This window comes from Nonomuraea sp. NPDC050478 (assembly GCF_044458265.1).
GTDB lineage: Bacteria > Actinomycetota > Actinomycetes > Streptosporangiales > Streptosporangiaceae > Nonomuraea > Nonomuraea ferruginea.
Genome location: NZ_JBITHT010000003.1, coordinates 678,034 through 735,442, shown reverse-complemented (window position 1 = coordinate 735,442; position 57,409 = coordinate 678,034). Strand labels below are relative to the sequence as shown.

At 73.0% G+C, this 57,409-nt stretch carries 46 protein-coding genes (2 of these 46 running past the window's edge); 27 read left to right on the top strand and 19 right to left on the bottom strand.

All coding sequences use genetic code 11. From position 1 onward, the window contains the following. From ACIBF7_RS17800 to ACIBF7_RS17755, 10 genes are all read left to right on the top strand, one after another. Positions 1-2,704 carry the 3' end of an amino acid adenylation domain-containing protein gene (locus ACIBF7_RS17800; protein ID WP_397197589.1) on the top strand. Its footprint begins 3,722 nt before the window's first position, so the window shows 2,704 of its 6,426 coding nt (coding positions 3,723-6,426); its start codon lies beyond the left edge, outside the window; it ends in the stop codon at positions 2,702-2,704. A 14-nt stretch (positions 2,705-2,718) separates the two neighbouring features. Next, positions 2,719-12,642, top strand: coding sequence for an amino acid adenylation domain-containing protein (locus tag ACIBF7_RS17795; RefSeq protein WP_397197588.1), 9,924 nt, complete (start codon positions 2,719-2,721; stop codon positions 12,640-12,642). Positions 12,643-12,646: 4 nt separating this feature from the next. Continuing rightward, entirely contained in the window at positions 12,647-12,820 is a 174-nt protein-coding gene (locus ACIBF7_RS17790) for an MbtH family protein (protein WP_148030373.1), read from the top strand. Next, on the top strand, positions 12,820-14,355 hold the full coding sequence (locus ACIBF7_RS17785) for a tryptophan halogenase family protein (RefSeq protein WP_148030374.1): 1,536 nt from the start codon (positions 12,820-12,822) through the stop codon (positions 14,353-14,355). The genes ACIBF7_RS17790 and ACIBF7_RS17785 overlap by 1 nt, the downstream gene beginning before the upstream one ends. After that, positions 14,352-14,858 (top strand): flavin reductase family protein, encoded by a 507-nt coding sequence (locus ACIBF7_RS17780; RefSeq protein ID WP_148030375.1) that lies wholly within the window; start codon positions 14,352-14,354, stop codon positions 14,856-14,858. The genes ACIBF7_RS17785 and ACIBF7_RS17780 overlap by 4 nt, the downstream gene beginning before the upstream one ends. Beyond that, positions 14,851-16,740, top strand: coding sequence for a RiPP maturation radical SAM C-methyltransferase (locus ACIBF7_RS17775; protein ID WP_271276765.1), 1,890 nt, complete (start codon positions 14,851-14,853; stop codon positions 16,738-16,740). Before ACIBF7_RS17780 ends, ACIBF7_RS17775 begins: the two co-directional genes overlap by 8 nt. Before the next feature lie 87 nt (positions 16,741-16,827). Continuing rightward, positions 16,828-17,559, top strand: coding sequence for a class I SAM-dependent methyltransferase (locus ACIBF7_RS17770; RefSeq protein ID WP_148030377.1), 732 nt, complete (start codon positions 16,828-16,830; stop codon positions 17,557-17,559). After that, positions 17,556-18,668, top strand: a complete 1,113-nt coding sequence (locus ACIBF7_RS17765) for a hypothetical protein (protein WP_271276766.1) — start codon at positions 17,556-17,558, stop codon at positions 18,666-18,668. Before ACIBF7_RS17770 ends, ACIBF7_RS17765 begins: the two co-directional genes overlap by 4 nt. Continuing rightward, entirely contained in the window at positions 18,665-19,861 is a 1,197-nt protein-coding gene (locus ACIBF7_RS17760; protein ID WP_271276767.1) for a pitrilysin family protein, read from the top strand. The genes ACIBF7_RS17765 and ACIBF7_RS17760 overlap by 4 nt, the downstream gene beginning before the upstream one ends. Positions 19,862-20,160: 299 nt before the next feature. Beyond that, complete coding sequence (locus ACIBF7_RS17755; RefSeq protein WP_271276768.1) at positions 20,161-21,012, top strand: nucleoside-diphosphate kinase; 852 nt, start codon at positions 20,161-20,163, stop codon at positions 21,010-21,012. A gap of 5 nt (positions 21,013-21,017) precedes the next feature. Here the strand turns inward: ACIBF7_RS17755 and ACIBF7_RS17750 are convergent, their stop codons facing one another. After that, positions 21,018-22,049 (bottom strand): GNAT family N-acetyltransferase, encoded by a 1,032-nt coding sequence (locus tag ACIBF7_RS17750; RefSeq protein ID WP_271276769.1) that lies wholly within the window; start codon positions 22,047-22,049, stop codon positions 21,018-21,020. Then, a complete protein-coding gene (locus tag ACIBF7_RS17745) occupies positions 22,049-22,897 on the bottom strand; it encodes a GNAT family N-acetyltransferase (RefSeq protein WP_271276770.1) in 849 nt (282 codons plus the stop codon). Before ACIBF7_RS17745 ends, ACIBF7_RS17750 begins: the two co-directional genes overlap by 1 nt. A 207-nt stretch (positions 22,898-23,104) precedes the next feature. Here ACIBF7_RS17745 and ACIBF7_RS17740 point away from each other — a divergent pair, with 207 nt between their 5' ends. The 6 genes from ACIBF7_RS17740 to ACIBF7_RS17715 all read left to right on the top strand — a co-directional run bounded on the left by ACIBF7_RS17740 (position 23,105) and on the right by ACIBF7_RS17715 (position 30,387). Next, entirely contained in the window at positions 23,105-24,310 is a 1,206-nt protein-coding gene (locus tag ACIBF7_RS17740; RefSeq protein WP_397197587.1) for a hypothetical protein, read from the top strand. Then, positions 24,307-26,016, top strand: coding sequence for an aminotransferase class I/II-fold pyridoxal phosphate-dependent enzyme (locus ACIBF7_RS17735; protein WP_397197586.1), 1,710 nt, complete (start codon positions 24,307-24,309; stop codon positions 26,014-26,016). Before ACIBF7_RS17740 ends, ACIBF7_RS17735 begins: the two co-directional genes overlap by 4 nt. 5 nt (positions 26,017-26,021) lie before the next feature. Then, on the top strand, positions 26,022-27,863 hold the full coding sequence (locus tag ACIBF7_RS17730; RefSeq protein ID WP_397197585.1) for a DUF4910 domain-containing protein: 1,842 nt from the start codon (positions 26,022-26,024) through the stop codon (positions 27,861-27,863). Continuing rightward, positions 27,863-29,074 (top strand): MFS transporter, encoded by a 1,212-nt coding sequence (locus ACIBF7_RS17725; protein WP_397197584.1) that lies wholly within the window; start codon positions 27,863-27,865, stop codon positions 29,072-29,074. Before ACIBF7_RS17730 ends, ACIBF7_RS17725 begins: the two co-directional genes overlap by 1 nt. Positions 29,075-29,150: 76 nt before the next feature. Beyond that, a complete protein-coding gene (locus tag ACIBF7_RS17720; RefSeq protein WP_219543193.1) occupies positions 29,151-29,294 on the top strand; it encodes a hypothetical protein in 144 nt (47 codons plus the stop codon). Between the two features lies 1 nt (position 29,295). Beyond that, on the top strand, positions 29,296-30,387 hold the full coding sequence (locus ACIBF7_RS17715; protein WP_397197583.1) for an alkaline phosphatase family protein: 1,092 nt from the start codon (positions 29,296-29,298) through the stop codon (positions 30,385-30,387). Here ACIBF7_RS17715 and ACIBF7_RS17710 read toward each other — a convergent pair. After that, positions 30,368-31,012, bottom strand: coding sequence for a hypothetical protein (locus tag ACIBF7_RS17710; protein WP_148030388.1), 645 nt, complete (start codon positions 31,010-31,012; stop codon positions 30,368-30,370). The two genes, ACIBF7_RS17715 and ACIBF7_RS17710, sit on opposite strands and share 20 nt — an antisense overlap. Positions 31,013-31,247: 235 nt before the next feature. On the opposite strand from ACIBF7_RS17710, the gene ACIBF7_RS17705 reads away from it, so the two are divergent. Further along, complete coding sequence (locus ACIBF7_RS17705) at positions 31,248-34,271, top strand: AfsR/SARP family transcriptional regulator (protein ID WP_397197582.1); 3,024 nt, start codon at positions 31,248-31,250, stop codon at positions 34,269-34,271. 6 nt (positions 34,272-34,277) lie between these two features. Here the strand turns inward: ACIBF7_RS17705 and ACIBF7_RS17700 are convergent, their stop codons facing one another. From ACIBF7_RS17700 to ACIBF7_RS17675, 6 genes are read right to left on the bottom strand one after another with little or no spacing between them, the layout of a single operon-like run. After that, a complete protein-coding gene (locus ACIBF7_RS17700) occupies positions 34,278-34,451 on the bottom strand; it encodes a hypothetical protein (RefSeq protein WP_397197581.1) in 174 nt (57 codons plus the stop codon). Between the two features lie 45 nt (positions 34,452-34,496). Next, positions 34,497-35,303 carry an SDR family NAD(P)-dependent oxidoreductase gene (locus ACIBF7_RS17695; protein ID WP_219543197.1) on the bottom strand — a complete coding sequence of 269 codons (807 nt, stop codon included), beginning with the start codon at positions 35,301-35,303 and terminating at the stop codon, positions 34,497-34,499. A gap of 11 nt (positions 35,304-35,314) precedes the next feature. Next, entirely contained in the window at positions 35,315-36,331 is a 1,017-nt protein-coding gene (gene gntD, locus ACIBF7_RS17690) for a guanitoxin biosynthesis L-enduracididine beta-hydroxylase GntD (protein WP_397197580.1), read from the bottom strand. Next, on the bottom strand, positions 36,328-36,534 hold the full coding sequence (locus tag ACIBF7_RS17685; protein WP_397197579.1) for an MbtH family protein: 207 nt from the start codon (positions 36,532-36,534) through the stop codon (positions 36,328-36,330). The genes gntD and ACIBF7_RS17685 overlap by 4 nt, the downstream gene beginning before the upstream one ends. Position 36,535: 1 nt before the next feature. Continuing rightward, positions 36,536-37,528, bottom strand: coding sequence for a methyltransferase domain-containing protein (locus ACIBF7_RS17680; protein WP_397197578.1), 993 nt, complete (start codon positions 37,526-37,528; stop codon positions 36,536-36,538). Between the two features lie 29 nt (positions 37,529-37,557). After that, on the bottom strand, positions 37,558-38,298 hold the full coding sequence (locus tag ACIBF7_RS17675; protein ID WP_364229924.1) for a hypothetical protein: 741 nt from the start codon (positions 38,296-38,298) through the stop codon (positions 37,558-37,560). 157 nt (positions 38,299-38,455) lie between these two features. Between ACIBF7_RS17675 and ACIBF7_RS17670 the strand changes: the two genes are divergently transcribed. Both ACIBF7_RS17670 and ACIBF7_RS17665 read left to right on the top strand, forming a co-directional pair. Next, positions 38,456-39,739, top strand: a complete 1,284-nt coding sequence (locus ACIBF7_RS17670) for a cation:proton antiporter (protein WP_397197577.1) — start codon at positions 38,456-38,458, stop codon at positions 39,737-39,739. Beyond that, complete coding sequence (locus ACIBF7_RS17665) at positions 39,681-40,478, top strand: alpha/beta fold hydrolase (RefSeq protein ID WP_397197576.1); 798 nt, start codon at positions 39,681-39,683, stop codon at positions 40,476-40,478. Before ACIBF7_RS17670 ends, ACIBF7_RS17665 begins: the two co-directional genes overlap by 59 nt. Positions 40,479-40,666: 188 nt before the next feature. Here the strand turns inward: ACIBF7_RS17665 and msrB are convergent, their stop codons facing one another. Beyond that, entirely contained in the window at positions 40,667-41,068 is a 402-nt protein-coding gene (gene msrB, locus ACIBF7_RS17660) for a peptide-methionine (R)-S-oxide reductase MsrB (RefSeq protein WP_148030397.1), read from the bottom strand. Between the two features lie 342 nt (positions 41,069-41,410). On the opposite strand from msrB, the gene ligD reads away from it, so the two are divergent. Next, on the top strand, positions 41,411-42,409 hold the full coding sequence (gene ligD, locus ACIBF7_RS17655) for a non-homologous end-joining DNA ligase (RefSeq protein ID WP_397197575.1): 999 nt from the start codon (positions 41,411-41,413) through the stop codon (positions 42,407-42,409). Between the two features lie 28 nt (positions 42,410-42,437). Here ligD and ACIBF7_RS17650 read toward each other — a convergent pair whose 3' ends face one another. Further along, positions 42,438-44,978 (bottom strand): acyl-CoA dehydrogenase family protein, encoded by a 2,541-nt coding sequence (locus tag ACIBF7_RS17650; RefSeq protein WP_397197574.1) that lies wholly within the window; start codon positions 44,976-44,978, stop codon positions 42,438-42,440. 294 nt (positions 44,979-45,272) lie between these two features. On the opposite strand from ACIBF7_RS17650, the gene ACIBF7_RS17645 reads away from it, so the two are divergent. From ACIBF7_RS17645 to ACIBF7_RS17635, 3 genes are all read left to right on the top strand, one after another. Next, positions 45,273-45,635, top strand: a complete 363-nt coding sequence (locus tag ACIBF7_RS17645) for an RNHCP domain-containing protein (RefSeq protein WP_261808410.1) — start codon at positions 45,273-45,275, stop codon at positions 45,633-45,635. A gap of 14 nt (positions 45,636-45,649) precedes the next feature. Further along, positions 45,650-46,051: an RNHCP domain-containing protein gene (locus ACIBF7_RS17640; protein ID WP_219543205.1), complete on the top strand. Its 402-nt coding sequence runs from the start codon at positions 45,650-45,652 to the stop codon at positions 46,049-46,051. A 101-nt stretch (positions 46,052-46,152) separates the two neighbouring features. Beyond that, on the top strand, positions 46,153-46,692 hold the full coding sequence (locus ACIBF7_RS17635; RefSeq protein WP_271276783.1) for a putative immunity protein: 540 nt from the start codon (positions 46,153-46,155) through the stop codon (positions 46,690-46,692). Positions 46,693-46,716: 24 nt separating this feature from the next. Here ACIBF7_RS17635 and ACIBF7_RS17630 read toward each other — a convergent pair whose 3' ends face one another. After that, a complete protein-coding gene (locus ACIBF7_RS17630; RefSeq protein WP_397197573.1) occupies positions 46,717-47,574 on the bottom strand; it encodes a tetratricopeptide repeat protein in 858 nt (285 codons plus the stop codon). An 88-nt stretch (positions 47,575-47,662) separates the two neighbouring features. Here ACIBF7_RS17630 and pgeF point away from each other — a divergent pair, with 88 nt between their 5' ends. Then, a complete protein-coding gene (gene pgeF, locus ACIBF7_RS17625) occupies positions 47,663-48,367 on the top strand; it encodes a peptidoglycan editing factor PgeF (RefSeq protein ID WP_271276785.1) in 705 nt (234 codons plus the stop codon). A gap of 118 nt (positions 48,368-48,485) precedes the next feature. On the opposite strand, the gene ACIBF7_RS17620 is transcribed toward pgeF, so the two are convergent. The 6 genes from ACIBF7_RS17620 to ACIBF7_RS17595 all read right to left on the bottom strand — a co-directional run bounded on the left by ACIBF7_RS17620 (position 48,486) and on the right by ACIBF7_RS17595 (position 53,790). Next, positions 48,486-48,776, bottom strand: coding sequence for a hypothetical protein (locus ACIBF7_RS17620; RefSeq protein ID WP_271276786.1), 291 nt, complete (start codon positions 48,774-48,776; stop codon positions 48,486-48,488). 171 nt (positions 48,777-48,947) lie between these two features. Then, on the bottom strand, positions 48,948-49,274 hold the full coding sequence (locus ACIBF7_RS17615; protein WP_148030405.1) for a hypothetical protein: 327 nt from the start codon (positions 49,272-49,274) through the stop codon (positions 48,948-48,950). A gap of 27 nt (positions 49,275-49,301) precedes the next feature. Continuing rightward, entirely contained in the window at positions 49,302-50,465 is a 1,164-nt protein-coding gene (locus ACIBF7_RS17610; protein ID WP_271276787.1) for an ATP-dependent DNA ligase, read from the bottom strand. Between the two features lie 2 nt (positions 50,466-50,467). Further along, positions 50,468-51,184 (bottom strand): pyrimidine reductase family protein, encoded by a 717-nt coding sequence (locus tag ACIBF7_RS17605; RefSeq protein WP_219543208.1) that lies wholly within the window; start codon positions 51,182-51,184, stop codon positions 50,468-50,470. Between the two features lie 30 nt (positions 51,185-51,214). Then, positions 51,215-53,332: a glycogen debranching protein GlgX gene (gene glgX / locus ACIBF7_RS17600; protein WP_397197572.1), complete on the bottom strand. Its 2,118-nt coding sequence runs from the start codon at positions 53,330-53,332 to the stop codon at positions 51,215-51,217. 32 nt (positions 53,333-53,364) lie between these two features. Then, entirely contained in the window at positions 53,365-53,790 is a 426-nt protein-coding gene (locus ACIBF7_RS17595; RefSeq protein WP_148030409.1) for an OsmC family peroxiredoxin, read from the bottom strand. Positions 53,791-53,939: 149 nt separating this feature from the next. On the opposite strand from ACIBF7_RS17595, the gene ACIBF7_RS17590 reads away from it, so the two are divergent. Further along, positions 53,940-54,500: a sigma-70 family RNA polymerase sigma factor gene (locus ACIBF7_RS17590; protein ID WP_219543210.1), complete on the top strand. Its 561-nt coding sequence runs from the start codon at positions 53,940-53,942 to the stop codon at positions 54,498-54,500. Further along, complete coding sequence (locus ACIBF7_RS17585) at positions 54,500-55,393, top strand: maleylpyruvate isomerase family mycothiol-dependent enzyme (RefSeq protein WP_148030411.1); 894 nt, start codon at positions 54,500-54,502, stop codon at positions 55,391-55,393. The genes ACIBF7_RS17590 and ACIBF7_RS17585 overlap by 1 nt, the downstream gene beginning before the upstream one ends. A 16-nt stretch (positions 55,394-55,409) precedes the next feature. Here the strand turns inward: ACIBF7_RS17585 and ACIBF7_RS17580 are convergent, their stop codons facing one another. Continuing rightward, the gene (locus tag ACIBF7_RS17580; RefSeq protein WP_271280045.1) at positions 55,410-56,756 is read right to left on the bottom strand and encodes an ankyrin repeat domain-containing protein; all 1,347 of its coding nucleotides are present in this window, start codon (positions 56,754-56,756) and stop codon (positions 55,410-55,412) included. Positions 56,757-56,906: 150 nt separating this feature from the next. On the opposite strand from ACIBF7_RS17580, the gene ACIBF7_RS17575 reads away from it, so the two are divergent. Further along, on the top strand, positions 56,907-57,409 hold the 5' portion of the coding sequence (locus ACIBF7_RS17575) for a DUF1707 domain-containing protein (RefSeq protein ID WP_271280046.1). Its footprint extends 157 nt past the window's final position; 503 of the gene's 660 nt are visible here — the first part of the coding sequence; the start codon lies at positions 56,907-56,909; its stop codon lies off the right edge, out of view.

Below are 57,409 nucleotides of genomic sequence, written 5' to 3'. Positions count from 1 at the left end.
GCCGCCTCCGGCCTCCACCTACCGCGACTACGTCGAGGCGGAACGGCAGGCGGTGGAGTCGGGCGAGGAGCGCGCCTGGTGGAGTGAGCGGCTGGCCGGCCTGGAGCGGCTGACGCTGCCCCGCTGGCCGGTGGAGTGCCCCGCCGACGAGATCGCCCCGGCGTACACGGTGGAGGACTGGACCCTTCCCGAGGGCAGCAGCGAGTTCTACGCCTGGCGCGAGACCAAGATCCCGGCCGATCTGTGCCAGGGGCTGGAGCGGACCGCCGAACAGCTCGGGGTGCCGTTGAAGAGCGTGCTGCTGGCCGTGCACCTGCGCGTGCTCGCCTACCTGGCGGGGACCGAGGACGTCGTCACCGGCATGGCGTTCAACGGGCGGCTGGAGGAGGCCGACGGCACCGAGTCGCGCGGCCTGTTCCTCAACTCGCTGCCGATCAGGGCGCGGGTCGGCGGCACCTGGACCGAGCTCATCAGGGCCGTCTTCGAGGAGGAGAACGCCCTGCTGCCGCACCGCCGCTTCCCCATGTCGCGGATCCAGCAGCTCGCGGGCGGCGGCCCGCTGTACGAGACGCACTTCGTCTACAACCACTTCCACGTGCTGAAGGACGTGCTCGACGGCGGCGAGGTCTCCTTCGTCGACCCCAAGCTGGACGCCTTCACCACGGTCCGGGTCGAGCCGACCAACTACCCGTTCGTCTGCGGCTTCCTGCGCAACCCGCGCTCGGGCACGGGGCTGCTGATGGGGCTCGACTTCCACTCCGGCGAGTTCGCGCCCGAGCAGGTCCGCCGCATCCGCGACTACTACCTCACCGCCCTGCACCAGGTCGTCGCCGACCCGCGGTCGCCGGTCGCCGCCGCGCCGCTGGCCGCCCCGGCCGAGCGGGCCCAGGTGGAGCGCTGGAACGCCACGCGGAGCCCGGCGCCGCTGGAGCGGTCGCTGGAAGAGCTGGTGGCCGAGCACGTACGGCTCAGGCCGGGAAGCGTGGCCGTGGCAGACGGAGAGGTCCGGCTGAGCTACGCGCGGCTGTGGGAGCGGGCGGGAGCGGTCGCCGGGCGGCTGCGCGGGGCGGGCGTGCGGCCTGGCGACCTGGTGGGGCTGTGCGCCGAGCGCTCGGCCGACCTGGTCGCGGCGATCGTCGGCATCCTGCGGGCGGGCGGGTCGTACGTTCCGCTCGACCCTTCGTACCCCGCGGAGCGGCTGTCGTTCATGCTGGCCGACACCGGCGCGGGCGTGGTGCTCGGGCACCGCCGCCTGCTGGCCGGCCTGCCGCTCTCCGAAGGACAGGGCATGCCCCTGGAGGAGATCGCCGAGCAGACCGGCACGGTGGAGGGGACGGGTTACGGCGGCGGTGACCGGGTGGCGAGCGTCGTCTACACCTCCGGCTCCACCGGCCGGCCCAAGGGCGTCGCGGTGGCGCACCGCGGCATCGTGCGCCTGGTGTGCGGCACCGACTACGTGCGGCTCGGCCCCGACAGCGTGGTGGCCCAGCTGTCGAACGCCTCCTTCGACCCGCTGCTGTTCGAGCTGTGGGGAGCGCTGCTCAACGGCGGCCGCCTGGTGATCGTCCCCAACGAGACGGTGCTGTCGCCGCCCCGCCTGGCCGAGCTGGTCAAGGCGGAAGGCGTCACCACGCTCGCCCTGGTCACCGCGCTGTTCAACTCGGCGGTCGGCGCGGAGCCCGCCGTGTTCTCCACTGTCGGCCAGGTCTACATCGGCGGCGAGCGCGTCAACCTGGCCAGCCTGCGCCAGGCGGATCACCCCGGCCTGCACAACATCTACGGCCCGACCGAGGTGACCAGCATCTCCACCTGCCTGCCGCTGGCGGACATCCCCGCCACCAACGGCCAGATCGGCCCGCCGATCGCCAACACCCAGGCCTGGGTCGTGAGCACGACCCTCTCCCCGGCCCCTGTCGGCGTGCCGGGCGAGCTGTGGCTGGGCGGCCCCGGCGTGGCCGTCGGTTACTGGCGGCGGCCCGGCCTGACCGCCGACCGCTTCGTCGCCGACCCGTTCTCCGGCACGCCGGGGGCCCGGCTCTACCGCACCGGCGACCTGGCCCGCTGGCGGCCCGACGGCACGCTGGAGTTCCTCGGCCGCCGCGACCACCAGGTCAAGGTCAGGGGCTTCCGGGTGGAGCTGGGCGAGGTGGAGGCGTCCCTGGCCGCGCACCCGGCGGTGGCCACCTGCGTGGTGACCGCGCCCGCGGGCAGGCTTCTCGCCTACGTCCAGCCGAACGCGGCCGTCAGCGCCGAGGAACTGCTCGGCCACCTCGCCGGACGGCTGCCGGAGCACATGGTCCCCACCACCGTCATGATCATGGACCGGCTCCCGCTGAACCCCAACGGCAAGATCGACCGCGCCGCGCTCCCGGTCCCCGACGCCGACCGGCCCGCCGCCCGCACCCCGTACGTGGCGCCCCGCGACCCCGTCGAGGAGGCGATCGCGGACATCTGGCGCGACGTGCTGCAGATCGAGCGGCCCGGCGTGGAGGACGACTTCTTCGAGCTCGGCGGCAACTCGCTCGACGCCGTCCAGATCGCCTTCCGCATCCGCACCGCGTTCGGCGTGGATCTCGGCATCAAGCAGATCCTGGCCGAACCCCGCATCTCGGCGCTGGCCGTACGTCTCGCCGCGGAGCTCGACCGGCTCGTCCTGGCCCTGCCGGACGACGAGCTCGCGCGGCTCCTGCCGTCCGAGTCATGAGAGGACCCGCACGCATGTCGGAGACCTTCGCCGCGCGGATCGCGCAGCTGCCGCCGGAGCGGCGCAAGCTCCTGCTGGAGCGGCTGGCAGGCGAGCGGCGGCCGCGCGCGCCGCGCACCGGCGAGCCGCCGGCCCTCTCCTTCGCGCAGGAACGGCTGTGGTTCCTGTGGTCCATGGCTCCGGACAGCTCCGCCTACAACGCCCCCGCCGCGGTACGGCTGCGCGGCCCGCTCGACGCCGAGGCGCTGGGCCGGGCGGTCGACGGGGTGGTGGCCAGGCACGAGATCCTGCGCACCCGCTACGTCGCGGAGGGCGGCGTGCCCGCCCAGGTCGTCGACCCCGCCGCCCCTGTCGGGCTTCCGGTCGTCCCGGTGACGGAGGGCGAGCTGCGCCGGCTGGCCGACCGCGAGTGCGCGGCCCCGTTCGACCTGGAGCACGGTCCGGTGCTGCGCGCCACGCTGTTCCGGCTGGCGCCGGACGACCACGTGCTGCTCCTGGTCCTCCACCACATCGCCGCCGACGGCTGGTCGCTGCCCATCCTGTGGCGGGAGCTGGACGCGCTCTACCGCGGCCAGGACCTGCCCGCGCTGGACATCCAGTACGCCGACCACGCCCACCGCCAGCGTGCCGAGTCCGGCGGCGACGGGCTGGACCACTGGTGCGGCCAACTGGCCGGGGTGGAGGAACTGGCCCTGCCGCTGGACCGGCCGCGCCCCCCGGAACCCGCCCACCGGGGGCAGCTCGTGCCGGTCCGGGTGCCTGACGACAGCGCCGCGCGGCTGCGCGAGCTGGCCAGGCGGAACGGCTCGACCCCGTTCATGGTGCTGCTCGCCGCGGTCCAGGCACTGCTGTCGCGGGTGACCGGTCAGCACGACATCGCCGTGGGCACCCCCACGGCGGGACGGGATCGGCAGGACGTCGCGCCGCTGATCGGCTTCTTCGTCAACACGCTGGTCGTCAGGACCGGCACGGCCGGCGACCCCACCTTCCGCGAGCTGCTGGCCAGGACCAAGGAAAGCGTCCTGAACGCCTTCGCCCACCAGCACATCCCGTTCGAGCGCGTCGTCGAGCGGCTCAACCCGGTGCGCGAGGCCGGGCGCAACCCGCTGTTCGACGTCATGGTCACCGGCGACAGCGACGCGGCGGGCGCGCGGCCCGAGCTCGGCGGGCTGGCGGTGGAGCCGTACCCGTGCGACGGCGGCGGCGCCCTGTTCGACCTGACCTTCAGCCTGGACGACTACTTCGCGGGCACGCTGGAGTACGACGCGGAGCTGTTCGACCCGGGCACCGCCGAGCGCCTGGCCGGCCGGCTGGCCGAGCTGCTGCGGCAGGCCGCGGCCGACCCCGACCGCCCCGTCTCCGCGTACGACCTGATCAGCGAGGCCGAACGGCGGCGGCTGGCCGGATGGAACTCCACCGGGCTCGCCTTCGATCCGGAGACCGGGCTGGAGGCGCGCTTCGAGGCCTGCGCCGACGCCGCGCCCGGCGACCTGGCCCTGCTGTGCGGCGCGGAGCGGCTGACCTACGGCCAGGTGGAGGAGCGGGCCAACCGGCTCGCCCACCTGATCGCCGAGCTCGGCGCCGGGATCGACGATGTGGTGGCGGTCTGTGTGGGCCGCGGCCCCGACTCGGTGATCGCCCCGCTGGCCGTGCTCAAGGCGGGCGCCGCCTTCTTCCCCGTCGACCCCGACCAGCCCGCGGACCGGCTGGCCGCCATGTTCGCCGGGGTCGCCCCCGCGGTCGTGCTGACCGGGCCCGGCTTCGGCGCGGATGTCCCGCCGGGGCCCTGGCGCGTCGCCGACGTCGCCGGGGCGGCCGGGCGGCCCGCGCACCGGCCCGGACGGCGGGTGCACCCCGACGCGCTGGCCTACGTCATCCACACCTCGGGTTCGACCGGCACGCCCAAGGGCGTCATGGGCACCAGGAGGGGCCTGGCCAACCTCCGGGCCGACTGGGCCGCCCGCGAGCTCGCGGTCCGCCGCTGGCTGACGGTCGCCAGCCCGTCCTTCGACGTCTTCCTCGGTGACGTGGTCAGGAGCCTGACCTTCGGAGGGAGCCTGGTGATCGCGCCGCGCGCCCTGGCGCTCGACCCGGCCGCGCTGGCCGGCGCGCTGGCCGCCGAGCGGATCGAGGCGTTCGACAGCATCCCCGCCGTCCTGCACGGCCTGGCGGGACACGTGGCGGCCGGTGGACCGGAGCTGCCCGAGCTGCGCCTGCTGGTCTCCGGCGGCGACGCCCTGCCGGTGGCCGACTGCGACGCCCTCATGGCGACGTTCGGCCCCCGGGTGCGGGTGCTGAACGCGTGGGGCGCCACCGAGACCACCATCGACAGCACCATCCACGAGGCGCGCCGGGGCGCCCGCACCGTCTCGGGGATCGTGCCCGTCGGCCTCGCCGCCGCCAACACCGCCGTCCACGTGCTCGACGAACACGGCCGCCAGGTGCCGATCGGCGTCGTGGGCGAGCTGCACGTCGGCGGCCCCGGCGTCGCGCGCGGCTACGCGAACCAGCCCGCCGCGACCGCCGCGAGCTTCGTGCCCGACCCGTTCGCCGCGGCGCCCGGCTCACGCCTGTACCGGACGGGGGACAGAGGGCGGCGGCTGCCCGACGGCAGCATCGAGTTCCTCGGCCGTGACGACGACCAGGTGAAGATCCGCGGGCACCGGGTGGAGCCCGGCGAGGTGCGCGCCGTCCTGCGCGCGCATCCCGCGGTGGCCGACTGCCACGTGCTGGCCTGGCCGGACGGGCGTGACCACCGCCTGGTCGGCTACGCCGTGCCGGACGGCGCAGCGGACGCCGCCGCGCTGCGCGACTTCTGCAACGAGCGGCTGCCGCGGCCGATGTGGCTGTCGTCCGTGGTCCTGGTGGACGAGCTGCCGCGCACGCTGAGCGGCAAGGTCGACCGCTCGCGCCTGCCGGACCCGGGCCCGGGGACGCAGGGCAGGCGGGCCGCCTACGAGGCGCCGCGCACCGAGCTGGAGGTGGCCGTGGCCGCGATCTGGCGGCGCGTGCTCGACCTCGACGGCACTCCCGGCGCCGAGATCGGCGCGCACGACGACTTCTTCGACCTCGGCGGCCACTCCATGCTCGCCACGCGGCTCCGGTTCGCGCTGCGGCAGGAGCTCGGCGCCGACCTCCCGGTCACCACCGTCTTCGAGGCGCCGACCGTGGCCGCCATGGCCGCCCGCGTCGCCGCCGCCCGCCCGGCGCCCGCCCCGATCGAGCCGGCACCGCGCGTGAGCGCGCTGCCGCTGTCGTTCGCGCAGGAACGGCTCTGGTTCCTGTGGAAGCTCGCGCCCGGCAGCACCGCCTACAACATGCCGGTCTCGGTACGGCTGCGCGGCCCGCTCGACCGGGCCGCCCTCGCCCGCGCGCTCAGCGGCGTCGTCGCCAGGCACGAGATCCTCCGCACCCGCTACGTCGAGACCGACGGCCGGCCCCGCCAGGTCATCGACCCGCCCGCCCCTGTCGAGCTGGGCGACGGGCTCGACGACGCCCTGGAGCGGCCCTTCGACCTGGAGCACGGACCCGTGCTGCGGGCCAGGCTGCACCGTGAGCCGGACGGCGCGCACGTGCTGCTGCTGGTCTTCCACCACATCGCCTGCGACGGCTGGTCGCTGCCCGTCCTGTGGGACGAGCTGGCCGCCCTCTACCAGGGCCGCGAGCTGCCGAGACTCGACGTCCAGTACGCCGACCACGCCGTCCACCAGCGGTCCGCGGCCGAGCCGGGAAGCCTGGAGCACTGGACGGCCCGGCTGGCCGGCCTGGAACCACTCGACCTGCCCGCCGACCGGCCGCGCTCGCACACGGTCGCGGGGCACGGCGACCACGTCCCGCTCGACCTGCCCGCCGACGGCATGCACCGGCTCGCCCGCGAGCACGGCGTCACCGTCTACATGGTGCTGCTCGCCGCCGTGCACGCGCTGCTGTCGCGGCTGACCGGCCGGCACGACGTCGCCGTGGGCACCCCGGTCACCGGCCGCGACCACCCCGCCACCGAGCCGCTGATCGGCTTCTTCGTCAACACCCTCGTGCTGCGCGGCGACACCACGGGCGACCCGGACTTCGCCGAGCTGCTGCGGCGCACCAGGCGGACCGTCCTGGAGGCGTTCGCCCACCAGGACACCCCGTTCGAGCGCATCGTCGAGCGGCTCAACCCGGTGCGCGTGCCCGGCCGCAACCCGCTGTTCGACGTGCTGGTCACCTACTCCAAGGAGGAGCGCCGCGACGTCTGGACGCTGCCCGGCCTGGACGTGGAGCGGCTGGACACCCGGGTGCCCACAGCCCAGTTCGACCTGACCTTCGCCGTGCACGAGACCGGCGGCAGGCTGCACGGCGCGCTGCACTACGCGTGCGAGCAGTTCGACCGGCCGACGGCCGAGGCGATGGCGGCCCGGCTGACGCGGCTGCTCGGCGCGGCCGTCGCCGGCCCGGCCGAGCCGGTCTCGCGGCTGCCGCTGCTCAGCGCCGAGGAGAGCGGCTGGGCGGAGGGCCCCCGCCGCGACGCGGACCCCGAACCGCTGCCGCACGTCTTCTCCGGCCATGTCGCGCGTACGCCGGACGCCCCGGCGCTCGTCGCCGGAACGGCCACGTGGACCTACGCCGAGCTCGACCGCGAGGCCAACCGGATCGCCCACCACCTGATCGCGGCGGGCGCCGGACCGGAGAGCGTCGTCGCGCTCGCCCTGCCGCGCTCGGCCGAGCTGATCGCCGCCATCCTGGGCGTGCTCAAGGCCGGCGCCGCCTACCTGCCGCTCGACGTGAGCCACCCCGCCGAGCGCGTCGCGTCGACGCTGCGCGACGCCCGGCCCGGGCTCCTGCTCACCTGCCGCGCGGCGGACGTGCCGTACGAGCGCAGACTGCTGGTGGAGGAACTGGGCGGCGGGCCCGACCACGATCCGGGCACGCCGCTGACGCCGGAGACGGCGGCCTACGTCGTCTACACCTCGGGTTCCACCGGCACCCCCAAGGGCGTCGTGCTGGAGCATCGCGGTCTGGCGAACCTGACGGCCAACCTGGGGGAGCGGCTGGACGCCGCGGGCGGGCCCGCGCACCGGGTGCTGCAGCTCGTCTCTCCCGGTTTCGACGTGATGGTCTCCGAACTGGCGACGGCGTTCACGCGCGGCGGCTGCCTGGTGGTCGCGCCGGCCACGTACACCGGCGAGGAGCTCGGCGCCTTCCTGCGGGAGCAGCGGGTCAGCCTGGCCCACGTGCCGCCCGCGATCCTGGCCACCGTGCCGCGCGAGCCGTTCCCCGACCTGCGCGTGCTCGTCGTCGGCGGCGAGGGCTGCCCGGCCGGGCTGATGGAGTGGTGGTCCACCGGCCGCACGATGATCAACGCGTACGGTCCCAGCGAGGTGACCGTCGACGCGACCGCCTGGCGCTGCGAGCCGGGCACCATGCTCATCGGCCACCCGCTGCCCCGCGTCCAGGCGCACCTGCTGGACGCCGCCCTCCAGCCGGTGCCCCCCGGAAGCCGCGGCGAGCTGTACGTCGGCGGCCCCGGCGTCGGCCGCGGCTACCTCGGCAGGCCGGGGCTGACCGCGGCGCGCTTCGTCGCCTGGCACGGCGGCGCCCGCCTCTACCGGACCGGCGACCTGGCCCGGCGGCTGCCCGGCGGCGCGCTGGAGTTCCTCGGCCGCGCCGACGACCAGATCAAGCTGCGCGGTCACCGCATCGAACCGGCCGAGATCGAGCACGCGCTGGGCCGGGCGCCCGGCGTCACCTCGGCGGCGGTGATCTCCCGGGGCGACCAGCTGATCGCCTACGTCGTGCCCGCCCGCGCCAACCCGGCCGCCGTCATGGCGCACGCCCGCACCCAGCTGCCCACCCACCTGCTGCCCGCGGCGATCCTGCCGCTGGACGCGCTGCCGCTCACCCCCAACGGCAAGCTCGACAAGGCCGCCCTGCCCGAGCCGCCGGCCACCCGGCACCGGCCGCCCCGCACGCCGCGCGAGGAGACGCTGCTGCGGCTGTTCAACGACACGCTCAACGCCACCCACCTGGGCATCGACGACGACTTCTTCGCCAACGGCGGCCACTCCATCCTGGCCACCCGGCTGATCAGCCGCATCCGCGGCGCGCTGAGCGCGACGCTGACCATCCGCGACCTGTTCGACCACCCGACCGTGGCGGGGCTGGCGGAGGTGCTGCGCGAGGACGCCAGGCCCGCGCTGCGCCCGATGGCCAGGCCTGACCGGCTGCCGCTGTCCTTCACCCAGCGCCGCCTGTGGTTCCTGAACCGGCTGGAGGACGCGGGCGACCACGCCCAGAACACGCTCACCTGCCTGCGGCTGCGCGGGCCGCTGGCCACCACCGCGCTGGCCGCCGCGCTCACCGACGTGGTGGCCAGGCACGAGCCGTTGCGCACCGTCTTCCCCGAGGACGCCAGCGGGCCGTACCAGCGGATTCTCGCCCCCGCCGTCCTCGGCCTGGCCCCCGAGCCGGTCACCGAGGACGACCTGCCCGGCCTGCTGACCGACGTCGCCTCGCAGGGCTTCGACCTGACCCGCGAGACGCCGCTGCGCGCCAGGCTCTTCCAGCCGGCGGCGGACGAGTACGTGCTGCTCCTGGTCGTGCACCACATCGCCTGCGACGGCTGGTCGATGGCGCCGCTCGCGCGCGACCTGGCCGAGGCCTACCGCGCCAGGCTGGAGAACCGGGCTCCCGGCTGGCGGCCGCTGCCGGTACGCTACGCCGACTTCGCGCTCTGGCAGGACCCGGGCGACGACCACCTGGACTTCTGGCGCACCACCCTCGACGGCCTGCCCGACCAGCTGGAGCTGCCCACGGACCGGCCGCGCCCGGCGATCGCCAGCTACCGCGGCGACACCGTGCCCTTCACCATCCCCGCCGGGGTGCACGGGCGCATGGCCGAGGTGGCGCGCGAGCACGGCGTCAGCCTCTTCATGGTCACGCAGGCGGCGCTCGCCGCGCTGCTCACCCGGCTGGGCGCGGGGAGCGACATCCCGATCGGCACCGCGGTGGCCGGCCGTACGGACGAGAGTCTCGACGACCTGGTCGGCTGCTTCATCAACACGCTGGTGCTGCGCACCGACACCTCGGGCGACCCGAGCTTCGGCGAGCTGCTCGCCCGGGTGCGGCACGCGAACCTGGCCGCCTACGAGCACCAGGAGACCCCGTTCGAGCGGGTCGTCGAGGCGGTCAACCCGACCAGGACGCTCGCCCGCTTCCCGCTCTTCCAGGTGCTGCTGGTCTTCCAGAACAACGCCGCCGCCGACATGTCCTTCCCCGGCGTGCGCTCGGCCCACGAGCCGGTACGGCACGGCACCGCGGACTACGACCTCACCCTCGACGTCATCGAGCGCTACGACGAGTGCGGCCGCCCCGAGGGGATGGACGCCTACCTGGAGTACGCCGTCGACCTGTTCGACCGCTCGACGGCCGAGTCCATGGCCGAGCGCCTGCTGCGCCTGCTGGAGGCCGCCGTCGAGGACCCGGGCACCCGCGTCGGGGCGCTGCCCGTGCTCACGTTCGACGAGGTGGAGCTGGAGTTCGCCCGCTCGCGCGGTCCCCGGATCGAGCCGCCGGAGCTGACCGTGCCGGAGAGCTTCGCACGGCAGGCCGCCAGGACCCCGGACGCCGTCGCGGTCGTGGCGGGTGACCACCGGTGGAGCTTCGCCGAGCTCAACCGCCGGGCCAACGCCATCGCCCACCACCTCCGCGCCCGGGGCGCGGGACCGGAGCAGCTGATCGCGCTGGCCCTGCCCCGCGGCGCCGAGATGATCGCGGCGGTGCTGGGCGTGCTGAAGGCGGGCGCCGCCTACCTGCCGCTGGACCTGGAGCACCCGGCGGAGCGCATCGCCTACACGCTGGACGACGCGCGACCGCTGCTGGTGCTGGCCACACGGGAGAGCGCGGTGCCGTACGAGCGGACCGTGCTGCTGGAGGAGGTGCCCGACGGCCCCGGCCACGACCCGGGCACGCCGCCGCGCCCCGGGCACGCCGCCTACGTCATCTACACCTCCGGTTCCACCGGGCGGCCCAAGGGCGTGGTGCTGGAACACGGCGGCCTGGCGCACCTGCTCGGCGCGCACCGGCACGGGCTGTTCACCGCGGCCCGCGGCGAGCGGCTGCGCATCGGCTTCGTGGTGCCGCTGACCTTCGACACCTCGTGGGACTCGATGCTGTGGCTGATGGACGGCCACGAGCTGCACGTCATCGACGACGTCACCCGCCGGACGCCGGAGGACCTGGTCGACTACATCGACGTGCACCGCGTCGGCTTCGTCGACCTCACCCCCGTCTTCATGGAGCAACTGGTCGCCGCCGGGCTGTTCGCGCCGGGCAGGCACCACCCGAAGGCGCTGATGGTCGGCGGCGAGGCGGTCTCGGCGGGGCTGTGGCGGTCGATGCGGGAAGCGCCCGTCACCGACAGCTACAACTACTACGGCCAGACCGAGTGCACCAACGACAGCACCGGATACCGGGTGCGCGACGGCGACATCCCGCTGATCGGCCACCCGCTGGCCAACACCGAGGTGCTGCTGCTCGACGACAACCTGCTGCCGGTGCCGCCCGGCGTGCGCGGCGAGCTGTACATCGGCGGCCCCGGCGTCGGCCGCGGCTACCTCGGCCGGCCGGGCCTGACCGCCCAGCGCTTCGTGGCCGCCCCCGGCGGGCGGCGCTGGTACCGCACGGGCGACCAGGCCAGGCGGCGGGCCGACGGCGCGCTGGAGTTCGTCGGCCGGGCCGACAACCAGGTCAAACTGCGCGGCCACCGCATCGAGCTGGCCGAGATCGAGAACACGCTCGGGCAGGCGCCCGGCGTCGCCCAGGCGGCGGTCATCGTCCGCGACGACCAGCTCGTGGCCTACGTGACCCCCGAGCACGCGGACCCGGCGCGGCTGCACAGCCACGCCCTGGCCCACCTGCCGACCCACATGCTGCCCGCCGCCTACCTGCCGCTGCCCGAGCTGCCGCTCAACGCCAACGGCAAGCTCGACCGCCGGGCGCTGCCGGAACCGCCGCGCACCGGGCACCGGCCGCCGCGCACCCCGCGCGAGCACACCCTGCTCGGCCTGTTCACCGAGGTCCTGGAGCGGCCGGAACTGGGGGTCGACGACAACTTCTTCGCCGCCGGCGGCCACTCCATCCTGGCCGCCCGGCTGATCAGCAGGGTGCGTTCGACGCTCGGCGCCTCGCTGAGCATCCGCGACCTGTTCGCCGCGCCCACGGTGGCCGAACTGACCGAGCGCCTGTCCGGCGGCGGCGCCGGCGACGACCCGTTCGACGTGCTGCTGCCGCTGCGGCCCTCGGGCACGCTGCCGCCGCTGTTCTGCGTGCATCCCGTCGGCGGCGTCAGCTGGTGCTACAGCAGCCTGCTGCCGCACATCGAACCGGACCGGCCGGTCTACGGCCTGCAGGCCACCGGACCCGACCAGCCCGGCTCGGTGGCCGAGATGGCCGAGCGCTACCTGGAGGTCATCCGCCGCGTGCGGCCGGAAGGGCCCTACCACCTGCTCGGCTGGTCGTTCGGCGGCCTGGTGGCGCACGCCATGGCCGAGCGGCTGCCGGGTGAGGTCGGGCTGCTGGCCCTGCTCGACGGCTATCCCGCCTTCTCGGGCGCGGAGCGGCCGGGCATCGAGGACGCCGCCGAGGCCCGCGCCCTGCTCATGGACTCCGTCGGCTACGCGGCCGACCTCGACGAGGAGCTCGTCGCGTCGATGACGGAGACCGTGCTGCGCAACTCCAAGCTGCTCGACACCCACCGGCCCGGCCGCTACGACGGCGACGCTCACCTGTTCATCGCCACCCGGACCTGGCCGGCCGGGCTGTCGGCGGCCGGGATCTGGGCGCCGCACGTGGCGGGACGGCTGGCCGTACACGAGATCGACTGCGACCACGACGCCATGGCCAGGGCCGAGGCGATGGCCCTGATCGGGTCGATCGTGGCCGGACACTGCCGGGAGGCATGAAGCGATGTTCAAAGTCGTCGTCAACCACGAGGAGCAGTACTCCGTCTGGCCCGAGGGCCGCGACAATCCCGCCGGCTGGACCGACGAGGGGGTCCGCGGCAGCCGTGAGGAGTGTCTGGAGCACATCTCGGCCATCTGGACCGACATGCGGCCGCTCAGCCTGAGAGGACAGCACTGATGATCAACGACGTGGTGATCGTGGGCGGCGGGACCGCGGGCTGGATGACCGCCACCTACCTCAAGAGGGCCTTCGGCGACCGGGTCTCCGTCACCCTGGTCGAATCGCCCCGAATCCCCACCATCGGGGTGGGCGAGGCGACCTTCAGCACCGTCCGCCACTTCTTCGACTATCTCGGCCTCGACGAGCGGGAGTGGATGCCGCAGTGCTCCGCCTCCTACAAGCTGGCCATCCGCTTCCAGAACTGGCGCGGCGACGGCACCCACTTCTACCACCCGTTCGAGCGGCTGCGGGTGAGCAACGGGTTCACCCTCGCCGACTGGCACCTGCAACTGAACGGCGCGGCCGAGCCGTTCGACCGGCACTGCTACCTCACCCCGTGGCTGTGCGAGGCCCGGCGCTCGCCGAGGCTCCTCGACGGAAGCCTCTTCGCCTCCGGGCTGGACGGCTCGCTGGGCCGCTCCACCCTGGACGAGCAGCGGGCCCAGTTCCCGTACGCCTACCACTTCGACGCCGCGCAGCTCGCCGCCTACCTCACCGGCATCGGCGTACGGGGCGGCGTGCGCCACGTGCTCGACGACGTCACCGCGGTCGGCCGGGACGAGCGGGGCTGGATCAGCCACGTCTCCACCAAGGAGCACGGCGACGTGACCGGGCAGCTCTTCGTCGACTGCACCGGCTTCCGCGGCCTGCTGATCAACCAGACGCTCGGCGAGCGCTTCCGCTCCTTCACCGACGTGCTGCCCAACAACCGTGCCGTCGCGCTCCGCGTCCCGCGCGAGGAGCAGGAGCTGATCAACCCGTACACCACGGCGACGGCCATGGACGCGGGCTGGATCTGGACCATCCCGCTCTACGGCCGCAACGGCACCGGCTACGTCTACTCCGACGAGTACTGCTCCCCGGAGGAGGCCGAGCGCACGCTGCGCGCCTTCGCCGCACCCGGCCGCGACGACCTGGAGGCCAACCACATCCGGATGCGGATCGGCCGCAACGAGCGTTCCTGGGTCGGCAACTGCGTCGCGGTCGGCCTGTCCAGCGGGTTCGTCGAACCCCTGGAGTCGACCGGCATCTTCTTCATCCAGCACGCCATCGAGCAGCTGGTCAAGCACTTCCCCGACGAGCGGTGGGAGCCGCGCCTGATCGACGGCTACAACGACAGGGTCGCCAGGGTGATCGACGGGGTGCGGGAGTTCCTGGTGCTGCACTACCGCGCCGCCGCCCGCGCCGACACGCCGTTCTGGAAGGAGACGAAGGTCCGCCCGATCCCGGAGTGGCTGGCCGGGTTCCTGCCGGTCGCGGCCACCCGGCTCCCGGACGAGAGCACGATCTACCCCTACTACCACGGGTTCGAGCTCTACTCGTGGATCACGATGCTGCTCGGCCTGGGCCACTACAAGCCCGGCCCGCGCCCCGCGCTCGCCCATCTCGACCCCGCGGGGGCCAGGGCGGAGTTCGCCGACCTGCGCGCCGGGGCCCAGCGGATGGCGGCGGCGCTGCCCGCCGCCCACGAGTACCTGACGAGCTTGCGTTGACCCCGCTCGCCGAGTCCTGCCGCGCGTTCATGAGCGCCTATCCGACGGGCGTGGCGGTGGTGACGGCGATGAGCTCGGACGGCGAACCCTGCGGGCTCACCTGCTCCTCGCTGATCAGCGTCACGCTGACCCCGCCGACGCTGCTGGTCAGCATGAACGTGCACAGCCGCACCCTGGCGGCCACCGTCGACGCCGGCGGATTCGGCGTCAACCTGCTGCCCGCCAGGTCGCGGCCGGCCGCCGAGCTGTTCTCGTCGCTCACCGCCGACCGGTTCTCCGCCATCCGGTGGGCTCCCGCGGGACCGCGGCGGCTGCCCCGGCTGGAGGAGGACCTGCACGGCTGGGCGGAGTGCGCGGTGGAGCAGGTCCTGACCGTCGGCGACCACGCGGTCGTGCTCGGCCGGGTGGTCGACATCGCCAGCGACCCCGAATCCCCGCTCATGTACGGCTTCCGGGAATACGCCACGTGGCACCGGGACGCGGAAAGGACCCTTCGTGCTTGACATCGCCCTGGTCAACATGCCGTTCGCCGACCGCAGGCGGCCGTCGTTCGCGCTGAGCCAGCTCTCCTCGCTGGTCCAGCGCGACTTCGGCGACGAGGCCAGAGTACGGGTCTGCTACCTCAACCACGACGTGGTGCGCTTCTTCGGCGCCGAGCTGTACGACGCCGTCGCCGAGGGCATGGAGCACCACGTCGCCGGCATCGGCGACTGGCTCTTCCGCCAGGTCGCCTTTCCGGACGCGCCCGACAACGGCGAGGAGTACTTCAGTCGCTACTTCGCCGGCCCCGCGCACGCGGCTCTGCGGGCCCGGCTGATGCGGCACCGCGAGCGGCTGGGCGAGTTCTGCGCCCACCTGGCGGAGAAGTACCGGCTGGCCGAGGCCGACGTGGTCGGGTTCAGCTCGATGTTCATGCAGACCGTGCCCAGCCTGGCCATGGCGGCCGTCGTCAAGGAGCGCTCTCCCGGCACCGTCACGGTCATGGGCGGCGCCAACTGCGAGGCGCCGATGGGCGCGGCCCTCGTGGAGCACGCAGGCCAGCTCGACTACGCCTTCTCGGGCCCCGCCCTGCGGAGCTTTCCCCGCTTCCTGCGCGCGGTGATCGACGGCGACGAGGAGACCCCGCACCGCATCCCCGGCGTCGTGTCGCGGCGCAACTGCCAGGAGGATCGCTACCGGCGGGCCATCGGCGCCGACACCGACATCGACGACTGCCTGGAGCCCGACTACGCCTCGTTCGTCTCGTCCTTCGACGAGCTGACCGCGGCCGTCGAGGACAAGGTCGAGCCGATCCTGTTCTTCGAGACCTCGCGCGGCTGCTGGTGGGGTGAGCGCTCGCACTGCACGTTCTGCGGGCTCAACGGGCAGGGCATGGCCTATCGCGCGATGACGCCGGACCGGGCCGTCGCCCAGTTCGAGCGGCTCTTCGAGTACGCGCCCTGGTGCACCGTCTACTCCTGCACGGACAACATCATGCCGCTGGAGTACCTCACCGAGGTCCTGCCCCGGCTGCGGCCGCCCTCCGGCGCGTCGATCTTCTACGAGGTCAAGGTCGGCCTCGACCAGCAGGACATGAGCGAGATGGCCAGGGCGGGCGTCGACCGGATCCAGCCCGGCATCGAGGCGCTGTCGACGGGCACGCTGAAACTGATGAAGAAGGGCTCCTCGGCGTTCCAGAACATCCAGCTCCTGAAGAACTGCGTGCGGTACGGCATCGCCCCGGCGTGGAACCTGCTCATCGGCTTCCCCGGCGAGCCGGAGTCGACCTTCGCCAAGTATCTCGACGACCTGCCGTCGCTGGCCCACCTGCCGCCGCCGGAAGGCGTCTTCCCGGTACGGTTCGACCGCTACAGCCCCTACTTCAACCAGGCCGGCGACTTCGGGCTCGACCTACACCCGGTGGACCACTACCGGCTCACCTACCCCTTCCCCGAGGAGTCGCTGAGCCGGCTGGCCTACTACTTCAACGACCGGGCTGTCGCACCGTACATGATCGGTGTGGCCAGGTGGATCCGGCCGCTCACCGCGGCCGTGGCCGACTGGTCACGCGGCTGGGAGGACGGCGACCCGCCCGTCCTGCGGCTGGAGGAGGAGGCCGGGTCGTGGTTCGTGCGCGACTCCCGCCCGGGGACGGCGTCCCGGTACGCGCTGGACGAGGCGGTGGCGCGCACGCTGCTCGTCCTCGAACGCCCCACCCGCGTGGACCGCCTGACCCCCGAGCAGGCCGGGCACCTCGGCGAGCTGCGCGAGCGCGGTCTGATCTTCACCGAGGGGGAGCGGGCGATGAGCCTCGTGCTGGCCGAGACCGGGACCGATCCGATGCCCCGGCCGAGGCGCTCACTGGTCAGCTCCCGCCGCCGGCCGCTCGTGCTGACGACCGGCTAGACGGCATCTTTGTGCCAGTCACGCGGCCGGGCCCGCCGGGCCTGCGGGCCCGGTGATGTGATCGAAGTCCCGACACCGGAGAGCGTGATGCACGACTTCGACCACTGGGCGGAGCTCTACCTCGCCTGGACCGCGATGGGCGGCGCCGATCCACGGGAGATCGCCTACTACCAGCGGCTGACCGGCAGTGCGGACGGGTCCGTCGCCGATCTCGGCATCGGCGCGGGCCGGCTGGCCGCCGAGCTCAAACCCCGGGTCGGGGTGGACGTCTCGGCGGCGATGCTGCGCGCGGCCCGCGAGCGGCTGGGCGACGGCGTCCGGCTGATCCAGGCCGACCTGGCGGCCTGCGAGCTGCCCGAGCCGGTGGCGCTGCAGTACTGCGGCCAGAACACCCTCAACCATCTGCCGCGCGGGGCCGTCCGCGACGCGCTGGCCTGCGCGTTCCGCAACGCCCTGCCGGGCGGGCGGCTCGCCTTCGAGGTCGTCCAGCCGCGCCCCGAGCGGCAGAAGGCCCGGGACGGCGTGCCCAGGCTGCGGGTCTGGGACGAGCGGCGGGCCGTGTGGGAGGTCACCCGCATGCTGGACAAGCAAGGGCTGGAGGTGGAGATGATCGGGCTGCTCGAAGCGCTCGACGAGCGCCGGGTGGTGGACCGGCGCTACTTCCCGCCGATCCGGATGTGCTTCCTGACCATGGCCGAGATCGAGCGGTGGGCGGGCGAGACGGGCTGGGAGGTGGAGAGCGCGCACGCCGGGTTCACCGGCGAGCCGCTCGCGCCCGGTTCCTCGACGGCCGTGTGGTGCCTGCGCAGGCCGGCATGAACGCGCCCGTCGTCAGCGCGGAGCAGGTGGTCGCGACCCTTGAGCTGATCAGCGGCCAGGAGCTGGAGACGCCCGGCGAGGTGCTCTACGCCGCCAGGCGCGAGCAGCCCTCTCTGGTGGCGACGCTGCTCAGCGCCTGGGAGAGCGAGGGGCGGCGGCTCAGCCCGGCCCTGGCGCACGAGCTGGAGCAGCAGCGCGGCCGGATGGCCTTCTACCGCGACCAGTGGGCGCGCCTGCCCGACCGGCCCGTCTCGCTCAAGGGGCTGGAGTTCGCCGACCGCTATCCGGGCGGCCTGCTCAGGTACATGAACGACCTCGACCTCTGGATACCCGACCGTGACCGGCTGTGGGCGCTGACCGGGTGGCTGCTCGCCGAGGGCTGGTCGATGCACACCGCCTCGTTCGTCAGGCTCGGCGGCGCGACCCAGGTGATCGTCAGCCTGCGACGCCTGCCGGGTGATCCGTACGCCCTGCCTTACGGGATCGAGCTGAGCACGCTCGCCTACATCGGCGACGGGATCGCGGCGCCGCACCGCACGGAGGCGCCGGCGGACCCGGTGGTCAAGAACCTCCTGGCACTGCTGTACGAGCGGTTCGAGCAGCCGTACCGGGTCAGGGACCTGATCGACGCCGCGCTGCTGCTCGGCGGCGCGGACGAGGCCACGCTCGCCCGGTGCGCGCCGGCGGTCGGCGCGGCGGAGCTCTGGCCCGAGTACGCCGAGCTGGCGAGGCTGCTGCGGCAGAGCCCTTTCGACGTGCCGGACCTGCCGGGCGAGCGCCGGGCACAGGTCAGGCAGAGCCGGTCGCGGCGGCGCGCCAGGGTGCTGAGGGCGCTGCGCCGGCCGCTCCGCCTGGCGGCCACGACGCTGCAGCTGCGCAGGCCGGGAACGGCGATCCTGGAACGGCTGAGCCCGCGGGCCGCGCTGGAGGCGGGGCTGATCCTTTTCGCGCTGCCGGTCGAGGGCGGCGAGCGTGCGGACGTGCTGACGCTGCGTGAGTACGGCGGGGCGATGTGGGCGCACACGCCGGTGGGACGGTTCATCCTGGTCCACGGGACTGAGGTGGACGAGGACCTGCTGGCCGGGGCAGAGCCGGTGGGCGCGCTGTGAGCCGCCCGGTCCACGTCGCCGAGCGCGGCGCGGCGCCCGCCTGGCTGGCGCATCGGCCCGGCGCCGCGGTGACCACGGTCAGCGTGTGGCTGCGCGCCGGTTCCCGGCACGAGCGGCCCGGCGTCGAGGGCGGCACCCACCTGCTTGAGCACATCCTGATGCAGGTCCCGTCGGCCGGCGGGGAGCGGGTGATCGACCTGCTGGAGGATCTCGGCGGCGAGGCGAACGCGATCACCAGCCGTGAGCATCTGGTCCTGTACGCGCGGGTGCCGAGCGAGGAGGCGGCCGCGGCGCTGGACATCCTGGCCCGCGCCCTGGCCGAGCCCGAGCTGAGCGCGCCGGTGCTGGAGGCCGAGCGCAAGGTCGTCCAAGAGGAGCTGCGGCTGGCCGCGGCGGACCCCCTGGACGTGGTCCACGACATCTTCTTCGGGCTGGCCTATCCGGGCCACCCGCTGGGCAGGCCGGTCGGCGGGACGATCGAGGAGGTCGGCAGGCTGGAGCTGGACGCGCTGCGCGACCATCACCGGCGCTTCCTCGGCTCGGCCGGCGTGGTGGTGTGCGGCGGCGCCGACCCCGACGACCTGCTGCGCGTCCTGGACAAGGGACCGCTGGCCGCGCTGCCGCCGTGGCAGGAGAGCGATCCCGGCGAGCCGCCCGCCTGGGGCGGCGGGCGCGAAGCGCTGCGGCTGAACGCCGACACCACCGGGGTGGTGCTGGGCGGCCCGGCGGCCGCGTACCGGGATCCGCTGCGCCACCGCTGGCCCGTGCTGATGGAGCTGCTGGCCGGGGCCAGCTCGGCGCTGCTCACCGAGGAGCTGCGCAACCGGCGGGGGCTCTGCTACGAACTGTGGCCGATGGTGGCCCCCTACCGCGACGCGGGGACCTGGCGGGTCTTCCTCGCCACCGCGCCCGAACATCTGGACGAGGTCGTCGGCCGCGCGACGGAACTGCTCGCCGAGCCGCGCTGGACGGAGGCGGAGGTGACGCGGGCCGCCAGGCGCGCTGCCGGGCTGCTGCGGCTGGAAGCGGAGCAGTCGCTGGAAGAGGTCCTGCTGTACGGCAAGCACGCCCTGGTGGCGGGCACCCCCCACTGGACCCTCGCCGACGAGCTCGCGGCGATCGAGGCGGTGCGCGGGCCCGGCCTGGCCGAGATCCCGGGCCCGCTCGCCGTGGCGACCGCGGGCGGCGCGTAATGGCGTCTTGCTGCCAACAAACGCGGCGGCCCGCGAGAAGGCTGCGGGAAACAGCGACCATGGGGCCCAGGAAATCGCCGTGTGGAAAGGAGAGAAATGGACCGGCAGCGTCGAGTCAGTCTTCGCCCCAAGCTGACCAGGAAATGAGGCAGGAAAACATGGACCGGCGCCATTTCGTCGTCCGTCGTCCCAAGCTCCGGAGAAAGTGAGACGATCCCATGGATCGGCACATCTACATTGTCATCAAACGCCCCCGCGTCCGGAAATCCCGTAAGAGCTAGAAACTGAGGAAGTGACGGATGGCCGAGATCGTGTGGGACAGGACGATCCTGTTCCTGTTTCCGCCCGACGCGTTGATGCGGCATCTCGTCACTCCGGTCCTGGAACGGCTGGAGGAGCACGGGTTCGAGCCGACTCGCTACGAGGTGCTGTGGCACCGGCCGCCCGGGCAGGACGCCTTCCAGGAAACCAAGATCACTTCCGTCTGGAAGGCCTACTTCTACCGGCAGGTCGACGTGGTGTTCGATCTCGGGCCGAGCCTCGCCCTGCTGGTAGAGGACAGGTCGTCCGCGCCGGAGCCGCACCGGCGGCTGCGTGCCCTGAAGGGCGCCAGCGACCCGGCGGCGGCCGAGCCCGGCACGATCAGGCGTGACCTGCGCGGCGTCAACGTGCTGCTGGACCTGGTGCACAGCTCCGACAGCCCGGAGGATTCCCGGCACGAGGCCGGGATCTTCATGGGCGACGGCCACGGCACGGCGCTCCACGGCGACCAGGGGCCGCTCCGCGACCTGGTGGCGCTCCTGGAGGCCGGTGTGCCGCGCGAGAGCAGGGAGTTCGACGACGTGCGCGCCGGGTTGCGCTCGCGGGTCGTGGCCGCGCTCTGGCACGAGCTCGACGACGGGGCGCGCAAGCTGGCCCCCGAGCTGGCCGTGTCGGCCAGGGACGGCGCGGGCGCCGAGCTCGCCGCGCTGCTCCCCGCCGGCCATCCGCTGGCCGAGCTCCTGGCCTGCGAGTTCCTGCCGGAAGGCGAGCGTCTCGACCTGCGGCGGGCGGCGGCCAAGCTCGCGGTCCACGGGGTGTCGATGGACCGATGGGAGCACGCGGTGCTGCAGACGTCGATGCTGTTCCCGCCGCTGCGCCGCTGGCAGTGAGCCCGTCACGGTGACAGGGTGGTCGTCCTGGCGCTCCACTCGATCAGCGGCTTGAGCTCCGGGTCCAGCGCCAGCACCCAGATCGGCAGCTCGACGGCCCGGCATCCCCGTGACAGCTTCGCCCGCCAGGCGCCGTGCCCGTAGTGCAGGCGGCTGACCCCGGCCTCGGCGGCGTGGCGGCCCGGCTCGTAGAAGGCGGTCGCGAAGTACGTGTGCCGCGCCTCGTGGACGTCGTACGCCATGGCCGTGCTCACGCAGTACCAGGTGCCCCGGTGGGGGACGAAGAGCCCGTATCCCACGAGCCGTTCGCCGAGCTCCGCGCCGAACAGCAGCGCGCCGCCCGAGCAGAGCGCCCGCAGGCGGCGGGCCACGGCCGCCGGATCGGGGCTGCCGCCATATTTCCGGGAATGTCCGCACTTCAGATCGACCATCCCCGGCACAGGCCGCCCGATCTCGGTCATGCGGAGCCGCACCCCCGCCTCCGCCAGCCGCCGCGTCTCCCGCCGCGCCTCCTTCGCCCGCCGCGCCGGCAAGGGCGTGCCCGGGGTGAGCTCGCACGAGTACGACATCGGCATCCCGGTGAAGCCCTGCCCGCCGAGCGCCCGCTCCAGCGCCGGCCCCCGCGTGTACAGGAACGCCACCGCCCGCAGCCCGCGTGCCCGCGCCCAGGCGACGATCTCGGACACCAGGGTCTCCACCGCCGCGGCGTCGTCCCCGGCCGGGCCGAGCGCGTGACACTCGTACCCGGGCAGCATGACCACCAGGTGCGGCGTGCACCCGGGCCAGGCCGCCCGCCGGGCCCGCGCCGCCCTGGTGGCCGCGCTCAGCGGCAGCTTCGGGGTGTCCGCCGTCAGCAGGTGCCCGAGGTCGAACACCTCGCCGGGACGCGGCCGCTCGACGACGGTCCCGTGCAGGATCGCCCCGTCCAGCTCGAAGGTGTACGGCGAGCCGGGCACCCGCCCGCCCATGGCGGCCAGCCAGCGGCCGGTGCTGAACAGCGGTCCCTCGGCCGGGAGCAGCCCGGCGGTCACCCGCATCAGACCTTGACCAGGCACGCGTCGAGCCCCAGGCGGCTCAGCCCGTGCCTGAGCTTGAACCGCGGGTTGCCCCGCCCGCCCTCCAGGACCTCGCACCCCTCGCGCACGGCCTGCTCGGCGGTCGCGGCGTGCAGGAGCGCATACGGGCTGAACCCGCCCGTCACGTCGTAGTCCACCCCGCACGCCCAGGCGTGGAAGCGGCGGCCGTCGCGCAGCGCGATCCCCGCGGCGACGAGCCGCTCCTCCTGGCGGATCTCGATGGCGAGCGCCAGGTCGCCCAGCCCGGTGACGAAGCCGGCGAACAGCTCGGGCGGGTAGAAGCCGCCGGTGCCGTGTCGGGCCGCGGTCCTGGCGCACAGCCGCCCGATCTCCATGAGGTCCGCCTCGCCCGCGATCCCGACCCGCTGCCACACGCCGGACTCCTCCGCTCTGCGCCGGCCCCGGCGCAGGTTGGCGCGCGCCTTCCGGGTGGCGTGGACGAAGGGGTGCGGCAGTCCGCGCAGGTCGAGACGGAAGCGGTCCTCGATGTGCTCGGCGGAAAAGCCCAGCTCTACGAGACCGGCGCGGAGCGGTGAGTCGTGCGCGACGTTGACGAACCCGTACCAGTCGGCCTCCAGCTCCAGGGCCAGGCCGCGCATCGCGTCGGCCACGGCCTCCAGCGCCGGCGCGCCGGGCAGCCAGGCGTCGTAACAGTGCCAGACGTGGCTCAGCAGGCCGCGCTCCGCGCCGGTCACCGGGTAGCGGGCACGCAGCTGGCCGAGGGGGTCCAGCCCGTCCATCAGCGAGACGGGAAGCACCGCGACCGGACGCCCGCCCTCGCGCACCACCAAATAGCGGAATGACTTCACGGCCCCCAGCGGATGACGGGCGTAGGACCGCAAATAGCGATGCCGATAGAAAACCGGCGCCCCGCAGGACGAGACAATCGCATCCCATTCCGCGCCGTCAAGGGCGTCGATTGACGTGAAGATGCCAATTTCCAGGCTGTCGCTCATATCGCCCTTTCGCCGACTGTAGAAACGATATTAAGCACAATGAACAGCGAGGAGAAAGCCGTGGCCCAAGTCGTCTTCCATAACAAGGTGGGCGGTTCCGAAACTCTGGAGGCCGCCGCCGGCCGGCCGCTCACGGAGGTCCTGACCGCCCACGGCATCCCCGTCAACGCGGTCATCACCACCCGCAACGGGAAGATCGTCCCCGAGGAGACGACGATCGTCGGCGAGCACGACGTCATCGAACTGCGCCAGGTGCGCCACTACGACCTCGACGTCACCCGCCGGCCCGCGACCACGGTGTACGGCACGCCCGACCCGATCTACACCAAGTCCATCCTGTTCGACACCATGGGCCGCCTGGAGCGGCGCGTGGAGCAGTTCGACGAGGAGAGCTTCGTCCGCTACGTCGAGGAGACCTTCGTCCAGAGCGTGCTCGGCCACGGCGTGCTCCAGGCGGACGACAACGTGGTCATCGGCCTGTCGGGCGGCCGCGACAGCGTCGCCTTCCTGAAGCTGCTCGAACGCACCAGGCACCGGCTGCCCGCCTTCACGATGACCTCGGTGACGATCACCGGCCTGCCCGACTGGGAGGAGCCGGCCACCTTCGCCGCCGCCCGCGCCTCGGCCGAAGGGCTCGGCATCGACCAGGTCATCGTCGACGCCTCCGACATCGAGCGGGTCTTCAAGCTCCGCCGCCCCTTCGTGGAGGCGATGAACGAGGTGGTCGGCGGCGACCGGAGCCACCTGAACATGGTCGTGGGCCACCAGGTGCTGCGGCGCATGCTGGAGGACCACGCCGAGCGGATCGGCGCCGGTACGGTCGCGTTCGGGTTCAACGGCGACGACCTGGTGGCCAGCATGGTCACGTGGCTCACCAGCGGCTTCCGGATGGGCGGCATCCCGGTCAGGCAGATCGGCGGGATGCGCTACGTCTTCCCGCTCTACCGCATCCCGAAGAAGGAGCTGACGATCTACCTGGAGCTGGTGGCTCCCGAGCTGAACCGCCAGGGCACCCCCGGCCGCTTCACCACCGGCCCGCAGGAGCGCTCGATGGCCTACGCCATGGCCGACCACCTGTACGGCCTGTGGCCCGGCATCGACTACTACCTGTTCGAGTCGTTCTCCACCATGCAGCGCTACATGTTCCCGCTGGTCGAAGAGAAGTGCCGGGTCTGCGAAGGCGTCTACGTCGCGCAGGAGGGCGTGCGCAATCCCGTCGACATCTGCGACGTGTGCGACTTCTTCGCGCGCCAGGAGTACGCGTGACCCGTTGGTACGCCGAGTACTTCACCGCCGACTACTGGAGCTTCGCCCGGCACGAGTACACCAGGGAGCGCACCGCCGCGGAGACCGCCTACCTGCTGCAGGTCCTGGGCGAGCACGCGCCGGGACGGCGGCTGCTCGACCTCGGGTGCGGCACCGGCCGGCACGCCGTCGAGCTGGCCCGCCACGGCTACCGGGTGACCGGGGTCGACGTGTGCGCGTGGGCGCTGGAGCAGGCCAGGTCGGCGGCCGCCCGGGAAGGCGTGCGGGTCGGCCTGATCGAGGGCGACCTGCTGGAGCGGGTCGAGCTGCCGGAGGCCGACGCGGCGATCTGCGTGCAGGCCTTCGGCTGGGGACGGGACGACGAGCAGCTCGCCCTGCTCCGGCGGGTGCGTGAACGCCTGGTGCCGGGCGGGTTGCTGGTTCTCGACCACTCGAACGTCGCGGCCATCCTGAGCCGGTACCGGGCCCGCGACCGCTTCGAAGCGGCCGGCGACACCTTCGACTTCCTGCGTTCCTACGACCCGCTGGACGGCCGGAGCCGCGGCGAGCTGCGCGTGGCGCACGCCGACGGCCGCGTCGCCGTGCTCCGCGACGACGTCAGGCTCTACCTGCCGAGCGAGGTCGTGTCGCTGGTGCGGGCCGCGGGCTTCGAGCTGGTACGGGCCGACGCCGGCTTCACCGCCGGCGCCGCCGTCCAGCCGGAGACCCGCTACGTCCAGATCCTCGCCGTCGCGGCGCCGCGCCCCCGTCCCGCCGTGCTCGGTCACCGGGGCCGCGGCGCCGAGGTGGACCTGCGGTGGGCGCCCGACGAGATCGACTTCGTACGGGACGCGATCGACGACGCCTGGGCCGCCGTCGGCGATCCCCGGGAACCCGCCCGCGCCTACTCCCTGGACGACCCGTACGGCTCGGGGAGCGCCGCCCCGGTGCTCGCCCGCCACTTCGGCGTGCCGCTCGACCCCGGCCAGGTGGTGACGGGGGCGGGCACGACCGGGCTGCTCCACGCGCTGGCCGGGCCCGGCAGGCTGCTGCACACCGCGCACGCCCACCCCGACCTGCCCGCCTGGTCCGCGCAGCGCGGCGCGGAGCTGCGCGTGTACACGCCCGGCCAGGACGTGGCGGGCGAACGGCCGACGACCGTCCTGCTGGAACGGCCCGGCGTGCGCGGTGACGTGCTGCCGCTGGAGCAGGTGGCGGAGCTCGCCGAGGCCGCCGCCGCCGCGGGCGGGATGCTCGTCGTCGACGAGGCCTGCGCCAACTACCTCGGCCCGCGGGCCAGCGCGGTGCCGCTGACCACCCGGGTGCCCGGCCTGGTCGTGCTGCGCAGCCTGTCGAAGGGCTACTGCTGCGGCGGGCTGCGCGCGGGCTTCGCGATGTGCTCCCCTGATGTGGCGGGCGCGGTCCGCCAGGCGGTGCCGCCCCTGGGGATGTCGGCGTTGTCGCTGGAGGTGGCGCTGCGGCTGCTCGACCAGGGCGACGTGCTGGCCCCGCTGCGGCAGGCCGTCGCGGCGGCCAAGCCGGAGCTGGTGGAGATGCTGAGCGGGCTCGGCTGCCGGGTGGAACCAGGGCATCCCGCGCTGCCCTGGGTGGTGACCGAGGACGAGCTGCCGCCGTGGCTGGCCGGGCGGCGGCTGCCGGGCCTGACCCGGGTCAGCGTGCCGCTCTCGGCCGTCCGCCGCGCCGCGCTCCGCCGGGCCGCGGCATGAGGACCGTGGGCGACGCCGTACAGGATGCGTTCGACCGTTGCGACGTGCGGCGGGCGGTCGAGGACGTCGCGGAGCTGGCCGCGTTCGACCGATACCAGGCGTCCGACGGGATCCGCGCGGCCGCCGAGTACGTCGCCGGCCGGGCGGAGCGGGCGGGCCTGAGCGACGTGCGGCTCCTGGAGTTCCCCGCCGACGGCGCCAGGCGCTGGTGGAGCTTCCGCGCCCCGCTCTCCTGGACCCCGGTGCGGGCCGCGATCGACGACGTCGTGCGCTACCCGGAGCAGCCGTTCGCGCTGGCGGCGGGTTCGGCGGCGACCCCGCCCGGCGGCGTCACCGTCCCCGTGGCGCCTCTGGCGGACGCCGGTGAAGGCGCGCTGGCCGTACACGACGACCCCGGCACGCCGGTGCCCGTCGCGATCGCGCGAGCCGCGCGCGCCGGCGCGTTCGGCCTGGTCACCGACCGCCTGCCCGGCCCCGGCAGGGTCGAGCTGCCGGCCGGGAGCGGCCTGGCCGCCTTCAGCGTCACCCCTGAGCAGGCGGCCGAGCTGCTGCGGCGCGGCCGGGTCCGGGTCGAGGTCGAGACGCACCGGCGGGCGGCCATGCCCGTCGTCACCGGGCTGCTGCCCGGGACGGGGCCGGAGGAGGTGCTGCTCTCGGCGCACCTGTGCCATCCGCGTCCGAGCGTCAACGACAACGCCTCGGGGGCCGCCGCGCTGCTCAGCGTGGCCAGGGTGCTCGGCGGGCGGCGGGGGAGGCGCGGCATCAGGTTCGTCTGGGGTCCCGAGTTCACCGGGATGGCCGCCTACCTGCACGACGTCGCCGCCCGCCCGCCGGTGGCCGCCGTGAACGTGGACATGGCGGGGCAGGACCAGCGCCGGTGCGGCGGGCCGCTCATCGTCGAGCGCAGCCCCGACCACCTGCCCGGCTTCGTCAACGCGCTCACCGAGCACGTCGTGGCGGCGCTGCCGCAGGACGCGCGCTCCTACTCGGGCGCGGTGGCCTGCGACACCTGGGCCTGGCGTGCCACGCCGTTCGTCGGGGCCTCCGACCACAGCCTGCTCGTGGACGCCTCCATCGGCTGCCCGACGGTGTCGCTCGGGCACTGGCCCGACCGGTTCAACCACAGCGCCGCCGACACGCTCGACAAGCTCGACCCGGCGGAGCTGCGCCGTACGGCCACGGTCGCGGGCGCGGTCGCGGCGGTGGTGGCCGGGCTCGCGGGCGAGCGCGCCGAACTGGAGGACATCGCGGTGGGCTGGGGGGCGGCGCGGTTGCTCGGCTGCCGGCAGGGGTCACGGGTGCTGCTGCGGCACCGTACGGCCGTCGCCCTGGGCGCCCTGGACGGCGCGGAGGCGCTCCACGGCCGCGCGGGCGGCCGGGCACGCGCCTGGCTGGCCGACCTCGCGGATCACGTGGCCGCGCTCTCACCGGCCGGAGCGGGCGCCGCGCTGTCGCCGGCGGGTGAGGGCGGCGTGCTGTCCCCGGCCGGTGAAGGCGCCGTGCTGTCACCGGCGGGTGAGCGCGCCGTGCTCTCACCGGTCGGTGAAGGCGGCGAGGTGTTCGCCGGGCCGGCGCTCAGTCGTGCCTGGGATGGGCCGTTCAACCTGCGCGGGCTGGCCGAGGCGGCGAGTCCCGCCGGGCGCGTGTGGCTGGAACGGCAGGCGGCGCGGGCCCGGGCCCGTTCCTACGCCCTCATGCTGGCCCTCGCCCACGGCATCGACGGCGCCAGAGACCGGGCGGCGCTCGCCGCGTACGCGGAGTGCGCGGCCGAGCTGCCGGTGCCGGAGGAGTTCGCGCACGAGTTCCTGGCCGTGCTCGTCGAGGCCGGCTGGGCGAAGGAGGGCTGATGCGCGAGTTGCTGCGCGACCGCCGGTTCCTGTTGCTGTTCTTCGGTCAGACGGTGAACATGATCGGGGACCGGGCGCTCCTGGTGGTGCTGGGCATCTACGTCAAGGAGCTGACCGGCTCGGACACGATGGCCGGGGTGGTGTTCATCCTGCTGGCGGTGCCGTCGTTCTTCGCGCCGCTGACCGGGCTGCTCGTCGACAGGTTCCCGCGGCGGAAGGTCCTGATCGTCAACGACCTGCTGGCCGGGGCGCTGGTGCTCTGCCTGCTGCTCGTCAGGCATCCGGGCGATCTGTGGATCGTGTTCGCGGTCACGCTCGGCTACGGCTTCGCCAACCACGTCTTCAACGCGGCCAGGGGCGGCCTGATCCACTCCATGGTCCCCGAGCGGCTGCTCGGCGACGCGAACGGGCTGCTCAGCTCACTCGGCCAGGGACTGCGGGTGCTCGGCCCGCTGATCGGCGCGGCGCTGTACGTGGCGCTGGGGCTGTCCGCGGTGGCGATCCTGGACACGGCGACGTTCCTGGTGTCGGTGCTGGTGCTGCTCATGCTGCGGCGGGCGCCCGACCTGGCCGCTCCGGCGCCGCGGGAGCCCGGCCGGTTCCGCGCCGATCTACTGGCGGGGGTGCGCCACATCATGGGCGACCGGGAGCTGCGTGGCGGCGTGCTGGCGGTGGCCGCGGCGCTGTGCGCGGCGGGGCTGGTCAACCCGGCCATGTTCGCCGCCGTGGAGCAGGGGCTCGGCCGGCCGGCCGCGTTCGTCGGGGTCATCGCCGCTTTCCAGGGCGCGGGTTCCGTCGCCGGGGGCTTCGTCGTCGCCGTGCTCATCAGGCGGTACGGGGAGCATCGCGCGGCGGCTGTGGGCTTCGGGCTCAGCGCGGCCGGCCTGGCCCTGGTGATTCCCGCGACGGAGGTGACGATGTGCGCGAGCGGCGTTCTGGTGGGTCTTTCCATCCCGATTTTCATGGTGGCCACGACGACGCTCGTGCAGCGCCGTACCACGAGCGGTATGCAGGGCCGCGCGCTTACCGCAATGGACGCGATCATCGACCTGCCGTTCGTGTTGTCCATGGGGATCGGGGCGCTCGTCGTGGGGTTCCTCGATTTCCGGGTGATCTACGCGGCGGCGGCGGTGATTTTCGCCATGGTGACCGCGTCAGTGCTGGTGGGGCGAGGGTGGCGGATTGATGCCATCCTGGCGAAAGTTGATTGACCAAAACAATCACGATTTTTATCGTTGAATCACAGAAAATGGGCTGAAAGGCCCGGCCCAATTCCAGGAGGCGCCCGTGTTGCATGAAAGCATCCAGACCAGTGTGAAAACCCCCATCATGACGACTCCGGAATTCGTCGAGAAAATGCTCGCCGCGCGCCAGGAAGTTCAGGTCGTGAAGTTCCGCACGACGTGCACCGACTGCGTGCCGAACTACTGACATGACCGAGGCCGGGACGTTCGCTCGCCCCGGGCTCGACCTGCGTGCCGTCCCCGGGCTGGTTCTGTCGGAACTGGACCGGGGCGGTCGCGGCGTGCTCGTCCTGGCCGTGGACGGGCTCTCCTGGCAGGTCGCCCGGCGCGTCTGGCGGTCCGCCGAGCTCTCCTGCCTGGCCTCCACCTTTCCCAGCACCTCGGCCACCGCGTGGCTCACCTCGGTCACCGGCGCGCCGGTGACCGAGCATCTGACGGTGGGCGCCGCCTATCGCGAGCGGGCCGGCGGTCCGCTCGTCAACGCGATCACGGGGGACGTCCTGGCGGGAGCGGCGGCGCCGCGCGAACCGGTCCGGCCGCTGCCCACGGTCTTCGAGCGGGCGGAGGGCGCCGAGGCGGTGGTGGTGGGCCGCGAGCTCGACCTGCTGTCCGGTCCCTGGGTGGACGCGCTCACCCGCGGCGCCGCGCGGCAGCCGGCGCGGGAGGCGCTGACCCGCGACCCGTACCGCCTGGTGGCGGGGGTGGCGGCGGACGTCGGAGCGGCGATCGGCGCGCGGCGGACCCGCCCGCTGCTGCTGTGGGTCTACGTCAACCTCGACGACCACCTGCACCGGCACGGCTACGACGAGCGGGCCGTAGGGGCGCTGGCCGAGCTGGAGCGGCACGCGACCGCCTGGGCTCGCCGGGGGTGGCACGTGCTCGCCTACGCCGACCATGGCCTGGTTCCCGTCGCCTCCGACCCCGGCCTGGCGCGACGCTGGGCGGAGGTGGACACGCCCAAGCTGTGCGAGCTGCCGGGCGGCGGGGCCGGCCGGGTGCGCTGGCTCTACCCGCACCCGGGCAGGGAGCGGGAGGTGGCGGAACGTCTCGCCGAGGCCCTCGACGGCCATGCCATGGTGCTGCCCGCGGCCGCGCTCGGCGAGCTCGGCCTGATGGAGTTCGCCGGCCCGGTGCGGGAGCGGCTCGGCGCGGTGATGGCGATCGCCACCTCGCCGCGCTTCCCGCTCCCCGATCCCGGACTGTCCTACGAGCACGGGGCGATCAGCGACGGGGAGACGCTGGTCCCGCTGGCGCGCTGGGTCAGATCCAGCCGCGCCTGACGGCCTCCGCCCCGGCCTGGAAGCGGCTGGTGGCGTTGAGGCGCTCCATCACTCCTGCCACCCGCCTGGCGAACGTGCGCTTGCTGAGGTGCAGCCGGGCGGCGGCGCGGTCGTCGGTGAGCCCGTCGTCGAGCGCCCGCAGCACCTCGTCCTGCCCCTCGTCCTCGTGAGCGCCGCTGCGCCGGTCGTCGAGGATGTGGCAGATGGTGTCGAAGACACCCGCCACGGAGGCCGCGACCACAGGATGGGGGATCCTCTCCAGCCGCCCGGTGTGGGCGGGGCCGGGGTGCGCGACGTAGGCGACCACGCGGTCCCGTACGAGCACCTGATAGGGCAGGCCGGTCACCGCCCGGACGGTCGCACCCGCCTGCCAGGCCTGCGCGAGAGGGGACGTGCGGCCGGGCCGGCCGGGCCCGTGGAGGATGCGGACGGCGACCCGGCGCCGGGCGAGCTGGGCGAACAGGCGCGGCAGGGCGGGGTGTATGCGCTCGGGCTCGGCGGACAGCACGAGCAACTCGGCGTGGGTCTGCTCCGCCAGTTCCAGCTCCAGGAGGGGGAGCCCGAGCTGCGCCGCGGAGTGGTCGGCGGGTTTGAAGGGGAGGGTTCTGCTGGTGTTAGGAGACATCGATACCAACCCGGTTGCCAGTCGAAGTATCACTACTTCGAACGCTAGAGGGGAGGTATGTGCATGCGATTTCGGTGCGTTATCGGTCACTCTGACTGAAGTGTCATCACAGTAGATGTGGACATTTTTTGTCATTTCTTGTTATATCGCCTATGCGTGGATATCTTACGATTTCCCCGTATGGAGTCGGCGGGAACGCCATGGCCCTAGCTGAGACGACCCAGTGGGTGTGTGCATGGAGTTCCGCGTCCTCGGTCCACTGACGGTGATCACGGGCAACCTGCAGATCCCGCTGGGCGGGCCGCGACGGCGCATCATGCTGGCGACCCTCCTGCTCAACGTGGGCCGGGTCGTCTCGACCGACAGGCTCAGCGCCGCGATCTGGGGCCAGAACCCGCCCGCCACCGCCCGCAACCAGGTGGCCATCTGCGTGTCGGGGCTGCGCCGGGAGTTCGCCGCCGCGGGAGTGGCCCACGACCCCATCGTCACCGTCTCCTCCGGCTACCTGCTGCGGCTCGCCGACGACGACAGGTTCGACGTCAAACAGGTCGAGGAGGCGCTGCGCCAGGCGCGCACGGCCCGGACCGCGGGCGACCTGGAGAAGGCCTCCGAACAGCTCTCCTCGGCCCTGGCCGTGTGGCGGGGCGACCCGCTGACCGGCGTCGAGGGAGAGCTGGTGCGCGCCGAGTCCGAGCGGCTCGGCGAGTGGCGCCTGGCCATCCTGGAGGAGTACTTCGAGGTCGAGCTGGAACTGTCGCACGATCTCCAGATCGTCGGCGAGCTGGCCGCGCTGGTCGCCGAGTACCCGTTGCGCGAGCGCCTGCGCGGCCTGCTCATGCTGGCCCAGAGCAGGGCCGGGCGCCGCGCCGAGGCGCTGGCCACCTACCAGGAGGGCTACCGGCTCAGCATCGAGCGGCTGGGGCTCGAACCCGGCGCCGAGCTGGCCGGCCTGAACGAGGCGATCCTGCGCGGGGAGACGGGCCAGCGGCAGGGCCGCCTCGTCATGGAACACGCCGCGCCGGAGGCGGCGCCGGCCGTGCCCGCCCAGCTTCCGCCCGACGTGACCGGCTTCGTCGCCCGCGACGCCGAGCTCGGACGGCTCGACGCGCTCCTCGACCGCAAGTCCCAGGCGTGCCAGCCGTTCATCGCCGTCATCACCGGGATGGGCGGGGTCGGCAAGAGCGGCCTGGCCGTCCACTGGTCGCATCGCGTCGCCCCGCGCTTCCCCGACGGCCAGCTCTTCGTCGACCTCAACGGCTACTCGGAGACGGGCCCGCCGGTCTCACCCTTCGACGTGCTCGACACCCTCCTGCGCGCGCTGAACGTGACCCGCCAGCATCCCCTGACCACGCTGGAGGAACGGGCCGCCCTGTTCCGGACCGTCCTGGCCGGGCGCCGGCTGCTGCTCGTGCTCGACAACGCGCGCGACTCCAGCCAGGTCAGGCCCCTCCTGCCCGGCGCGCCCGGCTGCGCCGTGATCGTGACCAGCCGCGACCAGCTCGCCGGGCTCATCACCCTGGAGGGCGCGACCCCGCTCCGGCTGGACGTGCTGCCGCCCGACCAGGGCGTGGACGTGCTCGCGTGCATCGCGGGGGAGCAGCGGGTGCACGCCGACCCGGAGGGGGCCAGGCAACTCAGCGAGCTGTGCGGCGGGCTGGTGCTGGCGCTGCGCGTGGCGGCCGCCCGGCTGGCCGTGCGGCCGTCGTGGACCAGCGCCGACCTCGTCGCCAGGCTCACCGACGAGAGCCGCCGGCTCGACGAGCTCAGCCAGGGCGAGGTGGACCTGCGCACCAAGTTCATCCTCAGCTACCGCGACCTGTCGCCGCAGGCGGCCATCATGTTCAGGCGGCTGGCGCTGCTGGACGTGGCCGAGTTCGGCCCGTGGCTGGGCGCCGCCCTGCTGGAGATGGATCCGGAGCGGGCCCAGGACCTGATCGAGCAGCTCGTCGACGCGCAGCTGCTGGAGCTGAGCCAGCCCTGGCCCGGCGGCCAGGCCCGCTACCGCTTCCACGACCTGCTGCGCCTCTACGCGCGCGAGCGCGCCCTGATCGAGGAGAGCGAGCAGGAGCGCAACGCCGCGTTGCGCCGGGCCCTCGGCTGCTGGCTGGCCCTGGCCGAGGCCGCACACGCCCGCCTGCTCGGCGGTGACTACGCCGTCCTGCACGGCCCCGCGGAGCGCCGCAGGCTGCCCTTCGCGGTGATCGACCGGATGATGCCCGACCCGATCGAATGGTTCGAGGCCGAGCGCCCGCACCTGCTGGCGGCGATCGGCCAGGCGGCCGCGCTCGGCTTCAGCGCGCTCTGCTGGGACCTCACGATGACCTCGGCGACGTTCTTCGAGGTACGCAGCTACTACGACGACTGGCGCTCGGCGCACGAGCTCGCGCTCGCCGCCGCCCGCCGCGACGGCGACGTCCGCGGCGAGGCCGCCATGACCTACGGCCTGGGCAGCCTGGAACTGTTCCGCCAGCGCTACGACGACGCCGACAGCCTCCTGCGTAAGGCGGTGCGCATGTTCGAGGAGCAGGGCGAGGAGCACGGCCACGCGCTGGCGCTGCGCAACCTCGCCCTGCTCGATCGCATCGCCGGCCGGTTCGACCTGGCGCTCGAGCGCTACGCGCGGGCTGGAGAGATGCTCCGCGCGCTCGGCGACCACGCCGCCGGGGCGCACGTCATGGCCAGCACCGCGCAGGTGCTCCTGGAAAGGGGCGCGTACGGCGAGGCCGAACCCCTGCTCAGGGCCGCGGTGAGCACCTTCGAGGAGATCGGCTACCAGCGGGGCCTGGCCCAGGCGCTCTACCGGTTCGGCGAGGTGCTGCTGCTCACCCAGCGCGTCGACGCCGCCCGCCAGACCTTGGAGAAGGCGCTGGAGACGGTGCGGGAGCTGCGCGACGTGGTGGGCGAGTCCTACGTGCTGCGGGTCCTGGGTGAGACCTACGCGCAGCAGGGCCGTACGGACGCCGCGGAAGGCGCGCTGCTCACCTCCCGGCAGATCGCCCAGCGGGTCGGTGAGCAGTTCGTGGTGGGGGTCACCTCGCTCGCGCTGGGCAACCTCTACTTCGGGACGGGGAACGCGACGTCCGCCCGCAACAACCTGACGCTCGCCTCGAAGGTCTTCGAGGAGCTGGGCGCCAGGATCTGGCACGCGCGGGCGCTGGAGGCGCTGGCGGCGACGGAGGCCATGCTCCGCAACGACCAGGGCGCCCACGAGCTGTGGGCTCGCGCGGCCGCCCTGCTCGCGGAGGACGAGGGGCACTGAGCGACGTCAGGGGAGCTTGCTGATCATGCGCTCGCCGGGCCAGGGCAGCTGGATGTCGCGCTCGCCGGTCCAGTGGAAGTTCCTGAACGGATCGACATCCGGCTGCGCCACGGCGGGCGAGACGAGCAGGGCGGTGAGGAAGGCGGTCGCGATGCTCACCAAGGTGATGCGGCGCTTCATGGGAGTCCTTTCTCGGAGAAGTGTCGATCTGTCACGTGGGTCCCGCTAAAAAGTAACGTCGCCGGCCCGCAGGGTCGAGGAGAGCGGCCAGGCCGCGGGTCCGGGCACATCCGTGGTGCCGCCCGTGCCGAAGGCGGACGTGGTCGCGCCGGCGATCTCGCCGCCGTCCACGACCAGCTCCTGCCCGGTCAGGAACGCGGCGGCCGGCGAGGCCAGGTAGTGGAAGGCCGCGCCGATCTCCGACGGCTGCGCGTGCCTGCCGAGCGGGATGGAGCGGTTGACCTCCTCCAGCATCTCCGGGGTGTACTCCGCCTCCTGCATGGGCGTCAGCACCGCGCCCGGACTGACGCACGCCACCCTGATGTTCGGGCTGAGCTCCAGCGCGAAGGTGCGGCACAGGGCCAGGACGCCGGCCTTGGTGGCGTTGTAGTCGGCGTAGTACGGATAGGCGCGTGAGGCGTTGACGGACGCCGTCGCCAGCAGCACGCCACGCCCCTGCCTCGTCATGTAACCGGCCGCGCAACGCCAGAGGCCCAGCACGCCCAGCAGGTTGACGTCCACGACGCGGCGGGCGGTGGCCTCGTCGAGGTTGAGCACGCCGTGCCTGACGCTGATGCCCGCGTTGGCGATCACCACGTCCAGCCGGCCCTGGTCCGTCCAGACCGCCGCCACGGCCGCCTCTATCGCCGGCCAGTCGGTCACGTCCGCCTCGACCCAGGTGACACCCGGGCTCGGCGCGGCGATCGGCGGCTGCACGTCGAGGTTGAAGACGGTGTCACCGGAGCGCGCGAAGTGCTCGGCGGCGGCGAACCCGATCCCGCTGGACGCGCCGGAGATGACCACGGTACGCATGGCAGCACCCCTTAGAAGATCACCCGAGGGCTGGTCGTCGCCCGGTTGCCGATGGACCTGCGCAGGTTCCTGCTGACCGTCAGCTTCTTCAGCCACCGGTCGGTGCCGTCGTAGCGGGGATGGAACGGCCTGCGCCCGTGGACGGCGAGGTAGTTGTCGACGATCAGCAGGCTGCCCGGCCCGACGGCCACGTCCTGCTGCCCGGCCTCCAGCCCGGCCACCAGTGCGTCGAGCGCGCTCTCGGCCTCTGGATCCCCGTCCGCGCAGGTCATGAACGGGCGGTCGAGCCGCAGGTAAGGGCTGCCGGGCTCGCCGACGAGCACGGGGACGGCCTCGGGCCTGTCGCGCATCTCGCGCATCAGGGCCAGCGCGGGATGGCCAGGCTGGGTCGACTCCAGCTGCCGCAGGTGCTCGTCGTCGGGCATGATGTGGAAGCGCGGGCGCGACAGCAGCCGGGCCTGCTCCGGCGACAGCTCCACGTCACGCACCGACGCCACGACCGTGGGCACGCGCTCGTGGTTGCGCAGCCCGAACAGCAGAAGATAGTCGCAGCGCAGCGGGTGGAACCCGTCCTCGGTGTGGAACTCCAGCGACGACTGGCTGCCGTGACCGCTCTGCTGCATCTCGTCGCCGCGGATCGGCACGATGTTCTGGATCATCCGCCCTCCCTGCAGGGTGGACCAGGCGAACGGCTCGCCCAGCACCATCCCGCACAGGGCGAGATAGACCTCCGCGTCGCCCGCGGCGGCCGACTGCGAGGGGACCGACCAGTGGCCGGGCGTCGGCCCGACGGCGTCGTCGTCGATCGGGAAGCCGTGCACCAGGCACAACGCGGCCGGCTCCGTGCGGCGGAAGTCCTCCAGGAAGCGGCGCAGCCCGACCGGCAGCTCCTCGCGGATGTGCCAGCAGCGGTCGAAGAAGCCCGGGTCGGCGGGATCCTCGCCGAGCGCCCTGACCCGCTCGCCGACGGCCGTGATCGAGTCCACCTCTTTGCCGTCGAGGACGTATTCGATCGTGTCGGCGCTCATGCCAGTGCGCTCCTCACGCCGGCGGGCCGGATGTCGGTCCAGTTGCTCTCGACGTACTCCAGGCTCTCGGCGCGGGAGGCCGGGCCGAAGGCGACGCGCCAGCCGCTGGGGACGGGGAAGGCCGACGGCCACAGCGAGTGCTGCTCCTCGGCGTTCACCAGGACCAGGAAGGAGCCGTTCTCGTCGTCGAACGGGTTGCTCATGTCAGCTCTCCGGGCTCAGGTCGAACAGGACGCCGCGGGGAGGGGCGGCGAAGTCCCGCTCACCGTTCAGCACCCAGCCGGACTCGCGGAACGCCTCACGCCACTCCGTACGGGTGGGCAGGTAGACGCCCATCGCGGCGTGCACGAGCTCGAAGCCCAGGGTGAAGATCGTCGTGTCCGCCCCCGGCGGTTCCTCGCTGCGGACCACGTCGCACAGCAGGAGCCGCCGCGCGTCGGGGAAGGCCGTGCGGAGCTTGCGCAGGCCCGCCACGCAGGTGGTCTTCGGCCAGAAGTCGTGGCCCAGGAAGACGCAGGTGATGAGGTCGACGCCGGCGAACTCGGGCAGAGGGTCGAGGTCGCGCACGTCGCCGGTGACGACGCCGATCCGGCCGGCGAGACCGGCCTGCGCCACCGAGGACGCCGCCAGTTCCACCGCCGAGGGCGCGATGTCGACGCCCACCCCGCGCACGCCGGGCCGGCGGGAGACCGCGTCGATCAGCCGCTGGCCGGAACCGCAGCCGAGATCGGCGATGGCCGAGTAGTCCAGCTCGCCGAGCAGCTCGACGAAGTGCGGCTCGACCTCGGTCTCGCCGATCAGCTTGGAGCCGACCGCCACCGCCCGCATGTCCCTGGTGTAGAAGTCGCCGGTGCGGTTCGCGGTCCTGCTCACCTCGGGCAGGACGGAGAACAGCTCGCCGCAGCCGCGGACCATCCAGTAGAAGTATCCCCGCGCGCGGTAGGCGTCGTCGAAGCGCGGCCCGGTGACCGCCTTGTCGTCGGCGACCTCGACGATCTCCGCCCAGGAGAGCGTCACCAGCAGCTGGCGCACCAGCCGCGGGTCGAGCCCGTCCGCGTTCGCCGTCTCGATCGAGTAGCTGTCCTCCCGCCTGAGCGCGTCGAGGATGCCCAGCTCGCCGGCGGCCGACAGTGACACCGCGACGAGGTAGGACGAGAAGACGTCGGCGACCGGGCCGCGGGTGAAAGCCGTGTGCATCGGGTTCTCCATTTCGGTCGGCATCGTGCTCACGCCTGCTCCGCCCACAGCGCGTCCATGGTCTCGTGGGACGTGACCGTCTCCAGGTCGGGCTTGGACGCGTACCCCATGTTGACGATCGTCCGCACGCCAGCGGTGATCGGATAGACGCGGTGCAGCGTGGTGTTGGTGCGCATCACGTAGAGGTCGCCGGCCCCCACCTCGAACGACCAGATGGGGTTGTCGAGCAGCGCGCGGTGGATGGCGGGGTCGCTCTTGTCCCAGCTGGTGCCGGCGACGCACTGGACGAACCCGCCGTGCTCCGGTGGCGGGCACTGCACCAGCCACACCAGCGCGAAGCTGTAGTCGTCCCAGTGCCAGCCGTGGGTGTCACCGCTGTGCTCCAGACGGGTGATCACATACTGCTCGGGCTCGTACGGGCAGGCCAGCACGGGCTCGCCGACGATCTCGGCGAGCAGGCCGACGAGGGCCTCCGACCGGTACACGGCGGGGATGAGGGCGCTGTGCTCGGCGATCTCGGATCGCGTCACGTTGCGCATCCGGCGGGGCGTGCCGCCGGTTTCCTTGAACCTGAGGTCGCGCCGGACCCCGGATTCCTCGATGAGGGAGAGCACGTCGTCGGCCACGGCCTGCTTGACACTCGCGGGCGCCAGGAACGACACCATCGCGAATCCGCGCTCGGCGAACTCGCGCCGGGCGGCCGCCACCTCGCCGGACAATCCGGCGTGGCGGACGTGCTGGTTCAGCTCCTGCACAATTCGGGCATTCACTGCGGGGATCCTTCGCTTCTCCTGAGGGGATCTCGCTGCCTCGGACCGTAGAACCGTGGCGGAGGCCGGAGAAGCGTCCGCCGCCGTTGTGGCGAGAAATCGCCATTCGCTCGCCGCCCCGGCCGGGGCCGTACGGGGGCTTCCTACGCTGAGGGCCATGCTCACTGGGGTCCCGCTGTTCCTCCTGCAGCTCGTCGTGATCCTGGCCTCGGCCGTCCTCCTGGGCCGGCTGGCCTCCCGGCTCGGCCAGCCGGCGATCGTGGGCGAGCTGGCGGCCGGGGTCCTGCTCGGGCCCGCCGTTCTGGGACAGCTGGCGCCGGGCTGGGCCCAGTGGCTGCCGCGGCCCGGCTCGGGCGCGCTCATCGACGCCGTGGCCCAGCTCGGGCTCCTGCTGCTCGTCGGACTCACCGCCGCCGAGCTCGACCTGGGCAGGCTGCGCGAGCAGGCGGGCACGCTGGCCCGGGTCAGCGCCTGGGCGCTCCTCCTGCCGCTCGCGCTGGGCGCGGCTGCGGGCTTCGTGGTGCCGGCGGCCCTCCTGGGGCCGGCCGCCGACCGGGTCACGTTCGCCGCCTACCTCGGCGTGGCGCTGTCGGTCACCGCCATCCCGGTGATCTCCCGTACGCTCAGCGACCTGCGCCTGCTCGGCCACCGCGTCGGCCAGATCACCCTGGCCTCCGGCGCCTGCCAGGACTCCGTCGCCTGGATACTGCTCGCGGTCGTCGGCGCCATGGCCACCAGCGGCGCGGGGCCGGAAACGATCGGGATGCCGCTGCTGTGGCTGGCGGTCATGCTCCTGGCGGCCCTGGTGCTTCGGCCGCTCGCCCGGCGCGTGCTGAGCGTGGCCGACCCGGCGCCCGTCATGACCATGTCGGCCGTCGTGATCATCACCGGCGCGCTCGCCGCGCACCTCGCCGGACTGGAGCCGGTGGTCGGCGCCTTCGTCGCCGGGCTGGTCGCCGGAGCCGCCAAGGGCGAGGGCGCGCGGCACCTGGCCGGGCTGCGCACCGCCGTCATCGCCGTCCTCGCCCCGGTCTTCCTGGCCTTCGCCGGGCTGCACCTGGACCTCGCGGCACTGGCCGAGCCGGTGGTCGCCCTGACCGCGGCGGGACTGCTGGCCCTGGCCGTGGCGGGCAAGCTGGCCGGCGGCTACATCGGCGCCCGCACCAGCGGAATGCCCCGCTGGGAGTCGTTCGCCATCGGCGCGGGGCTGAACTCGCGGGGCCTCATCGAGATCATCGTCGCCACCGTCGGACTCCGGCTGGGCATCCTGACACCCGCCGCGTACTCGATCGTCGTCCTGATCGCGGTGGCCACCTCCTTGCTGGCGCCACCGCTGCTGCGGGCGGCCTTCAAGCGAGCACCAGAACAGAACGGAGAGCGGCATGGCCGTGGCGCGAGTGAACGGGACCACCCTGACCTACACCGACCAGGGCACCGGTGACCCCGTGATCCTGGTGATGGGCACCGGCAGCCCCGGGCACGTCTGGCACCTGCACCAGGCGCCCGCGCTGCTGGCCGCCGGCTACCGCGTCATCACCTTCGACAACCGCGGCCTGACGCCGGGCTCCGGGGCGCCGCCCGAGATCGACGACCTGGTCGGCGACCTCGCCGGGCTGGCCGAGACCCTGTGCGGAGGGCGCTGCCGCCTCGTCGGCGTGTCGATGGGCGCGCACGTCGTCCAGGAGCTCCTGCTGCAGCGGCCGGAACTGGTGGAGCAGGCCGTGCTGATGGCCACGCGCGGACGGCCCGACCACTTCCGCGCCAGGCTCGCCGCGGCCGAGGCCGAGCTGAACTTCGGCCCGGTGGAGTTGCCCGCCGCCTACGGCGCGGCGCTGCGCGCGGTGCTCAGCCTGTCGCCGCACACGCTCAACGACGAGGGCCGGGCCCGGCACTGGCTGGACCTCTTCGAGCTCTTCCCGACGGCCAAGGCGGTGATGCGGGCCCAGAGCAAACTGGAGATCATGGACGACCGGCTGGGTGACTACCGCGCCATCCGCGGTCGCTGCCTGGTCGTCGGTTTCGAGGACGACCTCATCACGCCGCCGCACCTCGGCCAGGAGGTCGCCACCGCCATCCCCGGCGCGAGGTACGCGCAGGTCGCCAAGTGCGGGCACTACGGGTATCTGGAGCAGCCGGACGAGGTCAACTCCCTGATGGTGGACTTCTTCGCGACCGCCTAGGGACGCGCGGCACCCGCGCGTCCCCTGATCTCACCGCACCCGCACCCGGGTCTTCGTGCACACCTCGCACCGCTGCGTGACGACGCGGCCGATCGTCTCGATCGTCACCCACCGGTGACGAAAATGGATCCGGCTCACGGCGATGGTCTACCCGCCACCCCTGTCCGATACGCGGTGTCAACGAGCTGTCACTCCACGGGTTCGAGTCTCAGTGAGATCGAGTTGATGCAGAAGCGGTCGTCGGTCGGCGTCGGGTATCCCTCGCCGTGGAAGACGTGCCCCAGATGGGAGTCGCAGCGCGCGCACCGCACCTCGGTGCGGACCATGCCGTGGCTGCGGTCCTCGATCAGCGTCACCGCGTCGGAGTCGGACGGCTGGAAGAAGCTCGGCCAGCCGCAGTGGGACTCGAACTTGGTGTCGGACCTGAACAGCTCGGCGCCGCACGCCCGGCAGGCGTAGACGCCCTCGGTCTTGGTGTCGACGTACTCGCCGGTGAACGGGCGCTCGGTGCCCGCCTCCCGCAGCACATGAAACTCCTCCGGAGAGAGCTGGACCCGCCATTCGGTCTCGCTCTTGACCACCTTGTCCATACGTTCAGCGTACGAGATGCGGCAAAAAGAGATCTCCATAGGGGGAGCATCCTTTCTGGGGCGAATTCGCGTCTTTGTCAGCAAGGGGGTGTCATCGCCTCCTGCAAAGGGGCGAGACCACTCGCCGGATCGCCAGAGCGGCACAGCCCACGCCCGTGCTGGCGCCGCCGGCGATCGCCACGGCCGGCCGGGTGGCGCGCCAGCGCCCGGAACGGCGGCGCGAGTGGTCTCGTTGACGGGCCCGTTCCGTCGAGCTCCCGGTCCCGCCACCGGTGCGGCTCCGGGACGGGCCCCCTTCTCTCGCCCGGTGGTTTGTCGGAGGCGCGGGGTAGGTTCGTTCCCATGGCATCGCCGTACATCGAGCTTGAGGTGGGAGACCGCACCGTCAAGGTGACGAATCCCGGCAAGATCTACTTTCCGGAGATCGGCGCGACGAAGCGCGAGCTGGTCGAGTACTACGTCAGTGTGGGCGAGGGCGCGCTCCGGGCGCTGAGAGACCGGCCCACCAACCTCAAGCGCCACCCCGACGGGGTGCAGAGCGAGGCCATCTACCAGAAGCGGATGCCCGCCAAGCGCCCCGACTGGGTGGAGACCGCGACCGTCACCTTCCCCAGCGGCCGGACGGCCGAGTCGCTGAAGGTCACCGAGGTCGCCGCCATCGCCTACTGCGCCAACCTGGGCACCATCGACTTCCACCCCTGGCAGGTCCGCGCCCCCGACGTCGAACACCCCGACGAGCTGCGCGTCGACCTCGATCCGCAGCCCGGCGTGGGCTTCGACGCGGTGCGCAAGGCCGCGTTCCTGACCAGGGACGTGCTGGAGGAGCTCGGCATGCCCGGGTTCGTCAAGACCTCGGGCAACCGCGGCGTCCACATCGCGGTGCGCATCGAGCCGAGGTGGGACTTCGTGCAGGTGCGCCACGCCGGCATCGCGCTGGCCAGGGCCGTCGAGGAGCGCGACCCCGGCCTGGTCACCACCGCCTGGTGGAAGGAGGAGCGGGGCGACCGGGTGTTCATCGACTTCAACCAGAACGCCCGCGACCGCACGGTGGTCAGCGCCTACTCGGTCCGGGCCCGCCCGCACGCGCCGGTCTCGACCCCGCTCACCTGGTCCGAGCTGGAAGACGCCGACCCGCGCGACTTCGACATCCGCACGGTCCCCGCGAGGTTCGCCGAGCTGGGGGACGTGCACGCCGCCATCGACGACCAGGCCTACTCGATCGAGACCCTCCTCGACCTGTACGCGAAGGACGAGCGCGGCGACATGCCCTATCCGCCCAACTATCCGAAAATGCCCGGCGAGCCGAAGCGCGTGCAGCCGAGCAAGGCCCGCGACGACTGACCACTCCCGTGCTCCCGGCGAGGAGTGGTCACGGGTCGCGCGGGAGCCCCAGCGCGCGCTCGGCGATGATGTTGAGCTGCACTTCGGTCGTCCCGCCGCCGATCGTGAAGGCGCGGGTGGTGAGGATCATGCGGCTCCAGTAGGGGTCGGCGGGCGCCAGCGCCCAGCAGAACTCGGCCACCGCCTGGGCGTGCCGCATGCCGAGCAGCTTACGGACGCTGGACGCGGTGGCGACCCCGCTCTCCTTACCGCCTCTTGCGCCGGTGGCGACGCTGCTCTCCTTACCGCCTCTGCTGCTGGTGGCGACCCCGCTCTCCATGCCGCCGCTGGTGCCGGTGGCGAGCTGGGCGAGGGTCACGCGCAGGCCGAGGGCTGAGATGGCCTGCCCCTCGGCCCACAGCCGGCCCGCCTGCTCGCGCTGCGCCGCCCGCAGCGGCAGCCGGGCGGCGAACGCGGCCATGTCCGTGTGCCTCGACCCCGGCCCCCACGAGTCGCCGAGCGCGACCCGTTCGTGCGAGAGGGTGTCGCGGGCCACCCGCCAGCCGCCGTCCACCTCGCCGACGACCTGCTCGTCCGGCACGAACACGTCGTCGAGGAAGACCTCGTTGAACAACTCGTCGCCGTTGATCTCCCTGAGCGGCCTGACGGTGACGCCGGGCGCGGCCATGTCCACGAGGAAGTACGTGATGCCCTCGTGCTTGGGCTTGCCCGGGGAGGTTCTGGCCAGACAGATGCCCCAGTGGGCGTACTGGGCCAGGGATGTCCAGATCTTCTGCCCGGTCAGCGTCCAGCCGCCCTCCACCCGGACCGCCCTGGTCGACAGCCCCGCCAGGTCCGAGCCGGCGCCCGGCTCGCTGAACAGCTGGCACCACACGATCTCGCCGGCGAACGTCCCGGGCAGGAAGCGTTCCCGCTGCTCCCGGGTCCCGTGCCGGACGATGGAGGGCACGGCCCACGCGCCGATGCCCAGGTTCGGGCGTCTCAGGTCGCGGAACTCCTCGTGGATGATCACCTGTTCGAGCGGTGACGCCCCGCGGCCCCACGGCTCCGGCAGGTGCGGCATGATCCACCCCTCCTCGGCGAACCGCCGCCGGCGCTCGGACGGATCGGCGGCCCGCAGCGACGCGGCGTGCGCCCGCACCGAGTCCCTGACCGGAGCGGCGTCCTCGGGCAGGTCAGGCTCCATCGTCCGCCGCACCCCCGCGAGGGCCAGCGCCGCCACCTCATCGGCCCACACCCCCGGATCCCCGGCCACCATCCGGTCCGACAGCGCCCGGCGATAGTAGCGATGCGCGTCGTGCTCGAACGTGTAGCCGATACCGCCGAGCACCTGTATCGCATCCGCCGCACACCGCACCCCGGCCTCCGCCCCAAGCACCCCAGCCACCGCCACAGCCAGCCGCACCTCCGGCGCCAAGGTGGTCGCCTCCTCGACGAGCTGCGCCTGCGGCGGTAGGGCGGTCCCGGTGTCGGCTATCGCGTGCCTCGTCCCGGGGACGGCACCCGCGTGCGAACTGCCGGACCGGGCCTCCGCATTGTGCTGCCCGGGTTGTGTGGGTTGTGCGGGCTGTTCGGGCTGCCCGTGGCTCCCGTGCCGTCCGGCGTCGTCCAGGGCTCTGGCGGCGTCCCATACGGCGGCGCGGGCCTGCTCCAGGGTTACCAGGGCGGCTGCCAGCCGGTGCTTGACGCCCTGGAACTGCCCGATGGGCCGACCGAACTGCTCGCGTACTTCGGCGTACTCCGAGGCCGTGGCCACGGCCCAGGCCGCGACCCCGCAGGCGTCCGCGCCGAGCAGCACCGCGGCCAGCTCCCGTACCGGCACCGCGCCGAGCACGCGTTCCCGCGGCACGTCCGTGACGGTCACGGTGCACAGGTCACGGTCCAGGTCGACACCTGCGGCGGGTTCCGCCACGACGTCCCCGCGATCGAGCAACGCCCAGCCGTCCGCACCTACCGGCACCAGAAACAGATCGGCCCCCGCCGCCCCGAGCGCGAGCGCGGCAGTCGGGCGCGCCGCGCCGGGTGACAGAGCGGCGGTGACGCCGCTCGCCCCGGGTGCCGGGGTGGTGGGACCATCTGTGATGGGCAGGACTGGGGCGGCGGAGCCGTCTGTGACGGGAAGGACGTTCGGGGTGGCGGGACCGTCTGCGACGGGCAGGACTGGGACGGCGGAGCCGTCTCTGATCGGCCGGACGACCGGGGTGGCAGAGCCGTCCGTGACCGGCAGGACCTCCGGGGCGGCGGGACCGTCTGTGACGGGCAGGACGACGGTGGCGGTGAGGGAGCCGTTGGCGAGGCCGTCGGTCAGGTCCTTGGCGGCGGGGGAGCGGGCCGCCGCCGCGGCGGCGAGCACCGTCGGCAGGTACGGTCCGGGGACGCGCAGCTCGCCGAGCGCCTCCAGTGCCACGCACAGCTCCAGCAGCCCGTACCCCTGCCCACCCCGCTCCTCCGGCAGGTGCAGCCCGAGCACCCCCTGCCGGGCCAGCGCACCATGGTCCGCACCCCGCTCCGCCAGCCCGCGCACGGACCCCGCGAGCGCCCGATGGTCAGTGGTCAGCCCGATTCCCATGGACCGAACCTAGAACGTTGTTCGGTCCTTCTCCACCCCCAACGTGAAGCCGGGGCGGGGAAAATCGGTGGCGCTTCCGGATCGGGCCTGGTTACGCTCCCGATGTCCATGTACGAGTCATACGGGCGGTCACGCCCTGGAAAGCGGGGGGTTTATGCCCGGGACCGCGCCACGCGCGCCTCGTCGTACCGTCATACGGACCCGTACATGACACGTCATCCCTGACCGTCCCGAGGCCCGCACGGCGCTTCCTTGCTGCCCTTTCCCATCATGTCCGGCAAGGAGTACCCCAGGGTGTCCACCCACAAGACCCGTCAGGTCCTGACCGATACGTTCACCTGCGTACGGTGCGGGCTGACCGTGACCGGAGCCGCCCCCGGAGGCGGCCGCCGCAACCACTGCCCGAGCTGCCTGCACTCGCTGCACGTGCTCGACCGTGCCGAGGGCGGGCCGTCCGAGTGCGGATCACGCATGGCGCCGATCTCCATCGCGGTGCTGCGCGGCGGCGACTGGATGCTCATCCATCGCTGCACCCGCTGCGGAGAGCTGACGTCCAACCCGATCAGCGGCGACGACAACCAGCTCATCCTCATGCGCATGGCCGTCCGCCCGCTCGCCGAGCCGCCGTTCCCGCTGGAAACGTTCGGCGACCTGTGACGGGAGCGGACCGCATGCCACGCAGGAAACCGGCGGAGCGCCGGCCGCAGCGGCGCAAGGACGTCAGGCACGGCGAGCCGGGCGACGCGTTCCGGTGCGTCGGCTGCCGCCTCGACGTGCCCGTCACCGCGCCGGGCACCGCGCACCGCAACCACTGCCCGAACTGCCTGACCAGCAGACATGTCGACCACCGCGTCCCCGGTGACCGCCGGGCGGCGTGCCGGGGCCGCATGGCGCCGGTCAGCGTCACGGTGCGGGACGACGGCGAGTGGCTGATCATCCACCACTGCCAGTCGTGCGGCGGGCTCAGCGCCAACCGCATCGCGGGCGACGACAACGCGCTCGCCCTGGTCCGCATCGCGATGCGACCGCTGTCGGACGACCGGCTGCGGGTCGGCGCGCTGCTCTCGCTGTGACCCGAGGGCCCCGGGCGACCCCCGGGGCCCTCGACAGCCCGGCCCGCTCCCGGCAGAGCTATGGCGTGGCGGCGCTCCCGGACCATGGAAAGATCGGCTTCATGACGATCGTGTCGGGCGACTTCGAGCTGACCATGGACGAACTGCGCGTCGTGGCGCGCTACGTGGCCGAGAGCGCCCAGGACGTCCTCCCGGTGTTCGAGGAGGCCGTGCCGGGCGATCTCCGCCCGCGCGCGGCCATCGACGCCGCATGGGAGTTCGTCAACGGCGCGAGAAGGACCAAGCTGCAGCGCGTCACCTCGCTGGACGCCCATCGGGCCGCCAGGGAGGCGGGCGCCGAAGCCGCGCGTCTCGCCGCGCGCTCCGCCGGTGACGCCGCGTCCGCCGCTTACCTGCACCCGATAGCGAAGGCCACCCAGGTGGGCCACATCCTGCGCGCCGCCGCGAGTGCCGCACGCGTCGCCGAGCTGAACGCGGGCGGCGATCCCGCGGTCGGAGACATGATGATCGACCAGGCGCGGCAGCGCGCCACACCCACCCTGATCGCCGTTCTGTGCCGGTATCCCCTCGCGCCGACCGCCAAGAACCGTGTCGCGCAGCTCATGAGCACCTTGGACGCTTCCCTGCGCGCGTCCCGCTGAGAAGGCGCCACAGCACACGGGTCCTCAGTCGCCGAACTCCAGCCGCAGGGCGTGGGTGAAGTCGGCGATCGCCTCCTCGTGGCGGTCCTCCTCCTGGAAGATCTCGCCGCGCACCCGGTAGGCCCACACGTACTCGGCGTCCAGCTCGATCGCCCGGTCGAGGTCCTTCAGCGCGGCCTCGTTGTCGCCCAGCTCGCTCAGCACCGCGCCGCGGCTGCCGAGCGCGCGGTCGTGGTCGGGAGCCAGCTCGACGGCCCGGTTCAGGTCAGCCAGCGCGTCCTCGTACTGGTCGATCATGCGCAGCGCCTCCCCGCGCCGGCTCAGGGCGCGCACGAGGTCGGGGTCGATCTCCAGGGCGCTGGTGTAGTCGGCGATGGCTTCGGAGTAGAGGCCCAGCCGCTGGTAGAGGTCGCCCCTGGACACCCAGGAGTGCGCCAGGCTGCCGTCCAGCTCGATGATCTTGGCATGCTCGGCCAGCGCCTCGTCCAGCCGGTCCAGGTCCGCGAGCGCGTCCGCCCTGGCCTCCAGGATCCACAGCGAGTCCGGTGACAGGGTCAGCGCGTGCTCGAAGTCCGCCATGGCATCCTCGTGGCGGTCGAGCGCCGCGTACGCCTGGCCGCGCGAGCCCAGCGCGTACGCGCTGTCGGGCTCCATCCGCAGCGCCTCGTCGAAGTCGGAGATCGCGGCCTCGTACCGCTCGATGAGCCGGTGGCTCTCGCCGCGCAGCCGCCAGGCGCGCGCGTTGTCCGGCACGAGGGCGATCGACTCGGTCAGGTCCGCGATCGCCGCGTCGTGCCGCCCCAGCGCGATGTACGACTCGGCGCGGCTGCGCAGCACCGACGCCCGCGACCGGGCCGCGCCCTCGTTGATCTCCTCGCTCATGGGGGGAAATCTATCGGCCCTTTGTCGATCATGACGCCCTTTCGCCGCCACCGCCGCCCGCCGTCCGGGGCGGTCATAGGATCGGGGCATGGAACTGGCCCCCGGCGTGCACGTCGCCGTCACCGACCGCCATGGCGGCGTCAGCGCGCCGCCGTACGCGACGCGCAACCTCGGCGGCCTGACCGGCGACGACCCCGCCGCCGTGCGCGCCAACCGCGCCGGCGTCGCGGCCGAGCTGGGCGTGCGGGCGATCGTGTTCATGAGGCAGGTCCACGGCGCCGGGGTCGCGTACGTGAGCGAGCCGTTCGGCGACGACCCGCCGCCGGTCGACGCGGTGTTCACCACGGAGCCGCGGCTGGCGCTGGCGTCCCTGGGCGCCGACTGCCCGGCGGTGCTGGTGGCCGATCCGGTGGCGCGCATGGCCGGTGCCGCGCATTCCGGGCGGCCCGGCACGGAAGCGGGGATCTCCACTGCGCTGGTCGAGGCCATGGCGGCCAAGGGCGCCGAGCCGGGGCGGATGGTGGCGTTCGTCGGGCCCGGGGCGTGCGGGCGCTGCTACGAGGTGCCCGCCGAGCTCCGCGACCGGGTGGCCGCGAAGGTGCCGCCCGCCCGTTCCACCACCTCCTGGGACACCCCCGCGCTCGACCTGCGCGCCGGCATCGAGGCGCAGCTCCGCGACGCGGGCGTGCCCGACGTACGCCACGACGCCCGCTGCACCATCGAGTCCGGCGAACTCTACTCCTACCGCCGCCGGGACGCCGGCCGCTTCGCGGGACTCATCTGGCTCGCCTAGCCCCGCGAAGATCTGGTCTCCAGTCCATGGATGCCGGGATCGCTGGTCACACAGCGGTTCAGCCTTGGCGAATCCGTTGACGCGTGGACGGAAGCCCGGACGCCGGGCCGGCATGCGTTCAGTCCAGGATGCGGAGTCTCCATGGATAGCTCGCGGGGCCCACCTCATCGCACGCCCACGCCTTCGCGCCCTGGGCGCCGACGTAGGCCACCCCGGTGTCGCGGCACTCCTGCCAGGTCATGTAATAGCCCTCGCACCACCACACGAACGGGGCGGAGACCCCTGAGAGCTGCGCCGGCGCCTCGCAGTCCTGCGACGCCGCGCCGGCGTTCCCGGGGAGTGCCAGGCACAGTCCGACCGCGGTCACGAGGCCCGCGAACAGGGTCGTGACGGTCCTCTTGCGCATCATCGTCTTGCTCCCTTCGGTTTGCTCTCCGCCCTGTACGGAGCGGAGTCACTCGGTGCGATCTTCATCCTCATGCGCCTGGATGGACCGGGCCAGGGCGTCATGAGGACGTTCGCCGGACATGACGAAGGAAGCGGAAACGGGCGAGGGCGACCTCAGGGCGAGCCGTCCGGGTCAGGCGCCGGGGCGGTTGAAGACGAAGTTGACCGCGACGATGCCCAGCCAGATCACCAGGAGCGCGGGGTTGAGCGCGCCGAGCGCGGCGAGCGCGATCGTGGCCCCCGTGCCGAGCGCCAGCGAGACGATGGCGAGCGCGAGCCGCTGGCCGTCGGTCGGGCCGGGCCGTCGCCTGGCGGGAGCGGCCCGGAGACGTTCGTCGACCCGCCGGTCGACCTCCTGCCCCACCTTGTCGAGGAACGACGCCGCGATGGCTTCCTCGAAGTCGGGGCCGAGATCACGGCGGGCGGCGAGGGCCGCCTTCAGTTCTTCACTGCTGCTCATACAGCGATATATAGACGATGGTCAGGGTCAGCGGGCAAGGATGTCGTCGAGGTTGTACGAGACCGGCCGTTCGAGCTGCTCGTACGTGCACGACTCCGGCGTGCGGTCGGGCCGCCAGCGCCGCCACTGCGCGGTGTGGCGGAACCGGTCGCCCTCCATCTGGTCGTAGGCGACCTCGATCACCAGCTCCGGCCGCAGCGGGATGAACGACAGGTCCTTCTTGGCGTTCCAGCGCGAGATCGCCCCCGGCACCCGCTGGCCCCCCGTGGCGGGCGTGGCGGCCGGCCGGCCCAGGTTGGCCTGCGCCTGCTCGGCCCAGTGGCCCCACGGGTGCTCGCCCAGCTCGGCGAGGTACGGCTTGAGCTCCTCCACCAGCTCGGCCCGGCGCGCCATCGGGAACGAGGCCGCCACCCCCACGTGGTGGAGCCTGCCGTCGTCGCCGTAGAGGCCGAGCAGGATGGAGCCCACGATCGGCCCCGTCTTGTGCTCGCGGTAGCCGGCGATCACCACGTCGGCGGTGCGTTCGTGCTTGACCTTGAACATCACCCGCTTGTCGGGGGTGTAGGGCTGGTCGCCCGGCTTGACGATGATGCCGTCGAGCCCGGCGCCCTCGAACATCTCGAACCACTCGCCGGCCTGCTCGTCGCTCTTGGTCACCGGGGTGAGCCGCACCGACCGGCCCTTCTGGGGGAACAGCTCCTCCAGGCGGGCCCGCCGGTCGGCGAACGGCGCGTCCATCAGCGCCTCGTCGCCGACGGCCAGCAGGTCGAAGGCGACGAACGAGGCCGGGGTCTGCTCCGACAGCATCTTGACCCGCGAGGCCGCGGGGTGGATGCGCTGCTGCAGCGCCTCGAAGTCGAGCTCCGAGCCGCGCGGCAGCACGATCTCACCGTCGACGACGCACCGCTCGGGCAGCTCCGCCTTGACGGCCTCGACGAGCTCGGGGAAGTAGCGGGTGAACGGCCGCTCGTTGCGGCTGCCGAGATAGACCTCGTCGCGGTCGCGGAACACGATGCACCGGAACCCGTCCCACTTCGGCTCGTAGAACAGGGTGCCGTCCTGCTTCGGCATCGCCTTGACCGGCTTGGCCAGCATCGGCCCCACCGGCGGCCTGACCGGCAGGTCGAGATCGGGGATCGGCTCCGGCTCCTTGGGCTTCCGCGCCGGCCTGGGCGTCGTCGGCTCGCTCATGGTCACATCTCCCTCGTGTAGCGGCAGAAGAGGACGCCCTCCTCCTCCAGCACCTGGCCCAGCCGGAGCCGCTCCCGCGACGGCTCACCGTCGAGGATCCGCGCCGCGTCCCCGCCCAGCAGCAGCGGGCTCACCGACAGGCACAGCTCGTCGACCAGCCCGGCGGCCGCGAGCTGGGCGTTGAGCCGCGGCCCGCCCTCGCACAGCACCCGGGTCAGCCCGCGCGCGTGCAGCGCGGCCACCGCGCCGGCCAGGTCGACCCGCTCGCCGCCGGCCACGATCACCTCGCCGGCCTCGGCCGCCGCCTCGCGCCGGTCGGCGGGCGCGCTCTCGCAGGTGATCACCAGGGTCGGGCTCACCGCCTCGCGGAACAGCGGCGCGCCGAAGTCGAGGTCGAGGCCGCGGCTGACGATGGCGAGCGGCGCGGCCGCCGGCCGCCCCGCGCGCAGCTCGCGCCAGGACTCCCGCGGCCTGACCGGCCCGTAGCCCTCGGCCCGCACGGTCGCGGCGCCCACCAGGACCACGTCGGCCAGCCCGCGCAGCACCCCGAACACCCGCTTGTCGGCCTTGCCGGACAGCCCTCCGGACAACCCCTTGTCCCAGGCCGCGCCGTCGGCGCTGGCCACCATGTTGAGGCGCAGCCAGGGCCTGCCCTCCGGGTAGGCGTAGGCCTGCACGATGTCCGGATCGTCTTTTATGTCGGGATGGATGCGGCGCACCCCTCTACCTTGGCACACGCCTCCGACAAGTCACTCTCGCGGCCTGCGCAGCACCTGCATCGAACGCGACGTCACCGCCACCACGTCGCCCGCCCGCCACCGCTCGTCGCCGAACAGCCCCTCAGAGCTGTCGTCGGCGGTGTCGAGCTCCAGCAGCCAGCCCGCCCCGAACGTCTCGCCGGGCAGCGTGAAGGCCATGTCCTCGTGATGGGCGTTGATCAGCAGCAGGAACGAGTCGTCGGAGATCCGCTCGCCGCGGGGCCCGGGCTCGGTGATCGCGTCACCGTTCAGATAGACCATCAGCGACTTGGCGTAGCCGACGTGCCAGTCGGCCGCCGTCATCTCGGCGCCCCCGGGCGTCAGCCACACCAGGTCGCGCTCGCCGTTCTCGGGGTGACGGCCGTGGAAGAACCGCCGCCGCTGGAACACCGGGTGCCTGCTGCGCAGCTTCGCCAGCTTGCGCACGAACTCCAGCAGCTGCGCCTCCGTGCGCAGCGCCGACCAGTCGACCCAGGCGATCTCGTTGTCCTGGCAGTAGGCGTTGTTGTTGCCTCGCTGCGTGCGGCCGAGCTCGTCGCCGTGGGACAGCATCGGCACGCCCTGCGACAGGAACAACGTGGCCAGGAAGTTGCGCCGCTGCCGGTGGCGCAGCCGCACGATCGCCGGATCCTCCACCGGCCCCTCGGCGCCGCAGTTCCACGACCGGTTGTCGTCGGTGCCGTCGCGGTTGTCCTCGCCGTTGGCCTCGTTGTGCTTGCGGTTGTACGAGACGAGATCGGTGAGCGTGAACCCGTCGTGGCACGTCACGAAGTTGATCGAGGCCACCGGCCGCCGCCCCGACGTCTCGTAGAGGTCGGCCGAGCCCGTCAGCCGCGAGGCGAAGTCCGGCAGCGCCGAGTGCGTGCCCCGCCAGAAGTCGCGGACCGTGTCGCGGTACTTGCCGTTCCACTCCGTCCACAGCGGCGGGAAGTTGCCCACCTGGTAGCCGCCGGGCCCGACGTCCCACGGCTCGGCGATCAGCTTGACCTGCGAGATCACCGGATCCTGCTGGATCAGGTCGAAGAACGCGCTCAGCCGGTCGACGTCGTGCAGCTCGCGCGCCAGCGCCGACGCAAGGTCGAACCGGAACCCGTCGACGTGCATCTCCAGCACCCAGTAGCGCAGCGAGTCCATGATCAGCTGCAGCGCGTGCGGGGACCGCACGTTCAGCGAGTTGCCGCAGCCCGTGTAGTCCAGGTAATAGCGGCGGTCGGCGTCGTGCAGCCGGTAGTAGGCGGCGTTGTCGATGCCCCTGAACCCGAGCGTCGGCCCCATGTGGTCGCCCTCGGCGGTGTGGTTGTAGACCACGTCGAGGATCACCTCGATGCCCGCCTCGTGCAGCGCCCGCACCATGGCCTTGAACTCCTGCACCTGCTCGCCGCGCGTGCCGGAGCTGGAGTAGTCGCCGTGCGGGGCGAGGTAGGCCATCGTGTTGTAGCCCCAGTAGTTCGTCAGCCCGCGCGCCACCAGGAAGTGCTCCGGCATGAAGTGGTGGACCGGCATGAGCTCGATCGCCGTCACCCCCAGCGACAGCAGGTGGTCGACGACCGCCGGATGCCCCACCCCCGCGTACGTGCCGCGCAGCTCCTCCGGCACGTCCGGATGGCGCATGGTGAGCCCGCGCACGTGCGTCTCGTAGATCACGGTCTGGTGGTACGGGACGCGCGGCGGTCGGTCGTTGCCCCACTCGAAGAACGGATTGATCACCACGTTCTTCGGCATGAAGGGAGCGCTGTCGACCCGGTTGACCTTCGCCGGGTCGGTGAAGTGGTAGGAGAAGACCGCCTCGTTCCACTGCAGCTCACCGTCGACCGCCTTCGCGTATGGGTCGAGCAGCAGCTTGGCGGGGTTGCACCGGTGGCCGTGCGCGGGCTGGTAGGGGCCGTGCACGCGGTAACCGTAACGCTGGCCCGGCATGATGCCGGGCAGGTAACCATGCCAGACGAACCCATCCACCTCGGACAGATCGACGCGCTCCTCGGAGCCGTCATCGTGGAACAGGCACAGCTCGACCCGCTCGGCCACCTCGGAGAACACCGCGAAACCGGTGCCCACGCCATCCCAGGTAGCGCCGAGTGGATAGGGTTCGCCCGGCCAGACGTCGCGCATGTGACCTTATTGTCGCATGCGATCGGGTCTTGCTACAGCAGTTCGGCGTTCAGCGTGATCGTGGTGCCGGTCAGGGCCTTGCTGACCGGGCAGTTGACCTTGGCGGTCTCGGCCGCCTGCTGGAACTGCTCGGCGGTGACGCCCGGCACGTGGGCCTTGACCGTGAGCACGATGCCGGTGATGCCCTCACCCGGCTGGAAGGTGACGTCGGCGCTGGTCTGCACCGACTCCGGCGGCGTGCCCGCGCCGGCCAGCCCGTGCGAGAGCGCCATGGAGAAGCAGGCGGAGTGGGCCGCGGCGATGAGCTCCTCGGGCGAGGTCTTGCCGTTGGCGGCCTCGGCCCTGGACGGCCAGGACACCTCGAAGCTCCCGACCCCTGAGGTGTCGAGCGAAACAGTGCCGGAACCGTCGAGCAGCGCGCCCTTCCACTGCGTCGTGGCGGTGCGGGTCGTGGCCATGCGAGTGCTCCCTCTTGTTGATGGACGACCTTCCGACCCTATCGCGGGGCGGGAAAGCGGCCGTGGCCGACATCCGTCTGCCGTTTCGCGGCGAATGATGAAATGCTGGGTCGCGGCGCACCCGCCGTCTAGTCCGGATCATCGGGAGTGTGGTGCCAGTGGAGGCACCGTACGACGACCGCCTGCTGCACCAGCGGGTGGTCGGCGGCGACGAGGCCGCACTCGGAGAGATCTACGATCGGCTCGCCTCGCTGATCTTCGGCCTGTCCCTGCGCGTGACGAGGGACCGGGTGATCGCCGAGGACATCACCCAGGAGGTCTTCCTGGTCTTCTGGGAGCGTCCGCTGGCGTACGACCCGGAGCGCGGCACCCTGCGCGCCTGGCTCGCCACGATCGCGCACCGCCGCGCCGTCGACCACGTGCGCGCGGAGGAGCGCAGGCGCGTGTCCGTGATCGGTCCCAGGCTCTTCCAGCGGGAGCCCGAGAGGCTGGAGGACACGGTGCTCGCCGGCGACGAGGCCGATCGGGTGCGGCAGGCCGTCATGGCCCTGCCGGACGCGTTACGCCAGGCCGTCGAGCTGGCCTACTTCGGGGGCAGGACCTACCGGCAGGTGGGGGAGGAGCTGGGCGTGCCCGAGGGCACGGCCAAGTCGCGTATCCGGCTGGCGCTGCGCCGCCTGGCGGAGGCGCTGGCGGAGGAAGAGGTGTGATGGAGCCGCTCGAGCGTCTGTATCTGGACGCGCTGCTCGAAGAGCCGGCGGAGCCGAAGGGCTCGCTGCGGCCGCAGCTGCTGGCCGGGGCCCGGGCGCGGCGCCGCCCGGCGGCTCCCACGGCGCCGTGGGCGGAGCCCTACGCGGGCCGGGTCGCCGCCATGGACGCCCTGCTGGCCGCCGCCGTGGACGACGACTGGTCGCGCGTCATCGTCGAGGGCTGGACGCTGCAGGAGCTCGTCGCCCACCTGGCCGCCAAGGACGGCCTGGTCGCGGCCGGCGTCGGCGCCCCCGTCCTGGGGCCCGAACTCGCCGCCGCCGACGCGCTCGGCCGCACCGCCGACGTGCAGGCGTACGAGCGGGCGCGCAGCCCCGAGCAGACCCGCCGCGACTGGCGGGCGCAGGCCGACGCCCTCTGCCGCCACCTGGCCACGGTCCCGCCCGGCACCACCGCCTCGGTCGACGGCCTGACGGTCCCGGTCCGCGACCACGTGCTCGCCAGGATGCTCGAAACCTGGATCCACACCGACGACGCGGCCAGGGTGGCCGGCGTCCGGCTGCCGGAGCCCGTCCCCGAGCACGTCCACCCGACGGCCGACCTGTGCGCCCGGCTGCTGCCGTGGACGATGCTGCTGTCCGGGCTCGACGGGTCAGGGCGCAGCGTGCTGGTGACGCTCACCGGAGCGGGCGGCGGCGAGTGGCACGTGGCGCTGGGCGTCGAGGACGCCCCCGCGTCCGGTCCCCCGGACGCGCGGATCACCGCGGGCGTGGTCGAGTTCTGCTTCCTGCTGGGCGGCCGGGGCGACCCTGAGCGCTTCCCCGCGCGGCTGGACGGCGACGTGGGCCTGGCCCGCGACGTGCTGCGCACGGCCCCGGCCCTGTCAGGACCCTGACGGCCCCGGGGATCGCTCAGGCGTTCCGGACGTCGCCGACCAGCTCGTGCAGCTCGGGGTCGTCGGACTCGGCCAGGACCCGCTCGGCGCCGCGGGCCGCGCGCGGGTCGCCGCGCCTGGCCAGGCCGCGCGCCGCCTCCGCCACCGTGCGCAGCACCTCGTCGTCCAGCCGGGCCGCCAGCGCGTCGCGGATCCCGGGCGTGTCCGCCTCCAGCCCGGCCAGGCCCGCCGTGGCCCAGTCGCGCACCTCGCCGTCGTCGTCGCCGGTCATCTCGACCAGCAGCGCCACCCCTTCGGCGTGGTCCGGCGTCAGCACGTCGGCCAGGGCGATGGCGTCGGTCATGGTGCGCTGGTGACCGGGGCGGGTGATGAGGCCGAGCACGAGCGGCAGCGCCCGCGGGTCGCCCTGGTGGCCGAGCGCCGCCAGCACCGAACGCAGCACCTGCGGGCCGGACTCGGTGACCGTCATCCGCCGCAGCAGCGGCAGCGTCCGCTCCAGGTAGGGCTTGTCGTCGCCGGTCACGCCGAACTGGGCGATCGCGTCCACGCCGAACTCGCGCTCCCTGGCGTCCTCGCTCACGCACAGCCGCGCCAGCGCCTCGTACGTCTCCTCGTCGCCCCGCGCGGCCAGCGCGTCGGCCGCCGCCCACCACGTCTCGGCGTCCTCGTCCAGGTCGCGGTGCGCGAGCGCGCGCGCCAGCAGCCGCTCGACCGGCGCCCACTCGCCCGCCGCCGCCTCCAGCAGGGTCGCGATGGCGGCATGGCCGCGCTGCGCCGCCACCTGCTCGGTCTCCGACCCGTCGGGAGAGGTGGCGGTGACCGTGACCAGCCCGGTGCCGTCGCCCGCCCACTGGCGGTGCACCGCGTACGTCCAGCCCTCCTGCTCGACCTGGTCGAGCAGCGCGCTCTCCAGGTGCACGCCCACCCAGTCGGCGGCGATCTCCAGCGGCGTGTCGCCGTCGCCGTCGTACTTGGCGGCGTCCGCGCCGGCGTCGAGCAGCTCACGGACCACGCCGAGCGCGCCGCGGCGGGCGGCGAGCGTGAGCGGCGTGTCACCCGTCTCGTTGGCGGCGTCGACGTCGGCGCCCGCCTCGATCAGCACCCGCGCGGTGCCCGCCGCGCCGTTGGTGGCGGCCCACATCAGGGCGGTCCAGCCGCCGCTCTCCCTGGTGTCCACGCCGGCGCCGGCGGCCAGCAGCATCCCGGCGACCTCCACCCGGTCGCGGGCGGCGGCCGCGCACAGCGGCAGGCCGCCCTCGTCGCCCTCGTACGGCCGGTCGGGGCCGGCGCCCTCGGCGAGCAGCTCGCCGACGGTCTTCTCGTCGCCGTCCAGCGCGGCCCGGTAGAGCTGTTCCTCATGCATGACAACGGACCCTAGCCTGGCCCGGGCGCGCCCCGGGACCATGCTGGGGTCCGTGTCACTATCTGGTACGGGGTGCGTGTCGATAGTGGTTCACCCCATTTCCTCCTTGGGGAGGACCGCGACACCGTCAAAACGCGATATGTTGCGAGTATGACTGACCCCGGGGAGGTACGCGCCTCCGACGCCGAGCGCGAGGCCGTGGTCGAGCTGCTTCGCGAGGCCTCCGTCGAAGGCAGGCTCACCCTTGCCGAGCTCACCGACCGCACCGAGGCCGCCTACACCGCCACCACCCAGACCGAGCTCGCCCTGCTCACGCAGGACCTGCCCGCCGCCGCGGCCTTCACGCCGCCCGCGGAGCGGCGCGAGGGCAAGAAACGACGCTGGTTCGTCGGCGTCCTGGGCGACACCAAACGGCGCGGCACCTGGCGCATCGACCAGGAGCTGGGGGCGGTGGCCGTGATGGGCGACGTCGTGCTCGACCTGCGCGAGGCCGAGGTGCGCACCGGCGTGGTGGAGATCATGGCCGTCTCCGTCATGGGCGACGTGAAGATCATCGTCCCCGACGGTGTGAACGTCGACCTCGACGGCATGGCCATCATGGGCGACAAACGGGTCGACGTGCAGGAGGCGCCGCGGGGCATGAACGTGCCGAT

What these genes read in the sequence shown, in the direction of transcription:
- ACIBF7_RS17795 (WP_397197588.1), top strand. Translation starts at nt 2,719, where the DNA reads ATGTCGGAGACCTTCGCCGCGCGGATCGCGCAGCTGCCGCCGGAGCGG.
- ACIBF7_RS17790 (WP_148030373.1), top strand. Translation starts at nt 12,647, where the DNA reads ATGTTCAAAGTCGTCGTCAACCACGAGGAGCAGTACTCCGTCTGGCCC.
- ACIBF7_RS17785 (WP_148030374.1), top strand. Translation starts at nt 12,820, where the DNA reads ATGATCAACGACGTGGTGATCGTGGGCGGCGGGACCGCGGGCTGGATG.
- ACIBF7_RS17770 (WP_148030377.1), top strand. Translation starts at nt 16,828, where the DNA reads ATGCACGACTTCGACCACTGGGCGGAGCTCTACCTCGCCTGGACCGCG.
- ACIBF7_RS17765 (WP_271276766.1), top strand. Translation starts at nt 17,556, where the DNA reads ATGAACGCGCCCGTCGTCAGCGCGGAGCAGGTGGTCGCGACCCTTGAG.
- ACIBF7_RS17755 (WP_271276768.1), top strand. Translation starts at nt 20,161, where the DNA reads ATGGCCGAGATCGTGTGGGACAGGACGATCCTGTTCCTGTTTCCGCCC.
- ACIBF7_RS17750 (WP_271276769.1), bottom strand. Translation starts at nt 22,049, where the DNA reads ATGCGGGTGACCGCCGGGCTGCTCCCGGCCGAGGGACCGCTGTTCAGC.
- ACIBF7_RS17725 (WP_397197584.1), top strand. Translation starts at nt 27,863, where the DNA reads ATGCGCGAGTTGCTGCGCGACCGCCGGTTCCTGTTGCTGTTCTTCGGT.
- ACIBF7_RS17715 (WP_397197583.1), top strand. Translation starts at nt 29,296, where the DNA reads ATGACCGAGGCCGGGACGTTCGCTCGCCCCGGGCTCGACCTGCGTGCC.
- ACIBF7_RS17710 (WP_148030388.1), bottom strand. Translation starts at nt 31,012, where the DNA reads ATGTCTCCTAACACCAGCAGAACCCTCCCCTTCAAACCCGCCGACCAC.
- ACIBF7_RS17705 (WP_397197582.1), top strand. Translation starts at nt 31,248, where the DNA reads ATGGAGTTCCGCGTCCTCGGTCCACTGACGGTGATCACGGGCAACCTG.
- ACIBF7_RS17700 (WP_397197581.1), bottom strand. Translation starts at nt 34,451, where the DNA reads ATGAAGCGCCGCATCACCTTGGTGAGCATCGCGACCGCCTTCCTCACC.
- ACIBF7_RS17695 (WP_219543197.1), bottom strand. Translation starts at nt 35,303, where the DNA reads ATGCGTACCGTGGTCATCTCCGGCGCGTCCAGCGGGATCGGGTTCGCC.
- gntD (WP_397197580.1), bottom strand. Translation starts at nt 36,331, where the DNA reads ATGAGCGCCGACACGATCGAATACGTCCTCGACGGCAAAGAGGTGGAC.
- ACIBF7_RS17685 (WP_397197579.1), bottom strand. Translation starts at nt 36,534, where the DNA reads ATGAGCAACCCGTTCGACGACGAGAACGGCTCCTTCCTGGTCCTGGTG.
- ACIBF7_RS17680 (WP_397197578.1), bottom strand. Translation starts at nt 37,528, where the DNA reads ATGCACACGGCTTTCACCCGCGGCCCGGTCGCCGACGTCTTCTCGTCC.
- ACIBF7_RS17670 (WP_397197577.1), top strand. Translation starts at nt 38,456, where the DNA reads ATGCTCACTGGGGTCCCGCTGTTCCTCCTGCAGCTCGTCGTGATCCTG.
- ACIBF7_RS17665 (WP_397197576.1), top strand. Translation starts at nt 39,681, where the DNA reads ATGGCCGTGGCGCGAGTGAACGGGACCACCCTGACCTACACCGACCAG.
- msrB (WP_148030397.1), bottom strand. Translation starts at nt 41,068, where the DNA reads ATGGACAAGGTGGTCAAGAGCGAGACCGAATGGCGGGTCCAGCTCTCT.
- ligD (WP_397197575.1), top strand. Translation starts at nt 41,411, where the DNA reads ATGGCATCGCCGTACATCGAGCTTGAGGTGGGAGACCGCACCGTCAAG.
- ACIBF7_RS17650 (WP_397197574.1), bottom strand. Translation starts at nt 44,978, where the DNA reads ATGGGAATCGGGCTGACCACTGACCATCGGGCGCTCGCGGGGTCCGTG.
- ACIBF7_RS17640 (WP_219543205.1), top strand. Translation starts at nt 45,650, where the DNA reads ATGCCACGCAGGAAACCGGCGGAGCGCCGGCCGCAGCGGCGCAAGGAC.
- ACIBF7_RS17635 (WP_271276783.1), top strand. Translation starts at nt 46,153, where the DNA reads ATGACGATCGTGTCGGGCGACTTCGAGCTGACCATGGACGAACTGCGC.
- ACIBF7_RS17630 (WP_397197573.1), bottom strand. Translation starts at nt 47,574, where the DNA reads ATGAGCGAGGAGATCAACGAGGGCGCGGCCCGGTCGCGGGCGTCGGTG.
- pgeF (WP_271276785.1), top strand. Translation starts at nt 47,663, where the DNA reads ATGGAACTGGCCCCCGGCGTGCACGTCGCCGTCACCGACCGCCATGGC.
- ACIBF7_RS17620 (WP_271276786.1), bottom strand. Translation starts at nt 48,776, where the DNA reads ATGATGCGCAAGAGGACCGTCACGACCCTGTTCGCGGGCCTCGTGACC.
- ACIBF7_RS17615 (WP_148030405.1), bottom strand. Translation starts at nt 49,274, where the DNA reads ATGAGCAGCAGTGAAGAACTGAAGGCGGCCCTCGCCGCCCGCCGTGAT.
- ACIBF7_RS17610 (WP_271276787.1), bottom strand. Translation starts at nt 50,465, where the DNA reads ATGAGCGAGCCGACGACGCCCAGGCCGGCGCGGAAGCCCAAGGAGCCG.
- glgX (WP_397197572.1), bottom strand. Translation starts at nt 53,332, where the DNA reads ATGCGCGACGTCTGGCCGGGCGAACCCTATCCACTCGGCGCTACCTGG.
- ACIBF7_RS17595 (WP_148030409.1), bottom strand. Translation starts at nt 53,790, where the DNA reads ATGGCCACGACCCGCACCGCCACGACGCAGTGGAAGGGCGCGCTGCTC.
- ACIBF7_RS17585 (WP_148030411.1), top strand. Translation starts at nt 54,500, where the DNA reads ATGGAGCCGCTCGAGCGTCTGTATCTGGACGCGCTGCTCGAAGAGCCG.
- ACIBF7_RS17580 (WP_271280045.1), bottom strand. Translation starts at nt 56,756, where the DNA reads ATGCATGAGGAACAGCTCTACCGGGCCGCGCTGGACGGCGACGAGAAG.